The following is a 45,015-nucleotide window of genomic DNA, read 5'->3' as shown; positions in this document are numbered from 1 at the left end:
CCCATAGAATACGCTGTTGGGCGGTCGGGTGGGGGAGCGGGCCGGTGCCGATTACAAAGACGCTGCTATGTCGAGATTGTCGATCAGCCGGGTCGTGCCGAGTCGCGCGGCGGCGAGCAGGCGGCGGGATTTGCCTGGCTGCGGATCTCCCAAGGTCGCGGCGTCGACCAAGGCGACATAATCGGTGACGAAGCCTGCCTCGGCCAATGACGCCATCGCGGAATCGATCGCGCCCGGCTCCCCCGCCTCGATCGCGCGCTTGGCCTCGGCCAGCGCCTTGGGCAGCGCCACGGCTCGCGCGCGCTCGTCGGGCGAGAGGTAGATGTTGCGCGACGACAAAGCGAGCCCGTCCGCCTCGCGCACCGTCGGCACGCCGACGATCTCCAGCTCCATATCGAGATCGGCGACCATGCGGCGGATCACCGCGAGCTGCTGAAAATCCTTTTCGCCGAAATAGGCCGTGTCGGGGCGCACCTGGTTGAACAATTTGGAGACCACCGTCGCGACGCCGTCGAAATGGCCGGGCCGCGCGGCGCCGTCGAGCCCGTCGCTCACGCCCGACACCGAGACGTTGGTGGCGAACCCCGCCGGGTACATGTCGTCGACTCCCGGCATCCACAACAGGTCGCAGCCATAGGCGATCAGCAACGCCTTGTCGGCTTCCGCCGGGCGCGGATAGCGCGACAGATCCTCGTTCGGACCGAATTGCTTGGGATTGACGAAGATCGACGCGACGACTTTCGCCCCTGTCGCCCGCGCGGCGTCGACCAGCGCCATATGCCCGGTATGGAGCGCTCCCATTGTCGGCACGAGCGCGACGCGTGCGCCATCGCTGCGCAGCTCGGCGGTCGCGCGTCTCAAATCGGGCAGATGATGGACAATTTGCATGGGACTTGTCGCTTCGATAGACGAGGGTTCGCCTGTAAGAGGCGCGGGGCATCTCAGGCAACCAGGGTCTTTACGTGGCGGACGCCAGCAAACCACATATGATCGTCTTCGCCAACGAAAAGGGCGGGACCGGCAAGTCGACCACCGCGGTCCATGTCGCGATCGCGCTGCAGGCGCGCGGCGCGCGCGTCGCGGCGTTCGACCTCGACCATCGCCAGCGCACCATGGCGCGCTATTTCGAGAATCGCGTCGCCACCGCCAAGCGCACCAGCCGCGAGCTGCCGACGCCCGCCTTCGCCGCGCATGACGGCGAGAGCCTGGAATTTTTCGACGACACGTTAGGCCGGCTCTGCAGCGACGCCGATTTCGTGGTGATCGACACCCCCGGCCGCGACGACCGGTTCGGGCGACTGGCGGCGAGCCGCGCCGATACGTTGGTCACGCCGATGAACGACAGCTTCGTCGATTTCGACCTGATCGGGCAGGTCGACCCCGACACCTACAAGGTCACCCGGCCGAGCTTCTACGCCGAACTGATCTGGGACGCGCGCAAGGCCCGGGCCAAGGCCGATGGCGTGGCGATCGACTGGGTCGTGTTGCGCAACCGCCTCCAGCATATCGAGGCGCGCAACATGCGCCGCGTGTCCGACGCGCTCGACCAGCTCGCCAAGCGCGTGGGATTCCGCATCATTCCGGGCTTGGGCGAGCGCGTCATCTATCGCGAATTGTTTCCCAAGGGGCTGACGATGATCGACAGCCGCGATTTCGGTGAGATGGGCATGGCGCATGTCGCCGCGCGGCAGGAGCTGCGCGAGATGATGGCGGCGCTCGCGCTGCCCGAGCCGGTCCTGCCGCTCTTCGCCTGATCATGGCCAAGCTCCTCCTCGCACTGGCGGTTGCCTGGTTCGGCTGGTGGCTGTGGCAAGGACCCAAGAAGGTCTGGACCGACGGCCGCCGCAAGCCGCAACGCAGCGAGGATGAGATCAGCGCGCTGGCCGTGCTGGGACTCGATCCCGGCGCCAGTCGCGACGAGATTCGCGTCGCGCACCGCCGCCTGTTGCGCAACGTCCATCCCGATCATGGCGGCACCGACGAGCTCGCTCGTCGCGTAAATGAGGCGCGCGACATCTTGTTGAAGCCGAGGATTGAGCCGAGGGATTGAACTTTTTCCCTGCTCGGCGGATTGGGCGCGCATCAACCTGACGGGAGCCCCCATGACCCACCGTTTCGATCCTACATCCCTGCGCGAATACGATATCCGCGGAGTCGTCGGCAAAACCCTGTCGACCGACGATGCTCGCGCGATCGGTCGCACCTTCGGCACGATCGTGCGCCGCGCCGGCGGCACCCGCGTCGCGGTGGGACGCGACGGCCGTATTTCATCGCCGGCGATGGAGGCGACATTGGTCGAAGGGTTGCTCGCGTCGGGGGTGAGCGTGATCCGCACCGGGATGGGTCCGACCCCGCAGCTTTACTGGGCCGAGGCCGAGCTGGAAGTCGATGGCGGCATCCAGATCACCGGCAGCCACAACCCAGCCGAATATAACGGCTTCAAGATGGTGCTGCAGCATCGTCCGTTCTTCGGCGAGGACATCCAGAAACTCGGCCGGATGGCGGCCGAGGGTGATTGGGAGGAAGGCGAGGGCGAAGTTTCCGACGTCGATATCGTCGACGATTATGTCGGCCGGCTGATGGCCGGCTATTCGGGCGGCGCCTATCGGATCGGCTGGGACGCCGGCAATGGCGCCGCGGGTCCGGTGATCGAGAAGCTGACCAAATTGCTGCCGGGCGAGCATCATTTGCTGTTCACCGAGGTCGACGGCAATTTCCCTAATCATCATCCCGATCCGACCGAGGAAAAGAACCTGGCCCAGCTCAAGGCGCTGGTGGCGGAGAAGGGACTCGATTTCGGCGTGGCGTTCGACGGCGACGGCGACCGGATCGGCGCGATCGACGGGAAGGGCCGGGTGATCTGGGGCGACCAGATATTGTCGATCCTGGCCGAGCCGGTGCTGCGGGAATTGCCTGGCGCGACGATCATCGCCGACGTCAAGGCGAGCCAGGCGCTGTACGACCGCATCGCCGAGCTGGGCGGGCAGCCGTTGATGTGGAAGACCGGGCACAGCCTGATCAAGACCAAGATGAAGGAGACGCACGCGCCGCTCGCCGGCGAGATGTCGGGCCACATCTTCTTCGCGCACGAATTCTACGGTTTCGACGATGCGCAATATGCCGCGGTCCGGCTGATCCGCGCGGTCCACATGATCGGCAAGTCGATGAACGAGATCAAGGACGCCATGCCGGTGATGGTCAACACGCCCGAAATGCGCTTTCAGGTCGACGAAAGCCGCAAGTTCGCGGTGATCGACGAAGTGCTCGACCGGCTCGAAACCGACGGCGCCGACGTCAACCGCACCGACGGCGCGCGGGTCAACACGCCCGACGGCTGGTGGCTGCTCCGCGCGTCGAACACCCAGGACGTGCTGGTCGCGCGCGCCGAGGCGAAGGATCAGCCCGCGCTCGACCGCCTGCTCGCGCAGATCGACGCGCAGCTGGCGGCAAGCGGGCTCGAGCGCGGGCCGCAAGCGGGGCATTGAGTCTCCCGGCAGACTTCACATCGTCATCCCCGCGCACGCGGGGATGACGGTTGGAAAGTGGCCCTAGGTGGCTTTTCCCGGCCAAAGCCCCCATCTAGCCCGAATGGCGTCCCCCTCGATCATCCGTGTCATCGACCTCGAAACCACCGGCGACGCGCCGCCGCAGCATGGCGTGCTGGAAGTGGGTTGGCAGGACGTCGCGCTGGGCGCGGACGGGCGCTGGGAAATATACGGCGAAGGCGGCAGCCGGATGGTCAATCCCGGCCGACCGATCCCGCCAATCACCCAGGCGATCCATCATATTCTCGACGAACAGGTGGCCGACGCGCCTTATTGGATCGATGTCGCGCGTCCGGTGCTCGATCCCTATCCGCGCCGCATCGCGCTCGCCGCGCATCGCGCCGATTTCGAGGAGCAATTCTGCACCCCGACGCTGACTCACGGCGCCGACTGGATCTGCACGTGGAAATGCGCGCTCAGGCTGTGGCCCGATAGCCCGAGCTTCTCCAACCAGGTGCTACGTTATTGGCGTAAGCCCGAGGGGCTCGAGCATGAACGCGGCCTGCCCGCGCACCGCGCCTTTCCCGACGCCTATGTCACCGCGCACCATCTGCGCGACATGCTCAACGAGGCGTCGGTCGCGCAATTGATCGAATGGTCGAACCAGCCCGGCCTGCTGCCGCGCGTGCGCTACGGGCCGGATCGCGGCAAGGAATGGAGCGAGATCGCCGAGGACAGCCTGGCCGGCTTCCTGACCGACCGCGACCCCGACGTGCGCTTCACCGCGGAGACCGAACTCGCCCGGCGGCGTGGCGGCGGCGCGGTCGGGCGCGCCAATCTGCAGGGCCTGTTGCTGTAGAGATTACCCTGCCGCGGTCTTAACCGCGTCGCAGATACGGTCGACCACCGCCTCGACCTGAGCGGCATCCTCGCCTTCGGCCATCACGCGGATCACCGGCTCGGTGCCCGACGGGCGAATCACCAGCCGGCCCTTGCCCTCGAGTTCGCCCTCGGCATCGGCGATCACTGCCTTGACCCCGGCATCGTCGAGCGGCTTGCCGCCCTTGAAGCGCACGTTCTTGAGCAATTGCGGCAGCGGATCGAAGCGATGGAGCAATTCGCTCGCCGGAATCCCCGAGCGGACCAGTTCGGCGAGGATCTGCAGCGCCGCGACCAGCCCATCGCCGGTGGTGGCATAATCCGACAGGATGATGTGCCCCGATTGCTCGCCGCCGACATTGTATCCCTGGCCGCGCATCGCTTCGAGCACATAACGGTCGCCGACCGCGGTGCGGATCAGCTTGATCCCCTGCGCGCTGAGATGGCGTTCGAGTCCCAGGTTGGACATCACCGTAGCGACCAGCCCGCCATTGCGGAGATTGCCCGCCCGCGCCCAGCCGGTCGCGATCACCGCCATCAGCTGATCGCCGTCGATCACGCGGCCATTCTCGTCGACGACGATCAGACGGTCGGCGTCGCCGTCGAGCGCGATGCCGATATGCGCGCCGCTGGCGACCACCGTCTCGCACAGGGTCTCCGGCGCGGTCGATCCGACCTGATCGTTGATGTTCTTGCCGTTGGGGGTGACGCCGATCGCGATGACCTCTGCCCCCAATTCCCACAAGGCCGAGGGCGCGACCTGATAGGCGGCGCCATTGGCGCAATCGACCACGATCTTGAGCCCGTCGAGCGTCAGATCATCGGGAAAGGTCGCCTTGGCGAAATGGATATAGCGCCCGCGCGCATCCTCGACCCGGCGCGCGCGGCCGATATCGGGCGCATCGGCCAATGCGACGTCGCCGTCGATCAGCGCCTCGATCGCCGTCTCGTCGGCATCGCTCAATTTATAGCCGTCAGGGCCGAACAATTTGATGCCATTATCGGCATAGGGGTTGTGGCTGGCCGAGATCATCACGCCCAGATCGGCGCGCATCGACTTGGTCAGCATGCCGATCGCCGGGGTCGGCAGCGGCCCGAACAAAGTCACGTCCATGCCGACGCTGGTAAACCCGGCGACCAGCGCGTTTTCGAGCATATAGCCCGACAGCCGCGTGTCCTTGCCGATCACCACGCGATGCTTGTGGTCGCCGCGAACGAAATGCGCGCCGGCCGCCATGCCGACCTTCATCGCCATCACCGCGGTCATCGGCTGCATGTTGGTCAGGCCGCGAATACCGTCCGTACCGAAATATTTTCTTGCCATTCTGCCCGTTTCCGTCCGCTATCCCGCGCCAAGGCCGCCTCTTAGCGCGGCAAACGAAGAAGGGCGAGCATGAGCCAAGCATTGAGGATCCTGATCTCGCTGGTGGCGGGCCTGGCGCTGGGTATCGCGCTCGCCAATTGGGCGCCCGACGCCGGCGGCTGGGTCCTGGTCTTCACCAAGCGGATCGGCGGCGCCTGGCTGCACGGGCTGCAGATGGTGATCGTGCCGCTGGTCGTGGCGCTGCTGGTGATCGGCATCGCCGCCTCGGCCGAAGCGGCGCGCGCCGGCAAGATCGCCGGGCGCGCGCTGATCTTCTTCGTCGTCATCCTGTGGTTCAACACGATCATGTCGGCGCTGCTCACGCCATTGCTGCTCAAGCTGTTCCCGCTCCGCCCCGATTGGGCAATGGCGCTCAGGGCCTCGCTGTCGAGCGCCAAGACCGCCGGCCAGGTGCCGACGCTGGGCGATTTCTTCGACAAGATCGTGCCGACCAACATCATCGACGCCGCCGCGACCGACGCTTTCCTGCCGCTGACCGTGTTCGCGATGGTGTTCGCCTTCGCCATCACCCGGTTGCAGCCCGATCGCCGCAAGCTGATGGTCGATCTGTTCCAGGCGATCGCCGACGCGATGATCGTGGTGATCGGCTGGGTGCTGGTGCTCGCCCCGCTCGGCGTGTTCTGCCTGGCGTTCGGAGTGGGCATGGAAACCGGCGCGGCCGCGTTCGGCGCGCTGGCGCATTATGTCGCGATCGTCTCGACGCTCGGTATCCTGGTGCTGCTGTCGGCCTATCCGATCGCGGCGATCGGTGCGCGCATAAGCATCGGGCGCTTCGCCCGCGCCGTCCTGCCGAGCCAGATCGTCGCGATCAGCACCTCGTCCTCGCTCGCCTCGCTCCCGACCATGCTCCGCTCGAGCGAGGCGATCGGCGCCCCGGCGCGGGTGTCGGGCATCGTCCTGCCGATCGCGGTCGCGGTGTTCCGCGCGACCAGCCCGGCGATGAACCTGGCGGTCGCGCTCTATGTCGCGCATCTGACCGGCACGCCAATCGGCCCCGGCCAGCTCGCCGCCGGCGTCGTCACCGCGGCGATCACGACGATGGGGTCAGTATCGCTGCCGGGCACGATCAGCTTCTTCGCCTCGGTCGCGCCGGTAGCGGTGGCGATGGGCGTGCCGCTCGAGGCGCTGGGGCTGCTGGTCGCGGTCGAGACGGTGCCTGACTTGTTCCGGACGCTGGGCAATGTGACGATGGACGTCGCGGTCACCGGCACGATCGCGGTGCGGAGTGGGATCACGCCGGAAGGTGAGGGCGAGACCGATCGGATGGTTGAGCAGCTGCCTGGGTGATCTTGGCTACACTCCTTCTCCCCTTGTGGGAGAAGGAGGGAGGCGCGAAGCGCCGGAAGGATGAGGGGGAGTCGGCGAACCCTTGGAGTCCCTCTCACCCTTCCCACTCGGCTACGCCGAGCGGGCCCCTTCCCTCTCCCACAAGGGGAGAGGGAAACTCGGACCCCTACCCCCCAATCCAGCGCCAGATCCCCGCGGGCATGCCCGCCAGCGGCAGATGCGCCCAGGTCGCGGCGAGCCACAAGGCGATCCCGCCCACGGCCGGCACGACCCCGGCCGGCGTGAACTTGACGCGCCCGCTGAGGATCGCGCCGAGCGGCCAGTAGCTGGTATGCGCTTCCCATGCCCGCCACGTTTCGGGCTGGAGCTTTTCCTTCTTCCTGTCCTGCAGCGCCGCGCCGACCAAGGCGAGGAAGATGATCGCCTTCGCCAGCACGATATTGGCGGGCGTCGGCATCACCAGGATATGCGCCACGCCCCACAGCGTAAAACTCCACATCATCGGATGCCGCGTCACGCTGAACACGCCGCGCGGCTCGGGCAGCGCGCTCGCCGCTCGCGGCGGTCCCGGTAGCGCCGGATTGCCAAGCAGCGACCCCACGAACATGATGCTCGCGAAGAACATGATCACCGTGCTCAGGATCCACAGCCCGTCCCCGACCGCCCAGAACGGCGCCTCGGGCGGCACCGCGCGGAACGCCAGCGCGAGCCAACCGAACGTCGCCAGCGCGACCAGCGAATAGACGCCCTGGAACGGCAGTTCGCCGATCGCGCGCACGACGGTGCCACGCAACGGGTGCGACAGCAGGAAATGCGACCCGACGAACGCCACCGCGGCGGCGATTTCCCAGCATAACGGACTCATGGACCCTCTCCCCCGAACCGTTCCGGGAGAGAGCCTAGGCCATCACTGGACCCCGTGCATCCACTTCTTGAGCGGCCAGGCCAGCACGAGCAGCAGCACGCCGAGTCCGATCGCCACCAGCGCGATCGTCGTGAAGGTGTGCGTATAGGTATCCAGGCTGACCTTCAAATTGGTCGCTTGCCCGCCAACCGTCTCGACGCTGGCAAATTGCGCCACCAGACCCGCGACATATTGCGCGACGGAGATCGACAGGAACCACACCCCCATCATCAACCCGACGACCCGCGCGATCGACAGCTTGGTGATCATCGACAGCCCGACCGGCGAGATGCAGAGCTCGGCGATCGAATGGATCACGTAGAGCCCGGCAAGCCACCACAACCCGACCTTGAAATTGCTGTCGGCGAAGGTCGATCCCCAGACCAGGAACAGGAAGCCAGCGCCCACGCCCATCAACGCGCCGGCGAACTTGATCGGGATCGAGGGCTCCCAGCCGCGCCGCGCGAGCCAACCCCAAAAGGCGCTCATCACTGGCGCCAGCAGCACGATCGAGATCGGGTTGAAATTCTGCGTCTGCGGCGCCGACATCACCCAGTCGCCGATGATGGTGCGGTCGGTATTGCGGTCGGCGAACAGGGTCAGGCTCGACCCGGCCTGTTCGAACAAGGTCCAGAACACGACGTTGAAGACGATCAGCACCATCGCCGCGACCATCATCTCGCCTTCCTTGCGGCTACCCTTCACGAACGACCAGATGAGGATGCCGGGGACCGAGACGATGAACGTGCCGAACAGCAATTTACCCGTCAGCGGGAGCGACGCGAGATAGCCGATGAAGCCCGAGCCCGCGGCGGGTTCCTCGGCCTGCATCAAATTGACGAACAGGAAATAGACCACTGGCACGGCGACGATCGCGAGCACGTAGATCAGCATCGCCCGGTCGGGACCTTCGCGTGGTGGTGGGTTGCCGTACGCGTCGAGCCGGCCGCCATGATAACTGATCATGAAGAAGGAAATCACCATCGCCACGCCGGCGAGGCCGAGCCCGAACGGCCATCCGAAACTGTCGGCGAAGATCGCGCAGAGGAACTGGCCGAGGATCGAGCCGGTGTTGATCCCCATGTAGAAGATGGTGAAGCCGGCATCGCGGCGGCGGTCGCCCTGTTCGTAGAGCTCGCCGACCATCGTCGAGATATTGGGCTTGAAGAAGCCGTTGCCGACCGAGACCAACGATAGCGCCATCAACAGGATCATCGTCAGGAGCGGGCTGCGCTCGGCTTCCTCGGCATAGCTGCCTTTGGCGATCTTGCGGACCTCGTGCCCGTCTGCGCCGAGCAGCGACAGGCTGCCATCGTCGTTACCCCGCATCACCAGCTTCTGGCTGCCGTCAATCAGGTAGCGCGCCTCTTGCGGGTCGCTGGTCGGCGTGTCGCGGAAATGATCGACGACCACTTCGTACTTCTTGCCGTCAATCACCTGATAGGGCTTGGCCGGCTGACCGCCGAAGGCGAGCGTGAAATAGCCGACCGCCATCATCAGCGCGCCGAAACGCACTGCGCGCTTCGAGCCGAGATATTGGTCGGCAAGCAATCCGCCGACCAACGGGGTCAGATAGACCAACGCGGTATAGCCGCCATAGAGGCCGGTCGAGGCGCGGTCGCCGAGGATGAAATGCTTGGTGAGATAGAGCGTGAGCAGCGCCCGCATGCCGTAAAAGCCGAACCGCTCCCACATCTCGGTCCCGAACAGCCAATAGAGCGGCTTGGGATGGCCTAACCAGGTTCCCTCCGCCGCCGGATTGGTGTGGGTGATGTCCGGCTCGCGCGGATTGTCCGCGGTCGGGGTGTCCACCATGCATTCGCTCCCTGAATTCTTGCTCCCGCCGTCTCAAAACGCGGCGAGTGGATGAAGCGAGACTAGCGGCAAAGCGAGGCGAGTAAATATACCGACAGCGGGGCACAGACTCCGTTGCCGGTGGTCGTGTGCATTCCTAGATGGCGACGATGTTCAACGACCGCTCCACGCCGCTTTCGCTGCTGTCGACCCGCCGGTCGGGCAAGCCGCGCGACCTTGTCGCGCCCGGCCCCGACGATGCGCAACTGCAGCAGATCCTGGAGATTGCCGCGCGTACCCCCGACCATGGCAAGCTCGCGCCCTGGCGGTTCGTGATCGTTCCCGCCGACAAGCGCGCCGCGCTGGCCGAAACGATCACCACTGCCTATCGTGCCGAGCGGCCGCAGGCGGCGCGGCTGGAGATCGAGGCACTCGAGCAATTCGCGACCCAGGCGCCGGCGTTGGTGGTGGTGCTGTCGTCGCCCAAGATCGACAGCCATATCCCGCTTTGGGAACAGCAATTGTCGGCGGGCGCCGCGGGTATGAACCTGCTTCACGCCGCGCATGCTCTCGGCTTCGCGGGCGGGTGGCTGACCGGCTGGGCGGCTTATTCCGACGCGGTGCGCGATGCGTTCGGCGCGGAACCCGAACGGATCGCCGGGTATATCTTCCTGGGAACGCCGGGAAAGCAACTAGAAGAAAGGCCGCGCCCCGATCTGCAAAAGATTATTTCAACATGGCAAGGGTAATTGACTGGACTCTTTTCACCGTTGCTGTATTAATGCACCATGGCACTTAGCAATGATGACAGCCCGGTTTACATCCGGTTGAGGGGCACGATCTCGGCGGCGATTCTGCGGGGCGAATATCGTGCGGGGGACCAATTGCCGTCGGTCCGCGCACTCGCGGCCGAACATGGCGCCAACCCGCTGACCGTCGCCAAGGCCTACCAGAGTTTCCAGGACGACGGTTATGTCGAGGTGCGGCGCGGCGTCGGCATGTTCGTCCTGCCCGGCGCGGCGGAAAAGCTCCGCATCGCCGAGCGCGATCGCTTCGTGACCCAGCAATGGCCGCGCATCGCCGATTATATCGAGCTGCTCGGACTCGACGCCGCCGACCTGCTCGAGCGCGAAGGCGCCTGAATTTCCGGCCGGATTTCCGGCCCTTGCCATCGATCGCCGCGGCGCACATGCTGCTTCTCTATCGAGGAGATGGTCATGGCCAGATCGACGCTCGCTTTCGCCACCCTGTCGCTGATCCTGCTCGTCGGCTGCGCTCCGCAGACCGCGACAGTGACCAATAACGTCACGGTGGAAACGACCACCACCAACACCGACATCGTCGCCTCACCCGCCGACAACGCGAGTGCAATGCCCGACAACGCCGTCGCGCCGCCGACCGAGACGCCGTCGCTGGCCGGCTATGCCGGCAAATCGCCGTACGACAAGATTGCCGGCAAGACCTTCACCGAAACCGATGCGGTCAAGGCGGCAATCGCCGGGTCGGGAGCGAACGCCGAGGCGCGCAAATGGCTGGCCGACACTACCGGGCCGGCGAGCCCGATCGTGCTGCAGGACGGCAAGCTGCTGATGAACGAGTGCCAGGAGCACAATTGCAGCGACCATAATTGGACGATCGCGATCGCGCCCGACGGCACCGGTGCGGAAATCTGTTATTACGACATGAAGCTGGGGCCGAAGCCGCAATGGTTCGTCGGCGGCAAGGCGGTGGACCGTCCGGCGGCGGGGGATGAGGGGTGTATCCAGTCGGAGCATTGAGCGACGCTGTCCGGGACGAAGTTGATCGTGCTCCCGCGAAAGCAGGGCGCCCCCCGCTTTGCCATGCTAGGTCATGAACGACGAAGGGGACTGACTGCTAAGCGCCAGAACACCCGTCGCTCAGCGATATCTCTGCCAATCCCAAAAGCCGCCCTTTGAAGGGATCAGGCGGCAACTTCCCATTCAGCACAGGCTGGTATAGCTCTAGCGATCGAGGCGGTGATTTAGGTAATGAGCGAAGCGGACAACATTGTCGGCGCCTTTAGCGAGGAGCAGGCTGCCCGCTTGTCTGGTGTCTCGTTGAACCAGCTGCGCCGGTGGGACGCGGATGAATTCTTTTGTCCAAGTTTCAGCGATGCGAAGGGTGTTCCCTTCGGGCGCATCTACTCGTTTCGGGACATCGTCTCCCTTCGCGTGCTGAACGATCTACGGAACAAGAAGAAAATTTCGCTCTCCCACCTCCGCGAAGTTTCGCGAGAATTGTCGCACCTTGGCGATGAAAAATGGACAGCGACGACTCTCTATGTCCTCGGCCGACGCGTCGTTTTCGACGATCCGCGCACCAACCTTCGTCAGGAAGTAGTGAGCGGCCAGAGGGTTTTCGACATCCCGCTTCGCGTGGTGATCTCCAGCACGCGTCGGGCAGTGCAGGAACTCAATGACCGCAGTGATCGGATTGGCCAAGTTGTTAGGGCGCGATTCATCGCTCAGAACGAGCCCGTGATTGCAGGGACGCGGGTCTCGGTAACCGCCATCCGCGAGTTCGCCGAAGACGGTTACTCGGTCGCTCGGATCATCAAGGAATATCCAGTGCTGACCGAGGCGGACGTCGCCGCTGCACTCACTTACATCTCGGAGCCGGTCGCCGCTTAATGGCGAAGACGACGATCAAACTTAGTTTTTTCCTCGACAATAACGTGCCGGATTCGATCGGCGGCTTCCTGCAGCGTCGCGGGCATAGTGTACAGCGCCAGCGCTTCTCCATTCCAGCGGACTCGCCCGATCCGGTGGTCGCTATGACAGCGCTCAGAGCCGGCCGTATCCTCGTCACGCAGGATAAAGACTTCAACAGCCAGCGCTTCCAACAGGATCGATTCGCATTGCTGAGTCGAATTTCGCTCAGCGGGCCGTCCACGACGTTGTTGCCGGCGTTGAAGGAGCATCTCCACCTCATCGAGTTCCAGTGGGCGCATTGTCAGCAGATTAGGGCGACCAGGATGGTAGCATTCGTGAAGCTGGGGAACGTTCGCTTCAAGTCATAAGGGCGGCCGAAACGATGGTGATGGTGATTTACGCTGACGGATTGCCAACCAGCGTGGGTTTCAGGCTTGCTTTAATGGTCACGTTCCTCCGCCGACTTCCGCTTCGCTCCACCATCTCAACTGGCGCGCTTTACCGCTACTGCGAACAATGGTGTCGAGAGAGACCGCCAGGCGATCGACGCTACTGGCGGTTGAAATGCGCCTGAACAACCGGCGCACATATGGCTTTGAAGGCTCGATAAAGCACAGGAAGCCGTCTCCATACTCTTCGTAATTTCCGCACCCAATCCACAGTGGGAAGGCGTCATGCTTCAGGTCGATGCGCCAGCCCCAGTCCTCGGCGTTGACACTGGCGATTTCGAACCCGCTCCTCGGCAACTCCGCCATTAGGAACTCAGCTAGGCGCTTTCCGAAGCGCCCCGGATTGATCACTTCTTCCTCGTCCGGATAGGCGGGGAATTCAATCGAGCGGAACTCAAGATGCGTTCGCATCGGCAGAGTTGGAGCAGACAATTCTTAATTTCCGCCTGCCACCACGCGCGAACCTCCGGTCGTGAACGCATTCGCGCTAATGACTGCTAACGACCCATCAGTGGACATAGGTCCGGCGGAAAAGCTCCGCATCGCCGAGCGCGACCGCTTGGGGACCTGCCCGAGCGCGAACGCGCCTGAACTTCCGGCCGGATTTGCGGTCATTATCATCGCCCAATGCAGCGCTTTAGGGCGCTTGTCCGCGGCGCGGCCTTCCATCCCAGCTCTTCAAGACGATCCGCCCCAATGCGGACGTTCCGCGATCCGCTTTGACGTGGCGAACGCTGCCGGTAATTAGCTGACCATGGCGGGGCAGGAAACGGGGAGCGGGTCAGCCGCAGCGCTCAAGCCCGACATGACCCTGGTCAGTCGCGCGACGATCGGCATCCTGGTGGCAGTGTTCCTCGTCGCGCTCGTCCGATTTACCGCGCAGGCGTCCATCGCATTCAGTTTTCCCTATGCCTTTGATTACGGCGAAGGCGTGGTCTGGCAGCAGATGCGCAACATCGCGCAGGGCCAGGGCTACCAGCCGATCGGCATCTATCCCGCGATCGCCTATGAATACCCGCCCCTATTCCATCTTTGCGCGGCCGGCGTCGCGCGGATCACCGGGATCGACGAGCTCTACGCCGGGCGGCTCGTCTCGCTGGCGTCGGCGGTCGCATGCGCCATGCTCATCGCCCGGCTTACCGCTTATGCCCTGGCCGGCGAAAACCGGAAGGTGGTCTTCGGCGCCGCGACGATTGCGGGATTAGCGTTCCTCACGCTGCCGGTGGTCGACGAATGGGCGCTGTTGATGCGGATCGATCTGTTGGCCTGCGCCTTGTCGCTCGCGGGCATGCTGCTCGCGATCCACGCCCCTCGGTCGATTGGCGCCTGTGTCGCTGCCGGCCTCATGTTCACAATCGCATTGTACACGCGCCAGACCAGCCTGCCGGCGCCTGCCGGCGCGTTCCTGGTCCTTCTCGCGGTGCGCCCTTCACGGGCCTGGCTGATGGCTGCCGTTTCCATCGGTAGCGGGCTGGCTGCCCTTGCTGCGCTCGAATCCGCTACCCAAGGCGGCTTTCTGCTCAATATCGTTTCGTACAATATCAACCGCATCATCTGGGATCACGCCCTGGCGTTCGGCACCGTGCTGCTGGCCAATATTGCGGTGATCGGGATAGCGGCATTCGGCCTGCTCGACAGTGTTCGCGGCTCGGGCCTACGGCATTGGCGCGATCTCAGGGCGTGGCTCGCCACCGATCTGAAGAACGTGGCGATTTCGGTCGTCGTCGCGACACTGGCCTGCAAGACATTGATGCTGCCGGCGATCCTGAAATCGGGCGCGAGCGACAATTATTTGATCGACTGGTTTTCCGAACTCGCCATTTTGTTCGGCATCGCGATGGTGCCGGTGTTGCGCTCGACATTGCGCTTGCCGGCGAAGCCGAACGTGATCCTGTTGGGGCTGGTCGGCATTGTCCTGCCGCTGCAAACCGCCGGAGCCGGGCTTTTACCCGATCGCGGCGCCGTCAAGGTTCAGCAGCAAGCGCTCGATGCGATCGTCGCTCGCATCCGCCAGGCCAAAAGGCCCGTTATTTCCGACGATGCGACGCTGTTGATCAGAGCGGGACAATCGATGCGCTGGGAGCCGTCGATCGTCGCGGAGCTAGGCAGCGCCGGGCGCTATGACGAAGCCAAGTTCGTGACGCTGATCGAACAGCGCAGGTTCGCGTTTTTCGTCACCGATGGCGATCGTGGTGACGTGGTGTTCGATCAACGGTTCAATCCGAAAGTCGTCGAGGCGATCCACATGGCCTATCCTCGCCACGAACGCATTGGCGGACGGGTTCTGCATCTGCCTCCTGACGACGGCAATTAAGGGCGGCGCCCTAGAACAATCCCAGCCGCGCGACCTCTTCTTCGCTCAAGTCGATCCCGAACAACATGCTGAGCCGCAGGCGATAGACGCGCGGGTCGTCGATCGTGCCGGTCATGTCCTCGCCTGCCGAATGGCGGCGATAGGCGAGATCGGTCAGCGCGGCGAAGCCGTGGGGCAGGACGATGCTGACCACGACGAGGTCGGTGAAGCGCGTGTTCGGCGCGGTCGCGGTCCAATGGTTGGACATGGCGAGGTCGATCTGCGGCACCTCGTCGAGGGTGAAACTGAATTGCTCGACCCAGCCCTCGCCCGCATCGCGCCCGTCGGTGGTTGCGGGATTGCCGTCGCGCGACAATACCCAGCCGCGCTTGTCGTTGATCAGACGGAACAAGGCGCCGTCGGGCGCGGTCGCCTCCGCCCCATCGATCAGCGGCATGATCGGCGAATAGCTGCCGCCGAAGCCGGCATCGGCGAGCCAATCCTGCCCGTCGATCGTCACCAGCAGCACCATGTGCGTGCGTCCGGGCGTCGCGGTGGCGCCAAACCAGACACGCGCGAGCAGCGGCCGCACGGTGAACCCCAATTCGGTCAGCGCGTCACAGAACAATCGGTTCTGTTCGAAACAATAGCCGCCGCGCCGCCGCATCACGAGCTTGGCGAACACCGAGTCGCTGTCGATCGCGATGCCGCGACCGAGCCGGATATCGAGATTCTCGAACGGGATCGCCAGTCGGTGCGCGCGCTGGAGCGTGGCCAAACCTTCGAGATCGCAGGCCGGACGCTCGGCGAGCCGGATCCGCTCGAAATAGGCGTCGAGGTCGAAGCTCATGCCGCGAACAGCTCCGCAGGTAATTGGTAGAGCCCGGCCGCGGGTGCTGTCGCCGCGGCGTGCAGCCCCAGCACCTCGGGCACGATCTGCTCGACATAGAAAGCGCAGACCGCGCGCTTCATGCGCAGGAAATCGTCATCGCCGTCGGCCGCCGCGCGCCCCTGCCGCTCCATCAGCCAGCCGCACACCGCGACCGACACCATGGTGAGGAAGGGGTAGCTCGCCGCCAGCCGATCATCGGCGTCCGCCGTCGCCAGCCGCCGCCCGACTTCGTCACAGGCATCGATCAGCATGCGCAGCGCCGACTCCTCGGCCTCGGCGCGCATGTCGGCGATCAGCGTCGCGAACGCCGCGCCGTTCGACAGGCCGAGCTTGCGCCCGACCAGATCGGCGGCCTGGATGCCGTTGGTGCCTTCGTAGATCGGGGTGATGCGGGCATCGCGGAAGAACTGCGCCGCGCCGGTCTCCTCGATATAGCCCATGCCGCCATGGACCTGGATGCCGAGCGAGGCGACTTCGTTGCCGAGATCGGTGCCATGCGCCTTGGCCAACGGAGTCAGGATTTCGAGCCGGTCCTTCGCCGCCTCGTCACCCAGGCCCGCGCGGTCGACTTGCGCCGAGGCGAGATAGACCAAGGCGCGTGCCGCCTGGGTCTGCGCCTTCATCCGCATCAGCATGCGGCGGACGTCGGGATGTTCGATGATCGCCACCGGGGTCTTGTCGGCCGATCCGGCGCGCGCCGACTGGATACGCTCGCGGGCATAATCGACCGCTTTCTGCGTCGCCGCCTCGGCCACTTGCACGCCCTGTAGCCCGACATTGAGCCGGGCATTGTTCATCATCGTGAACATCGCGCGCATGCCGGCATTCTCCGCGCCGATCAGCTCGCCGATGCAATCATTATGGTCGCCGAACGACAGCACGCAGGTCGGCGAGGCGTGCAGCCCCATCTTGTGCTCGATCGAGACGACGCGGACGTCGTTGAAGTCGCCGGGCTTGCCGTCGGCGTCGAGCCGGTATTTGGGCACCAGGAACAAAGAGATACCGCGCGTCCCCTCGGGCGCGCCCGGCGTGCGGGCGAGGACGAGGTGGACGATATTGTCGGCCATGTCGTGGTCGCCGAACGAGATGAAGATCTTGGTGCCCGAGATCTTCCATTTGCCGTCGCCCGCGGGTTCGGCGCGACTGCGCAGCGCACCGACATCCGACCCGGCCTGGGGCTCGGTCAGGTTCATCGTGCCGGTCCAGGCGCCGGTCGCGAGATGGGGCAGGTAGGCCGCCTGCTGCTCGGGCGTGCCGTGATGGAGCAGCGCCTCGATCGCGCCGACGGTCAGGGTCGGCGCCAGCGCGAAGCCCATATTGGCGGCGCCCAACGTCTCGAGCACCGCGCTGGCCAGCACGAATGGCAGGCCTTGCCCGCCGAAATCGCCGGGCGCGCCGATCGTGCCCCAGCCGCCGTCGACATAAGCGCGATAGGCTTCGGGATAGCCGGCCGGCATCTTGACGCCCTCGGGAGTCCATTTCGGCCCGTCGGTATCGCCTGCCCTCGCCAGCGGCGCCCATTCGCCGGCGGCGAAGGCGCCGGCGCCTTCGAGCACCGCGTCGACCAGATCGGGCGTGGCATCGGCGAAGCGCTCGCTCGCGGCGAGATCGGCGAGCTGGGCGACATGGTCGAGCACGAAACGCTGCTCACGAACGGCGGGATTGAAGGGCATTCGGCTTCCTCTCCTGATCCGACGCGCTATAGCCCCCGGCGATGGACGCGCAACTCACCCGCACTTTACCTTACGGAGCCGATTCTGTCGCCGAAGCGGCGGCGCTGATCCGGCAAGGCGCCTGCGTCGCGGTGCCGACCGAAACGGTCTATGGCCTGGCCGCCGACGCGACCAACGCCGCCGCGGTGACCGCCGTCTATGCAGCCAAGGGGCGGCCGAGTTTCAATCCGTTGATCGTCCATGTCCCCGATCTCGCCGAGGCGAAGCGGATCGCGGCGTTCGACCGGCGCGCTGATGCGCTGGCCGAGGCGTTCTGGCCGGGGCCGCTGACCCTGGTCCTGCCGCTCAAGCCGTCGGCGCAGATCGCCTCTTTGGTGACCGCGGGACTCGAGACGATCGCGATCCGCGTGCCGCGCCACCGCGCGATGCGCGCCTTGCTCGAAGCGAGCGGGCGGCCGCTCGCCGCGCCCTCGGCCAATGCCTCGGGGTCGATCAGCCCGACCCGCGCCGAGCATGTCGCCGCCAGCCTCGACGGGCGGATCCCGCTGATCCTCGATGACGGGCCGACCAGCCAGGGGATCGAATCGACCATCGTCCGCGAAGTGTTCGGGATGACGCGCATCCTGCGCCATGGGCCGGTGACGATCGACGAGGTGCGCGCGGCGATTACCCGGCCCGGCGTGAAGCTCGATCGCTTCGATACCGGCGAAGATGACGGCCAGCCCGAGCAGATCGAATCGCCGGGCCAGCTGCTCGCGCATTACGCGCCGCGCAAACCCTTGCGGATCGACGCGCCGCGCGGCGCCGAAGACGAATGGATGATCGGATTCGCCGCGACCGGGGGCAACGACAATCTCTCGCCGAGCGGCGATCTGGCCGAGGCAGCGGCCAATCTGTTCGACGCGCTGCACCGCGGCGACGCCTCGTCGCAGCCGAAAATCGCGATCGCGCCCGTCCCCAATGAAGGGATCGGCGTCGCGATCAACGATCGCCTGCGCCGCGCATCGCATCGGGAATGACTGCAAAACAAGCCGTTACGTCTTTACACAGCCGAAACGAGGCTTAGTCTCTCGCCATCGGGCCGTTCCGGCACTCGTTCCGTAAGGCGGCACGACCAAGGAGAGGGGCGTATGACGAACATCCAACGCGGGCTCGCCGAGCTTATCGGCACGTTCTGGCTCGTTTTCGGCGGCTGCGGTGCCGCGGTCCTGGCCTGTAATTTTCCCGCTGCCGGCATCGGTTTTGCCGGAGTCGCCCTGGCGTTCGGCCTGACCGTGCTGACCATGGCCTATACGATCGGACATATATCGGGCTGTCACCTCAACCCCGCGGTCACGCTGGGGCTATGGGCGGGCGGGCGCTTCGCCGGCAAGGACATCCCGCTCTATGTCGTCGCCCAGGTGCTCGGCGCGGTGATCGCCGCCTATCTGCTCTATTTCATCGCCTCGGGGCAGGCTGGCTGGGAGCCAGGCGTCTTTGCCGCCAATGGATTCGGCGAGCATTCGCCAGGAAAATATTCGCTGGTCGCCGCCGTGACGATCGAAATCGTCATGACCTTCATGTTCCTGGTCGTGATCATGGGCGCGACCGATACGCGCGCGCCGGCCGGCTTCGCGCCGATCGCGATCGGGCTTGCGCTGACGCTCATTCACCTCGTGTCGATTCCGGTGACCAACACCTCGGTCAATCCGGCGCGCTCGACCGGCCAGGCTTTGGTCGTCGGCGGCTGGGCGATCGAGCAACTCTGGGTGTTCTGGGTCGCGCCGCTGATCGGCGGGATTCTGGGCGGTGTCGTCTACAAGGCGCTGGGCGCCGATGCGACGGTCCGGCCGCCGGTCGAGGGTGAGGCGCTCTAGGTATGTGACCCTCCCCTCCCTGCAAGGGAGGGGATCAAGGGGTGGGTGTAGCGCTGGGCGAGGCTCGATGCCTCGTCCGGCGCTGTTTGGTGATCGGTCGATGAGTCTTTGAGGCGCGCAGACGCGCGCACCCACCCCCAGCCCCTCCCTTGCAGGGAGGGGAGCTTACGAGCTCAGGCCGCCGCCGTCTCGGCTTTCGACCGCGCGGCGAAGCTCTTGCGCAGCTTCTTGAGCTTGGGCGGGATCACCGCGAGGCAGTACGGATTCCGCTGGCCTTCGCCGTCCCAATATTCCTGGTGGTAATCCTCGGCGGGATACCACTCACCCAAAGGTTCGATCGTCGTCACGATCGGATTGGGCCACTCGCCCGCATTGCGGACGATCGCCGCCTTGGCTTCTTCCTCTTGCGCGGCATCGTGCGGGAAGATCGCCGAGCGATATTGCGTGCCGACGTCATTGCCCTGGCGGTTGAGTGTGGTCGGGTCGTGCGTCGCGAAGAAGATGTCGAGCAGGTCGGCATAGGAGATCCGCTCGGGATCGAAACCGACCCGGATCGCCTCGGCATGGCCGGTATCGCCGCCGCACACCTGTTTGTAGGTCGGGTTGGCGACATGGCCGCCGATATAACCGCTTTCGACGCTCTCGACACCGATCACATCGTTATACACCGCCTCGGTGCACCAGAAGCAGCCGCCGGCAAGCGTCGCAAATTCGAGGGACATTCGTCTCACTCCCTTTTCAACTTGGCCTAAACATAGGTACGGCGCGCGCGGCGGCAAAGGGCCGGGCGAAAAGGACATATCGATGAGCAAGGGCAAGGTGCTGGTCACGGGCGGCGCAGGCTATATCGGCAGCCATGCGGTACTGGCCTTGCTCGACGCGGGCTGGGACGTATTGGTGGTCGACAATCTCGTCACCGGGTTCGACTGGGCGGTCGATCCACGCGCTACGTTGGTCGTCGCCAATATCGAGGATGACGACAAGGTCCGCGCCGCGATGCGCGAGCACGACGTTCTTGCCGTCATGCACTTCGCCGGATCGGTGGTGGTGCCCGAATCGGTCGAGAACCCGCTCAAATATTATCGCAACAACACCGTCGCCAGCCGCGCGCTGATCGAAAGCGCGGTGGTGTCGGGGGTCAAGCATTTCATCTTCAGCTCGACCGCGGCGACCTATGGCACGCCCGAGCGCGTGCCGGTCGCGGAGGACGATCCCAAGCTGCCGATCAATCCCTATGGCATGTCGAAGCTGATGACCGAGGCGATGCTGAAGGACGTCGCCGCGGCGCATCCGATCAATTATTGCGCGCTGCGCTATTTCAACGTCGCAGGCGCCGACCCCCAGGGCCGGTCGGGCCAGTCGACCGCGGGCGCGACGCATCTGATCAAGGTCGCGGTCGAGGCGGCGACGGGCAAGCGCGATCATGTCGGCGTGTTCGGCACCGATTTCGCCACTGCCGACGGGACGGGCGTGCGCGATTACATCCATGTCAGCGACCTCGCCGCCGCGCACGTCCACGCGCTCGACCGGCTGATCGCCGAGCCCGACGAGAACCTGACGATGAACGCCGGCTATGGCCATGGCTATTCGGTGCTGCAGGTGCTCGACGCGGTCGATCGCGTGACCAATCACGAGGTCAAGCGCGTGTTCCAGGGCCGCCGCGCCGGCGATCCGGCGGAATTGGTATCGGATAACCGCCGCATCCTGGCGACTCTGCCGTGGCGCCCGCAGTACGACGATCTCGACCGCATCGTCCGCGACGCGCTGGCGTGGGAGCGGGTGCTCGCCGAACGGCAGGGGTAAGCGACCCGGGGAAGGAATTGGTGGGCTCGCCGGGATTCGAACCCGGGACCTACAGATTAAAAGTCCGTTGCTCTACCGACTGAGCTACGAGCCCCAAGGTGGCGGCGCTTAGGGGGCGAGGCACGCCGGGTCAACCATTGCGCCGCTTGGCATCGGGCGCCGTCGCCGCTAGCCATGTCGAATTGCAGCGATAAGGGGCATCATGGCCAGCGATCCCGATCCTATGCGCCCGTCGGTGCGCCCGGTTCCTTATTATCCCGAACCCACATACTCGGAAGGGTCAGGCGCGGCGACCGCGTCGCTGGTTCTGGGCATCCTGGGACTGATCTGTTCGATCATTCCGATCATCGGGCTGATCTCGTGGCTGCTCGCCCCCGCCGCGCTCATCACCGGCGGGATCGGGCTGAAGAGCCCGACCAGCAAGGGGCTTGCCGTTGGCGGGCTGGTGACGGGCGGGCTCGCTTTGATCGTCTGCCTGTTGTGGCTGGTGCTGTTTGGCGCGGCGATCGCCTCGGTCGGAAGCGCGCGCACCTTCTAGCGGATACGCGCCGCGAGCTGGCGCACCGTGCGCCCCGTGACCGGATCGCGCCAGTCCGGCACGATCGCGCCAAGCGGCCGGAGCACGAAGTCGCGGCGGCGGAATTCGGGATGCGGCACGATCAGCCCGTCGCCCGCCCAGGCGCCGTCCGACCACAGGATGATGTCGAGGTCGATCACGCGGTCAGTCCAGCGCTGCCCGCGCCGCCGCCCGAACGCGGTCTCGATCGCCTTCAATCGCGCCAGCATTTCGGGCGGGCTGTCCTCGCTCTCGACCAGCGCCGCGGCGTTGACGAAGCGCCGCCGCGCCGGCCCGAGCGGAGCGGTCGCGACCAACGGTGACGTCATGACGACACCGCCGATCGCCGCCAGCGCCGCGCGCACCTCGTCGGCGGGTGCGCCGTGACGGCCGCGGCGGTTGGAACCCAAGGCGATGACATAACTGGACGGCATGACGTCACGGGGCCTACCGCAAGCGCATGGACTTTGCACCCGGCCCGATCCCCGACACCGAACCGCCGCACGATTGCCCGCGCTGTCCGCGGCTGGTCGCGTTCCGCGAGCAATTGCGGGTCGAGCATCCCGATTGGTGGAACGCCCCGGTGCCCGCGTTCGGCGATCCCAATGGCTGGCTGTGTATCGTCGGGCTCGCACCCGGCAAGAACGGCGCCAACCGCACCGGCCGGCCGTTCACCGGCGATTATGCCGGCGACCTGCTGTTCGCGACGCTCGCCAAGTTCGGCTTCACCCGCGGCACCTATCAATCGCGGCCGGATGACGGACTGGCGCTCGACGGCGTCATCATCTGCAATTCGGTCAAATGCCTGCCGCCCGAGAACAAGCCGACGCCCGAGGAAATCCATAGCTGCCGCCCATTCCTGGCCGGTCAGGTCGAAATGCTGCCCAATGCCCGGGTGTTCGTCGCGCTCGGCCAGATCGCGCACCAATCGGCGGTCAAGGTGCTCGGCGGCAAGCTGCCCAAATGCCGCTTTGCGCATCTCGCCGAACATCGCGTGCCCGACGGGCGGATGCTGATCGATAGCTATCATTGCTCGCGCTACAATCAGAATACCGGCCGCCTGACCGCAGCGATGTTCGAGGCGGTGTTCGCGCGCGCGATCGCATTGCGCGGTTGAACTTCGTCCGCAGTCGTCGGTTGTTTCGGGCATGACTCACGAACCGCCCGTTCCGCCCGACAACCAGTCGCCTTATCCGATCGCCGAGCCGCCGCACGAGCACCACGCGCCGCCGCCCGCTCCCGAACCCGAGGAGGAACAATCCGGTCGGGCGCGCATGGTGCTGGTGGGCGGAGCCGTCGCCGCGGGCGTTGCCGCGATCGGTGGGCTGACCGCATTCCTGCTCCGCCGCGGCAAGTCGCGGCCCAAGGCTGCGCCAAAGGCCAGGCGGAAACGTTGACCGGTGCTTAGCCCTAAGCCAGCGGCGAGATCACCGCGTCGCGCAGCACGTAACGCGCGTGATAGAAATCGCGCAGCCGCACGATCCGCCCATCGGCCCAATCGATCACGATCATCCCGGTCGGTGGTCCGGCCGGATTGGCGGGATCGTGGACAATCGCCACGGCGCGACCTTCGATCATGCCGACCGACAAGCGCCATGACGTCATTTCGGTATAACGCGTGAAATAGGTTTCGAATGCCGCGCGGTCGCGCGTCATCCGCGCCACCAGCTCGAACCGCACATCGTCGGCGAGCATCGCGCGAATCGCGTCGAAATCGCGCGCATTGAAGCGGTCGACATAGGTCTGCAGCCGGATCAGGTCGTTATGATCGGCGGGCGGCGAGGATGACGGCGCGTCGGCGAGCGTACGGAGGCGCGCGCGGCCGCGGTGCAACGCCGCCTTGGTCGCGGCCAGCGTGGTGTCGAGAATCCCCGCCGCTTCCTCGTTCGAATAGCCCAGCACGTCTTTCAGGATGACGGTCCCGCGCTGCAGCGGCGGCAGGTGCATGAACACCGCCAGCGCGGCACCGGCGGCAAAGCGGCGCGCGGCCTCGTCACCATCCGACACCATATCCTCCTCCTGGATCTCCTGCTCGCCGGCGCGGCGGGCACGCGCGCGCAAATGGTCGATCGCGGTATTGTGCGCGATGCGGAACGCCCAAGCGGTGCCATCCCCCTCCGGCGGGGTGCGGTCGAGTGCCGCCATGGCGCGCGCGATCGCGTCCTGGACGACATCCTCGCCATCGAGCACCGATCCCACCATCCGCGCGGCATAGCGATGCAGCGCCGGCCGTAGCTCGACCAGCAATGCCTCGATCCGTGTCCGATCCGTCTCGTCCGTCATGTCCCTCGCCATCCGCCATTCTTCTACCGGGAGAGACGGTGGCGGCGCGGAAAAAGATTCGGTCGCGCGAATCCTTTTTCGCCGAGCCTCCGTCCTTGGCGATAGCGGGCGGCGCTGGGCTGCCCGGTTCGACGGAGACTGACATGAAGCTCTATGCGCTGACCAAATCGCTGAATTCCCGCAAGGTTTTGGCGCTGATCCACCATCTCGACCTGCCGGTGGAGATTGACGCCATGACCGTCGAGCAGGTCCAGTCCGACGCTTATGGCGAGATCAATCCCAACCGCCTGGCGCCGACCCTGGTCGACGGCGATTTCGTGCTGTGGGAATCGAACGCGATCGGACTCTATCTCGCCGAGGGCAGTGCGATGATCCCTGGCGACCGTCGCCAGCGGCTCGACATGCTGCGCTGGCTGCTGTGGGAAGGCGTGCATTACAACAAGGCGCTCGGCACGATCTTCTTCGAATCGGTCGTGCGTCCGCAATTGGGCTGGGGCGAGACCAACCAGCCGTTGGTCGACGATGCGCTGGTACAGGCGGCGCGCCTGCTGCCGGTGCTCGACGCCCATCTCGCGACGCGCGAGTTCATGCTCGGCGACCGGCTGAGCTTCGTCGACTTCGCGATCGCCTCAGCCGAGCCGTATCGCGACGCGATGCCGGTCGACTTCGACGCCTATCCCAATGTGCAGCGCTTCTACGACACGATCGCGCTGCTGCCGGCATGGCAAAAGGCGCTCGGCCAGCCGCGGATGGCCGTCGCGGCGTGACGTCAGCCGGGCGTCGCCATCGAGCGGCGCCCGGTTTCGCGATCAGATGTCTTGCACCAGCCGGCCGTACAGTTCCGGCCGGCGATCGCGGAAGAAGCCGAATGCGGCGCGGTGGCGCTTGACGCGATCGAGGTCGAGCGTCGCGGTGATCACGCCTTCTTCTTCACGATCGAGCTCGGCCAGGATGTCGCCGCGCTCGTCGGTAATGAAGCTGGTGCCGTAGAAGGTCTGGCCGTGCTCGGTGCCGACGCGGTTGGCGGCGACCACCGGCACGACGTTCGACACCGCATGGCCGACCATCGCGCGGCGCCATAGCCGCGCGGTGTCGAGCCCTTCGTCGTGCGGCTCGCTGCCGATCGCGGTCGGATAGAACAGGATTTCCGCGCCCATCAGCATCATCGCGCGCGCGGTTTCGGGATACCATTGGTCCCAGCACACCCCGACGCCGAGCTTGGCCGACGGGCCATCCCACACCTTGAAGCCGGTATTGCCGGGGCGGAAATAGAATTTCTCTTCATAGCCGGGGCCGTCGGGAATGTGGCTCTTGCGATAGACGCCGGCGACCTTGCCGTCGGGATTGACCATCGCCAGGCTGTTATAATGATGCGGGCCGTCGGCTTCGAAGAAGCTGGTCGGAATCCACACTTTGAGTTCGGCCGCGAGCACCTGCATCGCCTGAACCGCGCGATGCTCGGCGGTCGGCCGGGCATTGGCGAACAGGCCTTCGTCCTCGACGCGGCAGAAATATTCGCCCTCGAACAATTCGGGCGGCAGGATGACTTGCGCGCCCTTGCCCGCCGCCTCGCGGACCAGGCGCGAGACGTTGGCGATATTCGCCTCGATATCATCGGAAAAGGCGAGCTGGAGCGCGGCGACGCTGATCTGGGTCATGACCTCTGCCATAGCGGGGAAGGGTGGAAAGTGGCAGTCCCTGCCGCAGGTTCAAGAGGAGCGGCGAATGGAGCGTATTTTCGAGACGATCGCGGGCAAGGTCGCGAGTTGGACCGGGCGTCCGCCGGCGTTCGTCCTGGCGCTATCGGTGATCATCGTCTGGGGCGTGACAGGGCCGATCTTTCATTATTCCGACACGTGGCAGCTGATCATCAACACCGGCACCACCATCGTCACTTTCCTGATGGTGTTCCTGATCCAGAATGCGCAGAATCGCGACGGATCGGCGATCCAGGCCAAGCTCGACGAGCTGATCCGCTCGCTGCAAGGGCCGCGCGACGAGTTCGTTGGGATCGAGCATCTGACGCAGGATGAACTCGAGCAGATCAAGGCGAAGCTGGAAAAGGAATGCAGCGAGGTCGGCGCCGGCACCGACCACGCTTCGGTCCAACGGCTGATCAATCGGTTGTGAGCCCTGCTTTTCCTCTCCCCTTCCGGGAGAGGAGTTGAATGGATCAAACCGCCAACCCCGCCAGCAATTTTGGCAACGCGCCCGATTCGCCGCGTGCTTCGGCAATGAAGCGGTCCTTGAGCATCGGCGCGTGCTGCACCGCCGATAGTCCGAATCGCCGCACCGCGCTGGCAGTCTTGCCGGGAATGCCGAACAATCGGGTCAGGCCGTCGGTCGCCGCCGCGACCATGAAGGTGTCGAGGCTGCGCCAGCGTTCGTAGCGCGTCAGCAGCGCGCGATCGCCGACGTCGAGCCCGATCCGCTTGCCGTCGACCAGCACTTCGACCAGGGCAGCGACGTCGCGGAAGCCGACATTGACCCCTTGTCCCGCGATCGGATGGATGCCGTGCGCCGCGTCGCCGACCAATGCCAGCCGCTCGGCGGTGATCGTCGCGGCATGATGGAATCCCAGCGGATGCGCGAAGCGTGGACCGAGCCAGGTGATCTTGCCGAGGAACCCGCCCATCTTGCGCTCGAGCTCGGCCATATAGCCGCGGTCGCCGAGCTTCTGCATGCCGGGGCCCTGGTTCCCGCGCACCGACCAGACGATCGCCGAGCGGTGCCCGCGATCATCGTCGTTCAAGGGCAGGATCGCGAACGGTCCCTCGGGATAGAAGATCTCGTAGGCGACGTTCTCGTGGCTGTGCTCGTGGCCGATCGAGGTGACCAAGGCGACATGGTCGTAGGTCCAGCGCGCGACGTTGAGCCCCGCCGCCTCGCGCGTCGGCGAATTGCGGCCCTCCGCGCCGATCAGCAACGACGCCCGCACCTGGCTGCCGTCGCTTAACGTGGCGCGAACGCCAGCTTCATCGCGCTCGATCGCGACGGCGCGCGTCTGCATGTGAAGGTCGACGCCCGGCGCGGCGCCGGCGGCATCGAGCAAGGCGGCGCGCAGATCGCGATTCTCGAACATCGTGCCGAGCGCGGTCTCACCGTCCTGCGGCACGAAATCGAGCGCACCAGGAGCGAGCCCGTCGGACACGCGGATGCCTTCGATCGGACAGCCTTTGCCCGCCAGCCGGTCGGCGACCCCGATCGCGCGCAGCATGTTCATCGGTGCGCTGGCGATCGCCGAGGCGCGGCCGTCGAATCCGGCCGCGGTGACCACCGCCGGATCGGCCGGATCGACCACGATGCTGGTGATGCCATGCGCGGCGGCCGCGACCGCGAGCGCGCTGCCGACCAGCCCGCCGCCAAGGATGAGGAGATCAGCCTGAGACATGCGGAATGCCCTACGACTTGAGGTTCCGAGCGGCAATGGGGGGCGAGGAACGCAAATCCTCCCCGTTCACGGGGAGGGGAACCATTGGCGCAGCCAATGGTGGAGGGGGCGGGCCGCCAGCGAGTCCGGGGAGGCTAGCCCCCACCACCAAGCCGCTGCGCGTCTTGGTCCCCCTCCCCATAAATGGGGAGGATTTAGCTCGGCCAGCGCACTCTCCAACCACACCGCCTTGACGTCGGACTCGCGTAGAGCGAGAATCCATCGTGAACGCACAGCGTACATTTCGGGGGATTCGACCATGGCCAGCCGCGCGCAGCCGCCGCTCTGGCGCGAAACGGTGAAAGCGGGCGCCGCCCGCTCGGGCGCAATGATCGTCGCGGTGGTGGTCGCCGCGGTGTCGTTGCTGCTCGTCCTGTCGCTTGCCAGCTATCATTCGGGCGATCCGTCGCTCAGCACCGCCGCGGGCGGCCCGGCGCAGAATCTGCTCGGCTATCCCGGCGCGGTGATCGCCGACCTCGCCTATACCGTACTCGGCTGGCCCGCCTGGGGAATGCTGGCGATCGGCCCGGTGATCGCCTGGCGGTTGTGGCGCGACGAAGAAGTCGGCGGCTGGGTGCGGATGGTGCTGACCGCGGCGTTCGGGCTCTCACTGGTCGCGACCGCGCAAGGGTTCGTGTCGAGCGGCGCCAGCCTCGACTGGCCGGCGGGCAAGAGCGGGCTGATCGGCATGCTGATCGCCGACGGGCTCAAATGGCTGATCGCGCTGATCGGCAATCCCGTCGCGATTTTGTGGACCGATCGCGTCGTCGGCGCGCTGGCCGGGCTGTCGGGCGCGGTAATCTGGTTCATGAGCCTCGAGGTCGGATTGCCGCGCGTGCCGTCAATGCCGCGGATCGGCCGCTCGGCCGAGGTGCAGCGCCTGACCGACCAGCGTCCCGGCGATCGCGTGATCGACATGGAGTCCGAACAGTCGATTCGCCAGCCGCGCGCGGTCGCCTTGCCCGACAATCGCCCGGCGCCGGTCATCGCCGAGCGCAATGCCGCGCCGCCCCCCGCCAAGCCGGCCAAGCCCAAACAGGGCAGTTTCGACCTGCGCGACAATTATCCCTTGCCGCCGCTCGACCTACTCAAGCCGCCGCCGCCGTCGACCGGCGGGCCGATCGACAAGGCCGCGCTCGAACGCAACGCGCGGCTGCTCGAAACCGTGCTCGACGATTTCCACGTCAAGGGCCAGATCACCGCGGTCCATCCCGGCCCGGTGGTGACGATCTACGAGCTCGAGCCCGCCGCCGGCACCAAGGCGAGCCGAGTCGTCCAGCTCGCCGACGACATCGCGCGCAACATGTCGGCGGTATCCGCGCGCATCGCGCCGATCCCCGGACGCACCGTGATCGGCATCGAATTGCCCAATGCGCGGCGTGAAACGGTCAATCTGCACGAGCTGATGGCGTCGGACGCGTTCGAGGATCAGTCGGCGTCGCTGCCGATCGTGCTGGGCAAGAATACCGCCGGCGATCCGGTGATCGTCGACCTGGCGCCGATGCCGCATCTGCTCGTCGCCGGCACCACCGGATCGGGCAAGTCGGTGGGCCTCAACTGCATGATCCTGTCGCTGCTCTACAAGCTAGATCCCAAACAGTGCCGGATGATCATGATCGATCCGAAGATGCTCGAACTGAGCATGTATGACGACATCCCGCATCTGCTCTCGCCCGTGGTCACCGACCCGTCCAAGGCGGTCCGCGCGCTCAAATGGGCGGTCGAGCAGATGGAGGACCGCTATCGCATGATGGCTTCGGTCAACGTGCGCGGGCTCGCCAGCTTCAACGACAAGGTTCGCGCCGCCAAGGTCAAGGGCCAGCCGCTGGGGCGCAAGGTCCAGATCGGCTATGAGGACGGGAAGCCGGTTTACGAGGAAGAGCAGCTCGAATTCGAGCCGCTGCCGCAGATCGTGGTCATCGTCGACGAGCTCGCCGATTTGATGATGACCGCGGGCAAGGAAGTCGAATTCCTGATCCAGCGGCTGGCGCAAAAGGCGCGCGCCGCCGGCATCCACCTGATCATGGCGACGCAGCGCCCGTCGGTCGACGTCATTACCGGCGTGATCAAGGCGAACCTGCCGACGCGCATCTCGTTCAACGTCACCAGCAAGATCGATTCGCGCACCATCCTGGGCGAACAGGGCGCCGAGCAGCTGCTCGGCAAGGGCGACATGCTGTACATGGCGTACGGCAAGCAGATCAGCCGCGTCCACGGCCCGTTCGTCAGCGACGACGAGGTGCGGGCCGTCGCCGATCACTGGCGCGCGCAAGGCCAGCCCGATTACATCCAGTCGGTCACCGAGGAGAATGAGGACGGCTTCGCGCTCGACGGCGCGCCGCTGGGCGAGGATTCGGCCGAGGACCAGCAATATCGCGGCGCGATCCAGCTGGTGGTCGAAAGCCAGAAGGCATCGACCTCTTGGCTGCAGCGCCAAATGCGAATCGGCTATAATTCGGCGGCGCGGTTGATCGAGCGGATGGAAAAGGACGGCATCGTCGGCCGCCCCGATCATGTCGGCCGGCGAGAAGTGTTGCGCGACCGCGAGGGCAACCCGCTGTAATATGATGTCAGCTTCGCTGACCGGCACCGGCCCGCTCCGGTTCGGCGCAGCTGAACCGGACCAGGACTCGCGCGTTCAGAGCGGGTTCAAGCCTTTGGCGCCACCCTGGTCGCCTGTTTCAGGAGAATATTCGTGACGTCTCGCGCCCTAGCGCTGTTGTTCGTGCCCGCTTTCGCTGCCACCGCTGCGATCGCCGCGCCGGCGGCGACCTCGCCCGACCTTGCCAAGGTCCAGGAGCATCTGCGCGCCGCCCAGTCGATGACCGCGGCGTTCAGCCAATATGATCGCAACGGCAAGACGCTGACCGGCACCCTGTCGTTGAAACAACCGGGCAAGCTACGCTTCCAGTACCAGAAGGGCGTGCCGATCCTGATCGTGGCCGACGGCAAGTCTCTATGGTTCCTCGACTATCAGGTCGGACAGAAACAGCGTTGGCCGATCGGCGGGTCGCCGTTGGGCGTCCTGCTCGATCCCGGCAAGGACATCAGCCGCTTCGCCAAGGTGATGCCGACTGCCGATCCTTCGGTCATTTCGGTCGACGCCAGCGATCCCAAACATCCCGAATATGGCCGCATCACGTTGGTGTTCGAGCGCAACGCGGCGGGGCCGGCCGGCCTCATCCTGCGCGGCTGGGTGGCGCTCGACGCGCAGAACAATCGCACGACGATTCGACTGTCGGACCCAAAGTTCAACGTGCCGATTTCCGACGGAACGTTCCGCTTCAACGATCCAGTGCGCGGCGGCCCAAGAAAATAACCGACCGTTCATCTGGGCGACAGCTTCGCCCGCTTAATACAGTTCTCGCGGATGTGGGGCGGTTCAGGATTTTCCCCCTGTTGCCTGAAACGGACCACTTCCCGCCTGCGTGACGAACGCTAGGTCGGCCCCTGTTCCATGCCCCCGGAACAGGGGCCTTTCCATGCGCAGCGCGGACGGCGGCGCCCCGCCGCCGATCTCGCGCCAGCACGGCCGGCGCCGCAACGCGGCGTTCGACGTCAACGACGCGGCTTTGCCGCGGCGCAGAGGTGACGAACGGCTATGAACTCCCTAAGTGCGCTCCCGTGAAGATCGTCTCCTGGAACATCAACTCGGTGCGGTTCCGCATCGAGATCGTCGAAAAATTCCTGCGCGAGGTCGCGCCCGACATCTTGTGCCTGCAGGAAACCAAGGTGATCGACGCCGACTTCCCCGCAGGCGCGTTCCGTGCGCTCGGCTACGACACGATCTTCCTCCACGGCCAGCGCATGCACCACGGCGTCGCGATCATCAGCCGAGTGCCGCTGGTCGAGGACGACCGATTCGACTGGCAAGCCAATCGCGAGGCGCGGCATGTCGGCGTGCGGTTGCCGAACGGCGTGCGGCTGGAGAATGTCTACGTGCCCGCGGGCGGCGACATCCCCGACCGCGAGGTGAACCCGAAGTTCGGCCAGAAGCTCGATTTTGTGGAGCGGATGACCGCCTGGTCGGCGACGCTCGATTGCCCGACCATCTTGACCGGCGACTTCAACATCGCGCCGCTCGAATCGGACGTTTGGAGCCACAAGCAACTGATCAAGGTCGTCAGCCATACGCCGATCGAGGTCGACGCGCTCAACCGGCTCAAGGATTCGAATTCCTGGGTCGACCTCGGGCGCCATTTCTACCCCGCACCGGCGCGGCTCCACACCTGGTGGAGTTACCGATCGCCCGATTGGACGGTCAATGATCGCGGCCGGCGGCTCGACCATATGTGGGCAACCGCCGACGTCGCCTCGACGGCGCGGTCGCATCAGGTGTTCGAGGACTGCCGCAACTGGCTCAAGCCGTCGGACCATGTCCCGATCATGACCGAGTTCGACCTGTGAAGGCGCGCCGATGAGCGCGCGTGATGTTGCCCGCGCGATCGACGCACTGCGCCGCGGCTGGCCGATCGCGATTCGCGGCGCCGGTGATCCAGTCGGGCTGCTGGCGATCGAAACCGCCGATGCCGGGCGGATGAAGGCGTTCGACCCCGAGGGCGATTCGCCGATCCTGTTGTCCGCCGGGCGCGCCGCGACGCTCAAGCTCGCCAATCAGCTCGAGGCGGCGATTCCCGATTCGCCGGTGCTGGTCGAGCGCACTTTCTGGATCGATTTCGACTGCGCGGTCGCGCTTGCCGATCCGCAGCTCGACATGGCGACGCCGATGAAAGGCCCGTTCCGCGCGATCCATGTCGAGGATCGTGACGTCATGGCGGCGGCCCTGTCGCTCGCACGCACCGCCGGTGTGCTTCCCGCCTTCTTCGTCGGCCAGGCGCCGGACGAGGTCATCACCATCGCCGATATCGAGGCATTCGAGGACCCGATCAGCCTGGCGATCGCCGCGCGCGCCAAATTGCCGGTCGCCGGCTCGGAGAATTCGGAGATCGTGGCGTTCCGCTCGCCCGATTCGCCGGGCGAGCATGTTGCCCTGATCATCGGCCAGCCCGATGGCCGCCCGCCGCTGGTCCGCCTGCACAGCGAGTGCCTGACCGGCGACGTGCTCGGCAGCCTGAAATGCGATTGCGGGCCGCAGCTCCATGCCGCGATCCACGCGATGGAGGATACCGGCTGGGGGATCCTGCTCTATCTCCGCCAGGAAGGGCGCGGGATCGGGCTGGTCAACAAATTGCGCGCTTATGCGCTGCAGGATCAGGGGTTCGACACGGTCGACGCCAATACGCGATTGGGGTTCGCGGTCGACGCGCGCGATTTCCGCGTCGCGGCGCGGATGCTCGATCTGCTCGGTCAGACAACGATCCGCCTGCTGACCAACAATCCGGAGAAAGTCCGCGTGCTCGAGGCGACGGGAATCACGGTCGCCGAACGCGTGCCGATCGCGCTGCCGCCCAATCCGTTCAATGCGAAGTACCTCGCGACCAAGCGCGATCGGACGGGGCACCAGCTTTAAGCCACGATTGGAGTGTTAGCCCGAGATGACGGTTGGGCGTCAGGCGAGCAGGCTTGCCACGTCGTCAAAGTTCGATGCCACCGCCGCCACCCCGATCGCGCGCAGGCGGTCGGCATGATCGGGCGCGCAATGGCTGCCCGCGCACAGGCCGATGACGTGCCCGCCCGAGGCGACCGCGCCGGTTGCGCCGACCGGCGAGTCCTCGATGATCGCACAGTCGCCGATCGTCACGCCGAGCTTGTCGGCAGCATAAAGGTAGAGATCGGGCGCCGGCTTGCCACGCTCGACATGCTCGCGGCCCGAATAGAGATGATCACCGAAAATGTCGGACAGGCCGATATGCTCGAGATGGCGGCTGATCCAGCGCGTCGAGCTTGACGATACCACCGCCTTGGGCAGGTCCGTGGGCAGCGAACGGACGAAGGCGATCGCGCCGGCGACCTCGCCGATCCCTTCCGCCATCACGCGCGCATCCTCGGCCTCGCGCGCGGCGAAGAAGTCCTCGGGCAATGCGCGGCCGATCCACGCCTCCACCCGATCGAGGAAATCCTTGCCCGCATAGCCCATGAAATTGGCCATCGACTCTTCGGGCGTGGTCGGGTGGCCGATCGACGTCAGGAAATCGGCGATATGCTTGTTGCCGATATATTCGCTCTCGATCAGCACACCGTCGAAATCGAACAGCAACGCCGCGAACCTGATCGGGATCACACCGCCGCTCATGTCCGCGCTCCGAACAGTGCCGATCCGACGCGGACATGGGTAGCGCCAAGCGTCACCGCGGTCGGATAATCGCTCGACATCCCCATGCTGAGGCCGGTCAGGCCGTTGTCGCGCGCCAGCTTGGCGAGCAATGCGAAATAGGGTGCCGGTTCGACCTCGAGCGGGGGCACCGCCATCAGCCCGACGATCGGCAGATCGGCGGCGCGCGCTTCGGCGAGCAGAGCGGGCAGATCGGCGATCGCGCAGCCACCCTTTTGCGGCTCGTCGCCGATATTGACCTGGACGAAGCAACCGGGGCGGCGGCCGCTTTCCATCGCCTTGGCCAGAGCGGCAATCAGCGACGCGCGATCGACCGAATGGATTTCGTCGAACAGAGCCACCGCGTCGGCCGCCTTGTTCGATTGCAGCTGGCCGACCAGAGCGAGGCGGAGATCGGCGTGGCGCTCGCGCAGCGCCGGCCATTTTCCTTGCGCTTCCTGCACGCGATTCTCGCCGAACACGCGCTGTCCCGCGGCGATCAGCGGCTCGACCGCCTCGGCGGGGTGCGTCTTGGAGATGGCGATCAGCTCGATCGGGTCGCTGCGCCCGGCGAGCTTCGCCGCCCGGGCAATCGCATCGCGGACGCCGGCGAGCCGCGCGGCGGGGTCGTCGGTCGTCATGCCGCGCGCTATAGGCAGGGTCGTGCCGCATCGCCAGTCCCCGATCCCAGTTTTGTGGCTGATGACCGACGAGCGGCTCGGCGAGGGGTTGTGGGCGGCGTTGCGGCGCTTGCCGCGCGGGAGCAGCGTGGTGTTCCGGCATTATGCGACGCCGGCGCGGGAGCGGCGGGCGCTGTTTCGGCGCGTGGTGCGCGTTGCGCGCGCGCGCGGGCTAGTGGTGGTTCGGGCCGGGGAGCGGGCCGGGTTCGGCGAGGATGGAGTGCATGGCGGAGTGCGCGGGAGCGGGCTGCGGACGGCGGCGGCGCATGATCGGGCCGAGGCGGTCGCCGCAGTGCGGCGCGGGGTGGACGTGCTGTTCGTGTCGCCGGTGTTTGGGACTCGGTCGCATCCGGGGGTTGATGGGTTGGGCGAGCGGAAGGCGCGGCGGATTGCTCAAGGTCTGCCGGTTATCGTGATCGCGCTTGGCGGAATGGACGCGCGGAGATTCCGGGGAATGGCCGGGTTCGATGGCTGGGCGGCGATCGACGCGTGGGGCGCGGGCGGTGGCGGCGCGAAGTGAATTCGCGCCGTCGGTCCTCGCTACGCGAGGCCGGCCGAGCCCGTTTCCGAGCGCGATTTAACTGCGTTAAATCCCTGAAACGGGCTTAGAACCTGAACGCGGTTCCGACGTACACCGCCTGGCTGTCACGCTGCGCATCGGGCAGCGGGGCGAGGCGATCGCGATCCTGCGACTTGTAGCGGACGCCCGCGGTCACATCGAGATTGCGGCTGAGCGAATAGGACCCGCCGACATCGATCGAATCCTTGGGCAGAGATCCCACCAGGCGCGTATCGCCGACCGTGGTACGTTCACTGGTCGCCTTCAGCCTGTTGGCGCGGCGGACCGAGAAGCTGGTGCCGAGATCGATCGGCTTGGTGCCGACCGGGCTCGCGGCCAGATCGATCTTGAGATCGCTCGGCGTCACGACGTGCTTGACCGGAGCGTTGCGGCCGAGATCATAGGCGATCGGCGCCAGGCCGACCGAATCGGTATCGACCGTCGGCGCGCCGCGCAGCGTCACGACACCGGTCTTGACCGCTGGCGGCGGCGTCACGCGGCGTTGCGTGCCACGCGATTCGGCCGGCGTGAACCGGAACGGAGTCGTGTCGAGCCCGTTGCGCGCGATCAGCGCGGCAAGCTTGGGATCGGCCGAGGCCGGGGTGAAGAAAGACGCGACAGGGCGCGAAATCAACCGCTTGGCGGCATCGGGTGCGCCGATCGCGGGCACGGCAAACGCGGCGGTGACGGCTAGCGTCCCCACCACAGTTCCGAAAATTGCCCGCTTCCCAACCACGATTGGTTCCCTGCGACTCCAATAGTCATACAAGCCCTAACACGGTTCGATCCCGACTCGCCACAGGTGATCGCGTTTTTCCGCCGAGTGTTGCATTGCGTCCACAGACTCGTTCTGGTCTGTCGGCGCTTGCGGCGGACGGCCCTGTGTCTATAGATGCGCGATAATCTCCCCCTTTCGTATCAGGGAACGACCGATGACCCTTCTGCGCCGTGCCGCGTATCTGGCCCTTCCGCTCTCACTGATGGCGTGCGCGCACCACCGGGGAGGGCCCGCCAAGGCCGATATCGCCGCGTCGAAAGTGACGACGATCGGCGTCAACGCCTATCTGTGGCGAGCGACCCTCGACACGCTGAGCTTCATGCCGCTGCTCCAGACCGATTCCAACGGCGGCGTCATCGTCACCGACTGGTACGTCAATCCGCGCTCGCCCGGCGAGCGGATGAAAGTCACGGTGTCGATTCTCGACCAGGATTTGCGCGCCGACGCGATCCGCGTCGCGGCGCTGCGCGAAGTCAGCACCAACGGTCAGTGGGTTGCCGCACCGGTCCAGGCAGCGACGGTGCAGAAGCTCGAGGACGTGATCCTTACGCGTGCCCGCGACCTTCGTCGCCAGGCGATCGCTCCCAAATAAGCAAGAACCCGGCGGGCGGGTAATGCCCGCCCAGCAGGATAGACCCTAATGTCGCGCTTCAACCCGCTGAAAGCGGATGCCCATTGGCAAAAGATCTGGGATGATTCCCAGACCTTTGCCGCGCGAGACGATTCGCCCAAGCCCAAAAGCTATGTGCTCGAGATGTTTCCCTACCCGTCGGGGCGGATCCATATGGGCCATGTCCGCAACTACACGATGGGCGACGTGCTCGCACGCTATCGGCGGATGAAGGGGATGGAAGTGCTCCACCCGATGGGGTGGGACGCGTTCGGCATGCCGGCTGAGAACGCGGCGATGGAAAAACACGTCCATCCCGGCGGCTGGACCCGCCAGAATATCGCGACGATGAAGGCGCAGCTGAAGCGACTGGGCTTCGCGCTCGACTGGTCGCGCGAGATCGCGACGTGCGAGCCCGATTATTACGGCCAGGAACAGGCGCTGTTCCTCGACATGCTCGCCGCCGGCCTGGTCTATCGCCGCGAATCGGCGGTCAATTGGGACCCGGTCGACATGACCGTGCTGGCCAACGAGCAAGTGATCGACGGCCGCGGCTGGCGGTCGGGGGCGCTGGTCGAGAAGCGCAAGCTCAACCAATGGTTCCTCAAGATCACCCAATTCGCCGATGAGTTGCTCGAGGGACTGAAGGGGCTCGATCACTGGCCCGACAAAGTCCGGGTGATGCAGGAGAATTGGATCGGCAAGAGCCAGGGATTGCAATTCGCCTGGTCGCTGTCCGACGGCGGATCGGTCGAGGTGTTCTCGACGCGCCCCGACACGATCTTCGGCGCGAGTTTCATCGCGGTCGCCGCCGATCATCCGATCGCCCAGGGCATCGCCGCGCGCGATGCGAAGGCGGCCGCGTTCATCGAGCTGTGCAAGCAGGGCGGGACCACCGCCGCCGAGCTCGAGACGCAGGAGAAACTGGGCTACGACACCGGCATCACCGCGACACATCCCTTTGATCCGGCGTGGCAAATCCCGGTCTATATCGCGAACTTCGTGCTGATGGACTATGGCACCGGCGCGGTGTTCGGCGTGCCCGCGCACGACCAGCGCGACTTCGAATTCGCGACCAAATATCAGCTGCCGATCCGCCGCGTCGTATCGGACGGCGACAAGACCGACGTTAAGTTCGACGGCGCCGAAGCCTATTCAGGCCCGGGCACGATCGTGAACTCGCACTTCCTCGACGGCATGGATGTCGAGGATGCCAAGCGCGAGGTGATCATCCGCGCCGAGGCGGGCGGCTGGGGCAAGGGCACCACCGTCTATCGCTTGCGCGACTGGGGAGTCAGCCGTCAGCGTTACTGGGGTACGCCGATCCCAATCATCCACTGCGACCAATGCGGCGCGGTGCCGGTGCCGCGCGATCAGCTGCCGGTGGTGTTGCCCGAGGATGTTGCCTTCGACATCCCCGGCAATCCGCTCGACCGCCATCCGACCTGGAAGCATGTCGATTGCCCGTCGTGTGGCGGCAAGGCCGTGCGCGAGACCGATACGCTCGATACTTTCGCCGATTCGTCCTGGTATTTCATCCGCTTCGCCAGCCAGCCCAAGGACAGACCGTTCGACCGCGCCATGGCCGAGCAATGGCTGCCGGTCGGGCAATATATCGGCGGGGTCGAGCATGCGATCCTGCACCTGCTCTATGCCCGCTTCTGGACGCGCGCGTTGAAGCATATCGGCATGCTCGACATCGCCGAGCCGTTCGCCGGGTTGTTCACCCAGGGGATGGTCACGCACGAAACCTACAAGTCGGTCGAGGGCAAATGGCTGAGCCCAGATGACGTGCGTGACGGCAAGGAGATCGCCACCGGGCAACCGATCACGGTCGGCCGCACCGAGAAGATGTCCAAGTCGAAGAAGAACACGATCGATCCCGAGCCGATCGTCGACCAATATGGTGCCGACGCGACGCGCTGGTTCATGCTGTCCGATTCGCCGCCCGAGCGCGACCTCGCCTGGTCCGAGGCGGGGATCGAGGGCTCGTGGCGCTTCGTGCAGCGGCTGTGGCGCCTGGTCGACGGGATCGAGCAGGGCGAAGGCAATGACGTCGTGCTCGACCGCAAGCTGGCGCAGACGATCGCCGGCGTCGCCGTCGATATCGAGGCGCTGCAGTTCAACAAGGCGGTCGCCAAGCTCTACGAACTGGTCAACGCGATCGAGAAGGCCAAGCCGTCCGCGTCGCGCAGCAACGCGATCCGTACGCTCGTCCGCCTGGTCTCGCCGATGACCCCGCATCTCGCCGAAGAAGCCTGGGCGGCGATGGGCGGATCGGGACTGGTCGCCAATGCCGACTGGCCGTCTTATGATCCGGCGTTGCTGGTCGAGGATGAGGTGACGATCGCGGTGCAGGTCAACGGCAAGTTGCGCGATACGTTGGTCATGCCCAAGGGCAGCGACAGAGCGGTGGTCGAAGCCGCGGCGCGCGCCAATCCCAACGTGCTCCGCATCCTGGACGGCGCCGAACCGAAGAAGGTGATTGTCGTGCCCGATCGTCTGGTCAATCTGGTCGCATGAAGCGACTCGCGCTCCTCCTCGCGCTGGCGACCGCCGGCTGTGGCCTCCACCCGCTCTATGAAGGCGGGGCTTCGGGTCCGGTCGCTTCCAGCCTGTCGCGAATTGAGGTCGCGCCGATTGCCGGCAAGAACGGCTATCTGATGTCGACCGCGCTGCGCGATCGCCTGCCCTCGCGCAGCGGCGAGCCGGCGCTGTACCGGCTCGAGGTCAAGCTCGACGATTCGATCACCGGCCTGGGCGTGAAGCGCGACGACACCATCACGCGCGAGCGCCGGTCGCTGCGCGCGCGGTACCAGCTGGTCAATGCGTCGAGCGGCGAAGTGCTGGTCGACGCGACCGCGGGGTCGGATGCCGGCATCGACGTGGTCAATTCGGAATATGCCACGATCGCGGCCGAGAACACCGCGCTCGAAAACCTGTCGCAGATCGTCGCCGATCAGATCGTCACGCGGATCGCCGTCTATCAGCGCCGCGCCGCCGCCTCGGCGAAGTGAAAGCGTCCGAAAATCAGCTAGTTAACTCGCTGGATTCGGCGGCTTCCGCGGTTCGGCTCTATCTGCTCCACGGTCCCGACGAAGCGGGCGCGATGGACTATGCCACGCGGCTGGGACGGGCGCTTGGCGCCGATGCCGAAAAGGTCGCGATGGAAGGGCCCGCGCTGCGCGGCGATCCCGGAAAGCTGGTCGACGAAGCGCGGTCGCTCGCCTTGTTCGGTGGGCGGCGCTGGATCCTGGTCGCCAATGCCGGCGACGAATCGCTCGAGGCCGCGCAAATGCTGCTCGCCGAGCCGCAAGTCGAGCATCCGGTGGTGATGATCGGGCCGGGGCTGCGCACCACCTCGAAGCTGGTCCAGTTCGCGATCGCGCAGCCGGCGGCGATGAGCTTCGCCTGCTACATTCCCGATGGCGCCAATGCCGACCGCATGGTGGTCGGGATCGCGCGCGAATACGGCCTGCGCCCGACGCCGACGGCGATTCGGCGGTTGATGGCGGCATCGGGCGGCGATCGCAGCGTGATCGCGCGTGAAGTGGAGAAACTCGCGCTCTATCTCGACGCGGCGACCGACCGGCCGCGCGAGCTCGACGACGAGGCGCTCGACGCGCTGGGGGCCGATCTCGGCGAATCGCAAATGTCCGACGTGGTCGATGCCGCGCTGGAGGGGCGGGTGCACGACATCGCGCGCGAACTGGCCCGATTCGCCGATTCGGGCGGTGCTGCGATCCCATTGCTGCGCCAGATCGTCCGCAAGCTGATGACGCTGGCGGCGATGCGCGCCGAGGTCGATGCCGGCAAACAGCCATCGGCGGTGGTCAAGGCACGGCGAGTCCATTTCCGCGAGGAACCGGGGATGATCCGCCAGGTCCAGAAATGGAAATCGCCCGACATCGCCGCGGCGATCGACCGGTTACGGCGGGCCGAACGTCAGTTGATGGCGCCGGGCGGGGCAGGGGAATTGTTGTCCGACGTCGCGATTACGGAGACGACACGCGCCGCGGCGCGGATGCGGTAGATTTGGTTCACGCAAAAGCGCGAAGGCGCGAAGGCGCGAAGAAGAATAGATTGATGTTCGCGCGGAGGCGCGGAGAGCGCGGAGGTGTTTCGCTGTGGGCTGCGCGCGAAACTCAAATGCGGCGATCAAACGCTGAGCCTCGCTCGCGCAGCGAGGCTCTCCAAAATCTCCGCTTTCTCTGCGCCTTCGCGTGAACAATTAAAGCGGTTCGCCGGTTAGCCGCTGGCACACCATGTCGAGCTGGTCGAGCGTCGAATAGGACACGGTCAGCGTCCCGCCCTTCGCCCCATAGGTGATCTTCACGCCCAGCCCGATCACGTCGGTCAATTGGCGTTCGAGCGCGGCGATATCGGCATTGCGTCCGCCATGGCCACCACCACTGCCACCGCCATGGCCGCCCGATGTCCCGTCATCCTTCGCTGCCTTGGCCAGCCGCTCGGTCTCGCGCACCGACAGGCCGCGAGCCACTACCTCGGCTGCGAGGCTTTCCACATCCGGGGCGCCGATCAAGGCGCGCGCATGCCCCATGTCGATCTTGCCGTCGGTCAACAGCGACAGGACAGATTCTGGAAGGTCAAGCAATCTCAATAGGTTAGCTATATGACTGCGCGACTTGTGGACCAGCTTGGCCAGCGCTTCCTGTGTATGGCCGAACTCGTTGATCAGCCGCTTATACGCATCGGCCTCTTCGACTGCGTTGAGATCGCGGCGCTGGATATTCTCGAGCAGCGCGATTTCGAATGTATCGGCATCGTCGAGTTCGCGGACGATCACGGGGACTTCGTGCAGCCTTGCCCGTTGCGCCGCACGCCAGCGCCGCTCGCCGGCGACGATCTGGTAGTTGCGGCCATGCGGACGGACCAGGATCGGCTGGAGCACGCCGCGCGCGGCGATCGATTGCGCCAGCTCCTCGAGTGAGGCTTCGTCGAACACGCGGCGCGGCTGGCCCGGCTGTGGCGTCAGCGCGCCAACCGGCAGCATGCGAATACCCGCGGGTGTTTCGCCGCCACCCATCGTCGGCACCGCTTCGGGCGCGATGTCGCCGAGCAGAGCGTTGAGGCCGCGGCCAAGGCTGGGGCGCGGCTTGCGGGGAGCTTCTGTGGTCATGCGGCGATCGCCGGGGCAGCGGGGGGCAGGCGCCCAATCAACTCACGCGCCAGCGCCATATAGGCTTCGGACCCCGAACAGCGATAATCGTAGATCAAGGCTGGTAGCCCATGGCTAGGCGCTTCGGATAGCCGCACGTTGCGCGGGATCACCGTGTCGAACACCACCTTGCCCAGCACCGCGCGGACATCCGCCGACACCTGGTCGGTCAGCCGGTTGCGGCGATCGTACATGGTGAGCGCGACCCCCAGGATCGCGAGGCCGGGATTGAATCGCGAGCGGATGCGCTCGACCGTCGACAGCAACTGGCTCAGGCCTTCCAGCGCGAAGAATTCGCATTGCAGCGGCACGAGCAAAGAATCGGCCGCGACCATCGCGTTGATCGTCAGCAAGCCGAGCGAGGGGGGGCAGTCGATCAGCACGACATCCCAGCGGTCGCTCGCGACTTCAAGCGCATGGTCGAGCCGGTGCGTGCGCTCCTCATAATCGACCAGCTCGATTTCGGCGCCCGACAGGTCGACCGTCGCGGGGACGATGTCGAGCCCGGGCACCACCGTCCCCACCACCGCGTCGACTACTGAGCAGTCGCCGATCAATATGTCGTAGCTCGATTTCTTGCGATCAGCGCGGTGGATACCGAGCCCCGTCGAGGCATTGCCTTGCGGGTCGAGGTCGATGATCAGCACGCGCTTGTCGGTTGCCGCCAGCGCGGTGCCCAGATTGATCGCCGTCGTGGTCTTGCCCACGCCGCCCTTCTGGTTGGCCACGGCAATGACGGTCATCGCGCCCGTACTCCGCGCGCGATCACGATGCTTGATACAGGATCGGTGATGCTCTGTTCCACGTGGAACATTCCATGCCATCTTTGCTTGGCGCGCGCCACCTCTTCGCGCGCCGCTCGGCCCTTTGGTAGCAGCCAAAGTGTCTCATTGCTGGCGCATTGTGCCGCCGACGCGATCACTTGTGCCACCTGCGCGACTGCCCGCGCAGAGATGACCGCGACGGGTTGGCGAACATTCTCGACCTTGCCGGTGATCACCTCGACCTGGGGAAGGGCAAGCGTCGCAGCAGTTTCGCGCAGGAAATCGGCACGCAACCGGCGCGGCTCGACCAGGATGAACCGGCGTTCGGGCTGCACAGCCGCCAGCGCGAGCCCGGGAAATCCCGCGCCCGTTCCGATATCGAGCCAATCCCCCTTGTCGGGCGCCAGCGGCGCGAGCTGCAGCGAATCCACGATATGCCGCGACCAGATCGTCGCCAGCGTCGAGCGCGCGATCAGATTCTGCTGATCGCTTTCGACCGTGACGATCGCCGCTAGATGCTCGAGCCGGGCAATTGCCTCGGCGTCGAATCGCGCCGCTGCCCAGTCTTGCGCTTCATCCTCGGTCATGCCGCGGCCCGTGTCGCGTGAAGCAGGATCGCGGTAAGGGCGGCCGGCGTGATCCCTCGGACACGTCCTGCGGCTGCCAGGGTCGCGGGTCGGGCAGCGGTCAGCCGCTCGACCATTTCGTTAGACAGGCCGGGAATCGCCTCGAAGTCGAGATCCGATCGCAGCGCGATGCGCTCGCTTGCACGCAGCTCGGATACTTCGGCCTCTTGCCGCTCGACATAGGGAGCGTAGCGCGCGTCCTCGATCGCCTCATCGACGACGGGGGTAGGCGATGCGGCAAGGGCGGGGGAGACGTGCGCCAGCTCGACACCGGGAAAACGCAGCCACTCACCGGCGGAACGTCGCGCACCGTCCTGCGCGACCTGCGCTCCACGCGCTGCCAGCGCGCTCGCGGTGAGCGGCTCAGCCAGGTGCGCGTCGACCGCGGCGCGTTCCGCCTCGCGCCCGCGGACGTGCCGTAACCGCTCGTCGCCGAGCAGGCCGGCCGCCTCGGCAACCGCGCTCAGCCGCGTCTCGGCATTGTCGGCGCGCAGCCGCAGCCGGAACTCGGCGCGCGCGGTGAGCATGCGATAGGGCTCGGTAACGCCTTGGAGGACCAGATCGTCGATCATCACGCCGAGATAGGATTGCGCGCGGTCGGGGAGGAAGTCAGCGACGCCAAGCGCGACCGCCGCTGCGTTGGCGCCGGCGACCAGGCCCTGAGCCGCGGCTTCCTCATAGCCCGTCGTCCCGTTGATCTGCCCGGCGCAGAACAGGCCGGGTAATGCTGCGACCGCCAATCGGTGATCGAGCGCTCGCGGATCGATATGATCATATTCGACCGCATAGCCGAACGCGGTGATCCGGGCTCGCTCGAGCCCCGGAATCGAGGCAACCAGCGCCTGTTGCACATCGGTAGGCAGGGAGGTGGAAATGCCGTTGGGATAGACCGTGGCGTCGTCCAGTGCCTCGGGTTCGAGGAAAATCTGGTGCCCATCACGATCGCCGAAGCGATGCACTTTGTCTTCGATCGATGGGCAATAACGCGGGCCGACACCTTCGATATCTCCGGAAAGGAGCGGGGAGCGATCGAGGCCTCCACGAATAATCGCGTGCGTCGCCTCGGTCGTCCGGGTGATCGCGCACCACAATTGGGGAAGGGGACGCCCCGTCGACAGCGCCGACATCGTCCAGCTATCCGCTTCGGACGGCTGCGTTTCGGTCCGCGCCCAGTCGATCGTCCGCCCGTCCAGGCGCGGCGGCGTGCCGGTCTTGAGCCGCATCATCGGCAGGCCGAGATCGCGCAACTGCACGGCCATCACCGTTGCCGCGCGCTCGCCGAGCCGGCCACCCGCGTCGCGCTCGTCACCCCGAAACATGCGGGCGCCAAGGAATGTCCCGGTGGCCAGCACCACCGCTGGCGCGGCGAGGCGCATGCCATCCGCCATCTCGACGCCGGCAACCCGACCGCCGTCGATCGCCAACGCCGTCGCTTCGTTAGCGACGATCCGCACGCCATCGTGCTGCGCGAGTAGCTGGCGCACCGCGGCGCCGAACCGGGCGCGATCGGCCTGGATGCGTGGGCCACGTACCGCAGCGCCCTTGGAACGATTGAGCAGGCGATAGTGGATCGCGCCGGCATCGGCGGCGCGCGCGATGATCCCGTCGCAGGCATCGACCTCGCGAACCAGATGCCCCTTACCGAGTCCACCGATGCTGGGGTTGCACGACATCGTCCCGATATTGCGCGCGTCGAATGTGACCAACGCGACCGACGCGCCGCGTCGCGCGGCCGCCGCGGCGGCCTCGACACCGGCATGGCCGCCGCCGATCACGATGACATCGAAGCTGTTCATGGCGGCGCGATTAGCAGGGATGTTCCACGTGGAACACTCACTTTCCGATGCAGAACCTAGAGAACAAGGCATCCAACATCGCTTCGATGCCGACATCGCCGGTGATTCGCGCCAGCGCCACGTTGGCCCGCCGCAATGCGTCGGCAACGACGAGCTCGTCCGATGCACCGAT

49 protein-coding genes and 1 tRNA gene (1 of these 50 cut by a window edge) are annotated in these 45,015 nt (G+C 65.8%); 29 read left to right on the top strand and 21 right to left on the bottom strand.

Going from position 1 to position 45,015, the window contains the following annotated elements; translation table 11 throughout:
• Positions 1 to 51: 51 nt before the first annotated feature.
• A complete protein-coding gene (panC, locus tag AC1DSD_RS15580) occupies positions 52 to 888 on the bottom strand; it encodes a pantoate--beta-alanine ligase (RefSeq protein ID WP_478031356.1) in 837 nt (278 codons plus the stop codon).
• 98 nt (positions 889 to 986) lie between these two features.
• On the opposite strand from panC, the gene AC1DSD_RS15575 reads away from it, so the two are divergent.
• The 4 genes from AC1DSD_RS15575 (at position 987) to AC1DSD_RS15560 (ending at position 4,344) form a co-directional block, all read left to right on the top strand.
• Complete coding sequence (locus tag AC1DSD_RS15575; RefSeq protein WP_478031383.1) at positions 987 to 1,754, top strand: division plane positioning ATPase MipZ; 768 nt, start codon at positions 987 to 989, stop codon at positions 1,752 to 1,754.
• 2 nt (positions 1,755 to 1,756) lie between these two features.
• Positions 1,757 to 2,050 carry a J domain-containing protein gene (locus tag AC1DSD_RS15570; RefSeq protein WP_478031355.1) on the top strand — a complete coding sequence of 98 codons (294 nt, stop codon included), beginning with the start codon at positions 1,757 to 1,759 and terminating at the stop codon, positions 2,048 to 2,050.
• 52 nt (positions 2,051 to 2,102) lie between these two features.
• Positions 2,103 to 3,485, top strand: coding sequence for a phosphoglucomutase/phosphomannomutase PgmG (gene pgmG / locus AC1DSD_RS15565; RefSeq protein WP_478031354.1), 1,383 nt, complete (start codon positions 2,103 to 2,105; stop codon positions 3,483 to 3,485).
• 103 nt (positions 3,486 to 3,588) lie between these two features.
• On the top strand, positions 3,589 to 4,344 hold the full coding sequence (locus AC1DSD_RS15560; protein ID WP_478031353.1) for an exonuclease domain-containing protein: 756 nt from the start codon (positions 3,589 to 3,591) through the stop codon (positions 4,342 to 4,344).
• Between the two features lie 3 nt (positions 4,345 to 4,347).
• On the opposite strand, the gene glmM is transcribed toward AC1DSD_RS15560, so the two are convergent.
• Positions 4,348 to 5,688, bottom strand: a complete 1,341-nt coding sequence (glmM, locus tag AC1DSD_RS15555) for a phosphoglucosamine mutase (protein WP_478031352.1) — start codon at positions 5,686 to 5,688, stop codon at positions 4,348 to 4,350.
• Positions 5,689 to 5,757: 69 nt separating this feature from the next.
• Between glmM and AC1DSD_RS15550 the strand changes: the two genes are divergently transcribed.
• Positions 5,758 to 7,035 (top strand): dicarboxylate/amino acid:cation symporter, encoded by a 1,278-nt coding sequence (locus AC1DSD_RS15550; protein ID WP_478031351.1) that lies wholly within the window; start codon positions 5,758 to 5,760, stop codon positions 7,033 to 7,035.
• Between the two features lie 166 nt (positions 7,036 to 7,201).
• On the opposite strand, the gene AC1DSD_RS15545 is transcribed toward AC1DSD_RS15550, so the two are convergent.
• A complete protein-coding gene (locus tag AC1DSD_RS15545; RefSeq protein ID WP_478031350.1) occupies positions 7,202 to 7,900 on the bottom strand; it encodes an NnrU family protein in 699 nt (232 codons plus the stop codon).
• Between the two features lie 42 nt (positions 7,901 to 7,942).
• Entirely contained in the window at positions 7,943 to 9,754 is a 1,812-nt protein-coding gene (locus AC1DSD_RS15540) for a peptide MFS transporter (protein ID WP_478031348.1), read from the bottom strand.
• Between the two features lie 149 nt (positions 9,755 to 9,903).
• Between AC1DSD_RS15540 and AC1DSD_RS15535 the strand changes: the two genes are divergently transcribed.
• The 5 genes from AC1DSD_RS15535 (at position 9,904) to AC1DSD_RS15515 (ending at position 12,773) form a co-directional block, all read left to right on the top strand.
• Positions 9,904 to 10,482 (top strand): nitroreductase family protein, encoded by a 579-nt coding sequence (locus tag AC1DSD_RS15535; RefSeq protein ID WP_478031382.1) that lies wholly within the window; start codon positions 9,904 to 9,906, stop codon positions 10,480 to 10,482.
• Positions 10,483 to 10,521: 39 nt separating this feature from the next.
• On the top strand, positions 10,522 to 10,875 hold the full coding sequence (locus AC1DSD_RS15530; RefSeq protein ID WP_066805059.1) for a GntR family transcriptional regulator: 354 nt from the start codon (positions 10,522 to 10,524) through the stop codon (positions 10,873 to 10,875).
• A gap of 75 nt (positions 10,876 to 10,950) precedes the next feature.
• Positions 10,951 to 11,511 (top strand): hypothetical protein, encoded by a 561-nt coding sequence (locus tag AC1DSD_RS15525; protein ID WP_478031347.1) that lies wholly within the window; start codon positions 10,951 to 10,953, stop codon positions 11,509 to 11,511.
• Positions 11,512 to 11,742: 231 nt separating this feature from the next.
• Positions 11,743 to 12,384, top strand: coding sequence for a DUF433 domain-containing protein (locus AC1DSD_RS15520; protein WP_478031346.1), 642 nt, complete (start codon positions 11,743 to 11,745; stop codon positions 12,382 to 12,384).
• A complete protein-coding gene (locus AC1DSD_RS15515; RefSeq protein WP_478031344.1) occupies positions 12,384 to 12,773 on the top strand; it encodes a DUF5615 family PIN-like protein in 390 nt (129 codons plus the stop codon). Before AC1DSD_RS15520 ends, AC1DSD_RS15515 begins: the two co-directional genes overlap by 1 nt.
• Before the next feature lie 78 nt (positions 12,774 to 12,851).
• Here the strand turns inward: AC1DSD_RS15515 and AC1DSD_RS15510 are convergent, their stop codons facing one another.
• Positions 12,852 to 13,286 (bottom strand): hypothetical protein, encoded by a 435-nt coding sequence (locus AC1DSD_RS15510; protein ID WP_478031342.1) that lies wholly within the window; start codon positions 13,284 to 13,286, stop codon positions 12,852 to 12,854.
• A gap of 322 nt (positions 13,287 to 13,608) precedes the next feature.
• On the opposite strand from AC1DSD_RS15510, the gene AC1DSD_RS15505 reads away from it, so the two are divergent.
• On the top strand, positions 13,609 to 15,168 hold the full coding sequence (locus AC1DSD_RS15505; RefSeq protein ID WP_478031340.1) for a hypothetical protein: 1,560 nt from the start codon (positions 13,609 to 13,611) through the stop codon (positions 15,166 to 15,168).
• 10 nt (positions 15,169 to 15,178) lie between these two features.
• Here AC1DSD_RS15505 and AC1DSD_RS15500 read toward each other — a convergent pair whose 3' ends face one another.
• Positions 15,179 to 15,997 carry an arylamine N-acetyltransferase family protein gene (locus tag AC1DSD_RS15500; RefSeq protein WP_478031338.1) on the bottom strand — a complete coding sequence of 273 codons (819 nt, stop codon included), beginning with the start codon at positions 15,995 to 15,997 and terminating at the stop codon, positions 15,179 to 15,181.
• Complete coding sequence (locus tag AC1DSD_RS15495; RefSeq protein WP_478031337.1) at positions 15,994 to 17,712, bottom strand: acyl-CoA dehydrogenase; 1,719 nt, start codon at positions 17,710 to 17,712, stop codon at positions 15,994 to 15,996. Before AC1DSD_RS15495 ends, AC1DSD_RS15500 begins: the two co-directional genes overlap by 4 nt.
• Positions 17,713 to 17,753: 41 nt before the next feature.
• Between AC1DSD_RS15495 and AC1DSD_RS15490 the strand changes: the two genes are divergently transcribed.
• Positions 17,754 to 18,731 carry an L-threonylcarbamoyladenylate synthase gene (locus tag AC1DSD_RS15490; RefSeq protein WP_478031335.1) on the top strand — a complete coding sequence of 326 codons (978 nt, stop codon included), beginning with the start codon at positions 17,754 to 17,756 and terminating at the stop codon, positions 18,729 to 18,731.
• Positions 18,732 to 18,842: 111 nt separating this feature from the next.
• On the top strand, positions 18,843 to 19,568 hold the full coding sequence (gene aqpZ / locus AC1DSD_RS15485; RefSeq protein WP_478031334.1) for an aquaporin Z: 726 nt from the start codon (positions 18,843 to 18,845) through the stop codon (positions 19,566 to 19,568).
• 173 nt (positions 19,569 to 19,741) lie between these two features.
• On the opposite strand, the gene msrA is transcribed toward aqpZ, so the two are convergent.
• Positions 19,742 to 20,290, bottom strand: a complete 549-nt coding sequence (msrA, locus tag AC1DSD_RS15480) for a peptide-methionine (S)-S-oxide reductase MsrA (protein WP_478031332.1) — start codon at positions 20,288 to 20,290, stop codon at positions 19,742 to 19,744.
• Positions 20,291 to 20,372: 82 nt separating this feature from the next.
• Here msrA and galE point away from each other — a divergent pair, with 82 nt between their 5' ends.
• On the top strand, positions 20,373 to 21,371 hold the full coding sequence (galE, locus tag AC1DSD_RS15475; protein ID WP_478031331.1) for a UDP-glucose 4-epimerase GalE: 999 nt from the start codon (positions 20,373 to 20,375) through the stop codon (positions 21,369 to 21,371).
• 18 nt (positions 21,372 to 21,389) lie between these two features.
• Here galE and AC1DSD_RS15470 read toward each other — a convergent pair.
• Positions 21,390 to 21,465: transfer RNA gene (locus AC1DSD_RS15470), tRNA-Lys, on the bottom strand.
• 108 nt (positions 21,466 to 21,573) lie between these two features.
• Between AC1DSD_RS15470 and AC1DSD_RS15465 the strand changes: the two genes are divergently transcribed.
• On the top strand, positions 21,574 to 21,909 hold the full coding sequence (locus tag AC1DSD_RS15465) for a hypothetical protein (RefSeq protein ID WP_478031329.1): 336 nt from the start codon (positions 21,574 to 21,576) through the stop codon (positions 21,907 to 21,909).
• Here AC1DSD_RS15465 and folK read toward each other — a convergent pair.
• Entirely contained in the window at positions 21,906 to 22,361 is a 456-nt protein-coding gene (gene folK / locus AC1DSD_RS15460; protein WP_478031327.1) for a 2-amino-4-hydroxy-6-hydroxymethyldihydropteridine diphosphokinase, read from the bottom strand. The genes AC1DSD_RS15465 and folK overlap by 4 nt on opposite strands.
• A gap of 26 nt (positions 22,362 to 22,387) precedes the next feature.
• Between folK and AC1DSD_RS15455 the strand changes: the two genes are divergently transcribed.
• Both AC1DSD_RS15455 and AC1DSD_RS15450 read left to right on the top strand, forming a co-directional pair.
• On the top strand, positions 22,388 to 23,044 hold the full coding sequence (locus AC1DSD_RS15455; protein WP_478031325.1) for a uracil-DNA glycosylase: 657 nt from the start codon (positions 22,388 to 22,390) through the stop codon (positions 23,042 to 23,044).
• A 31-nt stretch (positions 23,045 to 23,075) separates the two neighbouring features.
• Positions 23,076 to 23,324, top strand: coding sequence for a hypothetical protein (locus AC1DSD_RS15450; protein ID WP_478031323.1), 249 nt, complete (start codon positions 23,076 to 23,078; stop codon positions 23,322 to 23,324).
• A gap of 13 nt (positions 23,325 to 23,337) precedes the next feature.
• Here AC1DSD_RS15450 and AC1DSD_RS15445 read toward each other — a convergent pair whose 3' ends face one another.
• The gene (locus AC1DSD_RS15445) at positions 23,338 to 24,210 is read right to left on the bottom strand and encodes a sigma-70 family RNA polymerase sigma factor (RefSeq protein WP_478031322.1); all 873 of its coding nucleotides are present in this window, start codon (positions 24,208 to 24,210) and stop codon (positions 23,338 to 23,340) included.
• A gap of 143 nt (positions 24,211 to 24,353) precedes the next feature.
• Between AC1DSD_RS15445 and AC1DSD_RS15440 the strand changes: the two genes are divergently transcribed.
• Complete coding sequence (locus tag AC1DSD_RS15440; RefSeq protein WP_478031321.1) at positions 24,354 to 24,977, top strand: glutathione S-transferase family protein; 624 nt, start codon at positions 24,354 to 24,356, stop codon at positions 24,975 to 24,977.
• Between the two features lie 42 nt (positions 24,978 to 25,019).
• Here AC1DSD_RS15440 and aguB read toward each other — a convergent pair whose 3' ends face one another.
• The gene (aguB, locus tag AC1DSD_RS15435; RefSeq protein WP_478031320.1) at positions 25,020 to 25,868 is read right to left on the bottom strand and encodes an N-carbamoylputrescine amidase; all 849 of its coding nucleotides are present in this window, start codon (positions 25,866 to 25,868) and stop codon (positions 25,020 to 25,022) included.
• Between the two features lie 67 nt (positions 25,869 to 25,935).
• On the opposite strand from aguB, the gene AC1DSD_RS15430 reads away from it, so the two are divergent.
• A complete protein-coding gene (locus tag AC1DSD_RS15430) occupies positions 25,936 to 26,340 on the top strand; it encodes a low affinity iron permease family protein (RefSeq protein ID WP_478031319.1) in 405 nt (134 codons plus the stop codon).
• A gap of 43 nt (positions 26,341 to 26,383) precedes the next feature.
• Here the strand turns inward: AC1DSD_RS15430 and AC1DSD_RS15425 are convergent, their stop codons facing one another.
• Complete coding sequence (locus AC1DSD_RS15425; RefSeq protein ID WP_478031317.1) at positions 26,384 to 27,601, bottom strand: FAD-dependent monooxygenase; 1,218 nt, start codon at positions 27,599 to 27,601, stop codon at positions 26,384 to 26,386.
• A 298-nt stretch (positions 27,602 to 27,899) separates the two neighbouring features.
• Here AC1DSD_RS15425 and AC1DSD_RS15420 point away from each other — a divergent pair, with 298 nt between their 5' ends.
• The 5 genes from AC1DSD_RS15420 (at position 27,900) to ribA (ending at position 33,110) form a co-directional block, all read left to right on the top strand.
• The gene (locus tag AC1DSD_RS15420) at positions 27,900 to 30,203 is read left to right on the top strand and encodes an FtsK/SpoIIIE family DNA translocase (protein ID WP_478031316.1); all 2,304 of its coding nucleotides are present in this window, start codon (positions 27,900 to 27,902) and stop codon (positions 30,201 to 30,203) included.
• Positions 30,204 to 30,335: 132 nt separating this feature from the next.
• Positions 30,336 to 30,959, top strand: a complete 624-nt coding sequence (locus AC1DSD_RS15415) for a LolA family protein (protein ID WP_478031314.1) — start codon at positions 30,336 to 30,338, stop codon at positions 30,957 to 30,959.
• A gap of 163 nt (positions 30,960 to 31,122) precedes the next feature.
• Entirely contained in the window at positions 31,123 to 31,245 is a 123-nt protein-coding gene (locus AC1DSD_RS15410) for a hypothetical protein (protein ID WP_478031312.1), read from the top strand.
• A gap of 19 nt (positions 31,246 to 31,264) precedes the next feature.
• On the top strand, positions 31,265 to 32,047 hold the full coding sequence (locus tag AC1DSD_RS15405) for an exodeoxyribonuclease III (RefSeq protein ID WP_478031311.1): 783 nt from the start codon (positions 31,265 to 31,267) through the stop codon (positions 32,045 to 32,047).
• 10 nt (positions 32,048 to 32,057) lie between these two features.
• Complete coding sequence (ribA, locus tag AC1DSD_RS15400) at positions 32,058 to 33,110, top strand: GTP cyclohydrolase II (protein ID WP_478031309.1); 1,053 nt, start codon at positions 32,058 to 32,060, stop codon at positions 33,108 to 33,110.
• Positions 33,111 to 33,149: 39 nt separating this feature from the next.
• Here the strand turns inward: ribA and AC1DSD_RS15395 are convergent, their stop codons facing one another.
• The gene (locus AC1DSD_RS15395) at positions 33,150 to 33,833 is read right to left on the bottom strand and encodes an HAD family hydrolase (RefSeq protein WP_478031308.1); all 684 of its coding nucleotides are present in this window, start codon (positions 33,831 to 33,833) and stop codon (positions 33,150 to 33,152) included.
• Positions 33,830 to 34,492: a YggS family pyridoxal phosphate-dependent enzyme gene (locus tag AC1DSD_RS15390; RefSeq protein WP_478031307.1), complete on the bottom strand. Its 663-nt coding sequence runs from the start codon at positions 34,490 to 34,492 to the stop codon at positions 33,830 to 33,832. The genes AC1DSD_RS15395 and AC1DSD_RS15390 overlap by 4 nt, the downstream gene beginning before the upstream one ends.
• Here AC1DSD_RS15390 and AC1DSD_RS15385 point away from each other — a divergent pair.
• A complete protein-coding gene (locus tag AC1DSD_RS15385) occupies positions 34,491 to 35,051 on the top strand; it encodes a thiamine phosphate synthase (RefSeq protein ID WP_478031305.1) in 561 nt (186 codons plus the stop codon). The two genes, AC1DSD_RS15390 and AC1DSD_RS15385, sit on opposite strands and share 2 nt — an antisense overlap.
• An 85-nt stretch (positions 35,052 to 35,136) precedes the next feature.
• Here the strand turns inward: AC1DSD_RS15385 and AC1DSD_RS15380 are convergent, their stop codons facing one another.
• Positions 35,137 to 35,793 carry a hypothetical protein gene (locus AC1DSD_RS15380; protein WP_478031303.1) on the bottom strand — a complete coding sequence of 219 codons (657 nt, stop codon included), beginning with the start codon at positions 35,791 to 35,793 and terminating at the stop codon, positions 35,137 to 35,139.
• Positions 35,794 to 36,022: 229 nt separating this feature from the next.
• Here AC1DSD_RS15380 and AC1DSD_RS15375 point away from each other — a divergent pair, with 229 nt between their 5' ends.
• Genes AC1DSD_RS15375 through holA form a run of 4 tightly spaced genes read left to right on the top strand, consistent with a single transcriptional unit; the run spans position 36,023 to position 40,511 of the window.
• Positions 36,023 to 36,460: a DUF3576 domain-containing protein gene (locus AC1DSD_RS15375; RefSeq protein ID WP_478031301.1), complete on the top strand. Its 438-nt coding sequence runs from the start codon at positions 36,023 to 36,025 to the stop codon at positions 36,458 to 36,460.
• A 48-nt stretch (positions 36,461 to 36,508) separates the two neighbouring features.
• Positions 36,509 to 39,001 carry a leucine--tRNA ligase gene (leuS, locus tag AC1DSD_RS15370; RefSeq protein WP_478031300.1) on the top strand — a complete coding sequence of 831 codons (2,493 nt, stop codon included), beginning with the start codon at positions 36,509 to 36,511 and terminating at the stop codon, positions 38,999 to 39,001.
• Complete coding sequence (lptE, locus tag AC1DSD_RS15365; RefSeq protein ID WP_478031299.1) at positions 38,998 to 39,495, top strand: LPS assembly lipoprotein LptE; 498 nt, start codon at positions 38,998 to 39,000, stop codon at positions 39,493 to 39,495. Before leuS ends, lptE begins: the two co-directional genes overlap by 4 nt.
• Positions 39,492 to 40,511 (top strand): DNA polymerase III subunit delta, encoded by a 1,020-nt coding sequence (gene holA, locus AC1DSD_RS15360; RefSeq protein ID WP_478031298.1) that lies wholly within the window; start codon positions 39,492 to 39,494, stop codon positions 40,509 to 40,511. Before lptE ends, holA begins: the two co-directional genes overlap by 4 nt.
• 198 nt (positions 40,512 to 40,709) lie before the next feature.
• Here the strand turns inward: holA and AC1DSD_RS15355 are convergent, their stop codons facing one another.
• The 5 genes in view from AC1DSD_RS15355 to mnmE are tightly spaced (at most 37 nt apart) and all read right to left on the bottom strand, a layout consistent with a single transcriptional unit that may run on beyond the window.
• Positions 40,710 to 41,618, bottom strand: a complete 909-nt coding sequence (locus AC1DSD_RS15355; protein ID WP_478031297.1) for a ParB/RepB/Spo0J family partition protein — start codon at positions 41,616 to 41,618, stop codon at positions 40,710 to 40,712.
• Positions 41,615 to 42,400, bottom strand: a complete 786-nt coding sequence (locus tag AC1DSD_RS15350) for a ParA family protein (protein ID WP_478031295.1) — start codon at positions 42,398 to 42,400, stop codon at positions 41,615 to 41,617. Before AC1DSD_RS15350 ends, AC1DSD_RS15355 begins: the two co-directional genes overlap by 4 nt.
• Positions 42,397 to 43,008 (bottom strand): 16S rRNA (guanine(527)-N(7))-methyltransferase RsmG, encoded by a 612-nt coding sequence (gene rsmG, locus AC1DSD_RS15345; RefSeq protein ID WP_478031294.1) that lies wholly within the window; start codon positions 43,006 to 43,008, stop codon positions 42,397 to 42,399. Before rsmG ends, AC1DSD_RS15350 begins: the two co-directional genes overlap by 4 nt.
• The gene (mnmG, locus tag AC1DSD_RS15340) at positions 43,005 to 44,843 is read right to left on the bottom strand and encodes a tRNA uridine-5-carboxymethylaminomethyl(34) synthesis enzyme MnmG (protein WP_478031292.1); all 1,839 of its coding nucleotides are present in this window, start codon (positions 44,841 to 44,843) and stop codon (positions 43,005 to 43,007) included. Before mnmG ends, rsmG begins: the two co-directional genes overlap by 4 nt.
• Positions 44,844 to 44,880: 37 nt before the next feature.
• On the bottom strand, positions 44,881 to 45,015 hold the end of the coding sequence (gene mnmE / locus AC1DSD_RS15335; RefSeq protein WP_478031291.1) for a tRNA uridine-5-carboxymethylaminomethyl(34) synthesis GTPase MnmE. 1,146 nt of this gene lie beyond the right edge of the window; 135 of the gene's 1,281 nt are visible here — the last part of the coding sequence; its start codon lies off the right edge, out of view; it ends in the stop codon at positions 44,881 to 44,883.

The organism is Sphingomonas sp. P4_D12 (assembly GCF_056401895.1).
This window is presented reverse-complemented; position numbering and strand designations above follow the sequence as displayed.

Coding starts and splice junctions, on each gene's coding strand:
- AC1DSD_RS15575 (WP_478031383.1), top strand. CDS start 987: ATGATCGTCTTCGCCAACGAAAAGGGCGGGACCGGCAAGTCGACCACC.
- AC1DSD_RS15350 (WP_478031295.1), bottom strand. CDS start 42,400: ATGACCGTCATTGCCGTGGCCAACCAGAAGGGCGGCGTGGGCAAGACC.
- aguB (WP_478031320.1), bottom strand. CDS start 25,868: ATGACCCAGATCAGCGTCGCCGCGCTCCAGCTCGCCTTTTCCGATGAT.
- AC1DSD_RS15525 (WP_478031347.1), top strand. CDS start 10,951: ATGGCCAGATCGACGCTCGCTTTCGCCACCCTGTCGCTGATCCTGCTC.
- AC1DSD_RS15535 (WP_478031382.1), top strand. CDS start 9,904: ATGTTCAACGACCGCTCCACGCCGCTTTCGCTGCTGTCGACCCGCCGG.
- AC1DSD_RS15375 (WP_478031301.1), top strand. CDS start 36,023: ATGACCCTTCTGCGCCGTGCCGCGTATCTGGCCCTTCCGCTCTCACTG.
- AC1DSD_RS15445 (WP_478031322.1), bottom strand. CDS start 24,210: ATGACGGACGAGACGGATCGGACACGGATCGAGGCATTGCTGGTCGAG.
- AC1DSD_RS15490 (WP_478031335.1), top strand. CDS start 17,754: ATGGACGCGCAACTCACCCGCACTTTACCTTACGGAGCCGATTCTGTC.
- AC1DSD_RS15450 (WP_478031323.1), top strand. CDS start 23,076: ATGACTCACGAACCGCCCGTTCCGCCCGACAACCAGTCGCCTTATCCG.
- AC1DSD_RS15500 (WP_478031338.1), bottom strand. CDS start 15,997: ATGAGCTTCGACCTCGACGCCTATTTCGAGCGGATCCGGCTCGCCGAG.
- AC1DSD_RS15455 (WP_478031325.1), top strand. CDS start 22,388: ATGGACTTTGCACCCGGCCCGATCCCCGACACCGAACCGCCGCACGAT.
- AC1DSD_RS15385 (WP_478031305.1), top strand. CDS start 34,491: ATGCCGCGCGCTATAGGCAGGGTCGTGCCGCATCGCCAGTCCCCGATC.
- AC1DSD_RS15420 (WP_478031316.1), top strand. CDS start 27,900: ATGGCCAGCCGCGCGCAGCCGCCGCTCTGGCGCGAAACGGTGAAAGCG.
- AC1DSD_RS15390 (WP_478031307.1), bottom strand. CDS start 34,492: ATGACGACCGACGACCCCGCCGCGCGGCTCGCCGGCGTCCGCGATGCG.
- AC1DSD_RS15545 (WP_478031350.1), bottom strand. CDS start 7,900: ATGAGTCCGTTATGCTGGGAAATCGCCGCCGCGGTGGCGTTCGTCGGG.
- AC1DSD_RS15560 (WP_478031353.1), top strand. CDS start 3,589: ATGGCGTCCCCCTCGATCATCCGTGTCATCGACCTCGAAACCACCGGC.
- AC1DSD_RS15520 (WP_478031346.1), top strand. CDS start 11,743: ATGAGCGAAGCGGACAACATTGTCGGCGCCTTTAGCGAGGAGCAGGCT.
- rsmG (WP_478031294.1), bottom strand. CDS start 43,008: ATGACCGAGGATGAAGCGCAAGACTGGGCAGCGGCGCGATTCGACGCC.
- pgmG (WP_478031354.1), top strand. CDS start 2,103: ATGACCCACCGTTTCGATCCTACATCCCTGCGCGAATACGATATCCGC.
- folK (WP_478031327.1), bottom strand. CDS start 22,361: ATGCCGTCCAGTTATGTCATCGCCTTGGGTTCCAACCGCCGCGGCCGT.
- galE (WP_478031331.1), top strand. CDS start 20,373: ATGAGCAAGGGCAAGGTGCTGGTCACGGGCGGCGCAGGCTATATCGGC.
- aqpZ (WP_478031334.1), top strand. CDS start 18,843: ATGACGAACATCCAACGCGGGCTCGCCGAGCTTATCGGCACGTTCTGG.
- AC1DSD_RS15410 (WP_478031312.1), top strand. CDS start 31,123: ATGCGCAGCGCGGACGGCGGCGCCCCGCCGCCGATCTCGCGCCAGCAC.
- AC1DSD_RS15430 (WP_478031319.1), top strand. CDS start 25,936: ATGGAGCGTATTTTCGAGACGATCGCGGGCAAGGTCGCGAGTTGGACC.
- lptE (WP_478031299.1), top strand. CDS start 38,998: ATGAAGCGACTCGCGCTCCTCCTCGCGCTGGCGACCGCCGGCTGTGGC.
- AC1DSD_RS15515 (WP_478031344.1), top strand. CDS start 12,384: ATGGCGAAGACGACGATCAAACTTAGTTTTTTCCTCGACAATAACGTG.
- AC1DSD_RS15570 (WP_478031355.1), top strand. CDS start 1,757: ATGGCCAAGCTCCTCCTCGCACTGGCGGTTGCCTGGTTCGGCTGGTGG.
- AC1DSD_RS15540 (WP_478031348.1), bottom strand. CDS start 9,754: ATGGTGGACACCCCGACCGCGGACAATCCGCGCGAGCCGGACATCACC.
- AC1DSD_RS15465 (WP_478031329.1), top strand. CDS start 21,574: ATGGCCAGCGATCCCGATCCTATGCGCCCGTCGGTGCGCCCGGTTCCT.
- AC1DSD_RS15550 (WP_478031351.1), top strand. CDS start 5,758: ATGAGCCAAGCATTGAGGATCCTGATCTCGCTGGTGGCGGGCCTGGCG.
- panC (WP_478031356.1), bottom strand. CDS start 888: ATGCAAATTGTCCATCATCTGCCCGATTTGAGACGCGCGACCGCCGAG.
- AC1DSD_RS15495 (WP_478031337.1), bottom strand. CDS start 17,712: ATGCCCTTCAATCCCGCCGTTCGTGAGCAGCGTTTCGTGCTCGACCAT.
- ribA (WP_478031309.1), top strand. CDS start 32,058: ATGAGCGCGCGTGATGTTGCCCGCGCGATCGACGCACTGCGCCGCGGC.
- AC1DSD_RS15530 (WP_066805059.1), top strand. CDS start 10,522: ATGGCACTTAGCAATGATGACAGCCCGGTTTACATCCGGTTGAGGGGC.
- mnmG (WP_478031292.1), bottom strand. CDS start 44,843: ATGAACAGCTTCGATGTCATCGTGATCGGCGGCGGCCATGCCGGTGTC.
- AC1DSD_RS15425 (WP_478031317.1), bottom strand. CDS start 27,601: ATGTCTCAGGCTGATCTCCTCATCCTTGGCGGCGGGCTGGTCGGCAGC.
- AC1DSD_RS15440 (WP_478031321.1), top strand. CDS start 24,354: ATGAAGCTCTATGCGCTGACCAAATCGCTGAATTCCCGCAAGGTTTTG.
- AC1DSD_RS15505 (WP_478031340.1), top strand. CDS start 13,609: ATGGCGGGGCAGGAAACGGGGAGCGGGTCAGCCGCAGCGCTCAAGCCC.
- AC1DSD_RS15395 (WP_478031308.1), bottom strand. CDS start 33,833: ATGAGCGGCGGTGTGATCCCGATCAGGTTCGCGGCGTTGCTGTTCGAT.
- msrA (WP_478031332.1), bottom strand. CDS start 20,290: ATGTCCCTCGAATTTGCGACGCTTGCCGGCGGCTGCTTCTGGTGCACC.
- leuS (WP_478031300.1), top strand. CDS start 36,509: ATGTCGCGCTTCAACCCGCTGAAAGCGGATGCCCATTGGCAAAAGATC.
- AC1DSD_RS15355 (WP_478031297.1), bottom strand. CDS start 41,618: ATGACCACAGAAGCTCCCCGCAAGCCGCGCCCCAGCCTTGGCCGCGGC.
- glmM (WP_478031352.1), bottom strand. CDS start 5,688: ATGGCAAGAAAATATTTCGGTACGGACGGTATTCGCGGCCTGACCAAC.